General features: G+C 58.9%; 47 protein-coding genes (2 of these 47 running past the window's edge). 29 read left to right on the forward strand and 18 right to left on the reverse strand.

Annotated elements, in window-relative coordinates; genetic code table 11:
- From VGL38_16085 to VGL38_16175, 19 genes are all read left to right on the forward strand, one after another.
- On the forward strand, positions 1-170 hold the 3' portion of the coding sequence (locus VGL38_16085; GenBank protein HEY3296953.1) for an ester cyclase. 265 nt of this gene lie to the left of the window's left edge; 170 of the gene's 435 nt are visible here — the last part of the coding sequence; its start codon lies beyond the left edge, outside the window; it ends in the stop codon at positions 168-170.
- 153 nt (positions 171-323) lie between these two features.
- Complete coding sequence (locus VGL38_16090) at positions 324-935, forward strand: DUF1579 domain-containing protein (protein HEY3296954.1); 612 nt, start codon at positions 324-326, stop codon at positions 933-935.
- A gap of 84 nt (positions 936-1019) precedes the next feature.
- On the forward strand, positions 1020-1301 hold the full coding sequence (locus VGL38_16095) for a NifU family protein (protein HEY3296955.1): 282 nt from the start codon (positions 1020-1022) through the stop codon (positions 1299-1301).
- 4 nt (positions 1302-1305) lie between these two features.
- Positions 1306-2127 carry a cytochrome c biogenesis protein ResB gene (locus tag VGL38_16100; GenBank protein ID HEY3296956.1) on the forward strand — a complete coding sequence of 274 codons (822 nt, stop codon included), beginning with the start codon at positions 1306-1308 and terminating at the stop codon, positions 2125-2127.
- Between the two features lie 8 nt (positions 2128-2135).
- Positions 2136-3896, forward strand: coding sequence for a cytochrome c biogenesis protein CcsA (ccsA, locus tag VGL38_16105; protein ID HEY3296957.1), 1761 nt, complete (start codon positions 2136-2138; stop codon positions 3894-3896).
- A complete protein-coding gene (dxs, locus tag VGL38_16110; GenBank protein HEY3296958.1) occupies positions 3893-5887 on the forward strand; it encodes a 1-deoxy-D-xylulose-5-phosphate synthase in 1995 nt (664 codons plus the stop codon). Before ccsA ends, dxs begins: the two co-directional genes overlap by 4 nt.
- The gene (locus tag VGL38_16115; GenBank protein ID HEY3296959.1) at positions 5884-6753 is read left to right on the forward strand and encodes a 4-hydroxy-3-methylbut-2-enyl diphosphate reductase; all 870 of its coding nucleotides are present in this window, start codon (positions 5884-5886) and stop codon (positions 6751-6753) included. The genes dxs and VGL38_16115 overlap by 4 nt, the downstream gene beginning before the upstream one ends.
- Before the next feature lie 75 nt (positions 6754-6828).
- The gene (lipA, locus tag VGL38_16120; GenBank protein HEY3296960.1) at positions 6829-7749 is read left to right on the forward strand and encodes a lipoyl synthase; all 921 of its coding nucleotides are present in this window, start codon (positions 6829-6831) and stop codon (positions 7747-7749) included.
- Positions 7746-8069, forward strand: coding sequence for an iron-sulfur cluster insertion protein ErpA (erpA, locus tag VGL38_16125; GenBank protein ID HEY3296961.1), 324 nt, complete (start codon positions 7746-7748; stop codon positions 8067-8069). The genes lipA and erpA overlap by 4 nt, the downstream gene beginning before the upstream one ends.
- 98 nt (positions 8070-8167) lie before the next feature.
- Positions 8168-8509: a hypothetical protein gene (locus VGL38_16130; protein HEY3296962.1), complete on the forward strand. Its 342-nt coding sequence runs from the start codon at positions 8168-8170 to the stop codon at positions 8507-8509.
- Between the two features lie 31 nt (positions 8510-8540).
- Positions 8541-8867, forward strand: coding sequence for a DUF2480 family protein (locus VGL38_16135; GenBank protein ID HEY3296963.1), 327 nt, complete (start codon positions 8541-8543; stop codon positions 8865-8867).
- Positions 8868-9012: 145 nt separating this feature from the next.
- On the forward strand, positions 9013-9702 hold the full coding sequence (locus VGL38_16140; protein ID HEY3296964.1) for a MotA/TolQ/ExbB proton channel family protein: 690 nt from the start codon (positions 9013-9015) through the stop codon (positions 9700-9702).
- Positions 9699-10130, forward strand: a complete 432-nt coding sequence (locus tag VGL38_16145; GenBank protein HEY3296965.1) for a biopolymer transporter ExbD — start codon at positions 9699-9701, stop codon at positions 10128-10130. The genes VGL38_16140 and VGL38_16145 overlap by 4 nt, the downstream gene beginning before the upstream one ends.
- Before the next feature lie 4 nt (positions 10131-10134).
- Positions 10135-10803, forward strand: a complete 669-nt coding sequence (locus VGL38_16150) for a TonB family protein (protein HEY3296966.1) — start codon at positions 10135-10137, stop codon at positions 10801-10803.
- Positions 10804-10873: 70 nt separating this feature from the next.
- Positions 10874-12202: a hypothetical protein gene (locus tag VGL38_16155; GenBank protein ID HEY3296967.1), complete on the forward strand. Its 1329-nt coding sequence runs from the start codon at positions 10874-10876 to the stop codon at positions 12200-12202.
- 10 nt (positions 12203-12212) lie between these two features.
- Positions 12213-12932 (forward strand): glycosyltransferase family 2 protein, encoded by a 720-nt coding sequence (locus VGL38_16160; protein ID HEY3296968.1) that lies wholly within the window; start codon positions 12213-12215, stop codon positions 12930-12932.
- A 220-nt stretch (positions 12933-13152) separates the two neighbouring features.
- Positions 13153-13698, forward strand: coding sequence for a peptidoglycan-associated lipoprotein Pal (pal, locus tag VGL38_16165; protein ID HEY3296969.1), 546 nt, complete (start codon positions 13153-13155; stop codon positions 13696-13698).
- A 14-nt stretch (positions 13699-13712) separates the two neighbouring features.
- Entirely contained in the window at positions 13713-14498 is a 786-nt protein-coding gene (gene ybgF, locus VGL38_16170) for a tol-pal system protein YbgF (GenBank protein ID HEY3296970.1), read from the forward strand.
- 84 nt (positions 14499-14582) lie between these two features.
- Positions 14583-15707, forward strand: coding sequence for an AI-2E family transporter (locus VGL38_16175; protein ID HEY3296971.1), 1125 nt, complete (start codon positions 14583-14585; stop codon positions 15705-15707).
- An 80-nt stretch (positions 15708-15787) separates the two neighbouring features.
- On the opposite strand, the gene VGL38_16180 is transcribed toward VGL38_16175, so the two are convergent.
- The 10 genes from VGL38_16180 to VGL38_16225 form a co-directional block, all read right to left on the reverse strand.
- Entirely contained in the window at positions 15788-16105 is a 318-nt protein-coding gene (locus VGL38_16180; GenBank protein ID HEY3296972.1) for a septum formation initiator family protein, read from the reverse strand.
- 5 nt (positions 16106-16110) lie between these two features.
- On the reverse strand, positions 16111-16893 hold the full coding sequence (locus VGL38_16185; protein ID HEY3296973.1) for a hypothetical protein: 783 nt from the start codon (positions 16891-16893) through the stop codon (positions 16111-16113).
- Between the two features lie 86 nt (positions 16894-16979).
- Entirely contained in the window at positions 16980-18260 is a 1281-nt protein-coding gene (gene eno / locus VGL38_16190; protein ID HEY3296974.1) for a phosphopyruvate hydratase, read from the reverse strand.
- Positions 18261-18430: 170 nt separating this feature from the next.
- On the reverse strand, positions 18431-18712 hold the full coding sequence (locus VGL38_16195; protein ID HEY3296975.1) for a DUF2007 domain-containing protein: 282 nt from the start codon (positions 18710-18712) through the stop codon (positions 18431-18433).
- Entirely contained in the window at positions 18712-19728 is a 1017-nt protein-coding gene (locus tag VGL38_16200) for an HD domain-containing protein (GenBank protein HEY3296976.1), read from the reverse strand. Before VGL38_16200 ends, VGL38_16195 begins: the two co-directional genes overlap by 1 nt.
- 209 nt (positions 19729-19937) lie before the next feature.
- The gene (locus VGL38_16205) at positions 19938-21155 is read right to left on the reverse strand and encodes an outer membrane protein transport protein (GenBank protein HEY3296977.1); all 1218 of its coding nucleotides are present in this window, start codon (positions 21153-21155) and stop codon (positions 19938-19940) included.
- Positions 21156-21160: 5 nt separating this feature from the next.
- Positions 21161-21742, reverse strand: coding sequence for a hypothetical protein (locus tag VGL38_16210; protein ID HEY3296978.1), 582 nt, complete (start codon positions 21740-21742; stop codon positions 21161-21163).
- Positions 21743-21839: 97 nt separating this feature from the next.
- Entirely contained in the window at positions 21840-22793 is a 954-nt protein-coding gene (argF, locus tag VGL38_16215; GenBank protein HEY3296979.1) for an ornithine carbamoyltransferase, read from the reverse strand.
- 58 nt (positions 22794-22851) lie between these two features.
- Positions 22852-25221, reverse strand: a complete 2370-nt coding sequence (locus VGL38_16220; GenBank protein ID HEY3296980.1) for a M14 family zinc carboxypeptidase — start codon at positions 25219-25221, stop codon at positions 22852-22854.
- 109 nt (positions 25222-25330) lie between these two features.
- The gene (locus VGL38_16225) at positions 25331-28516 is read right to left on the reverse strand and encodes a T9SS type A sorting domain-containing protein (GenBank protein HEY3296981.1); all 3186 of its coding nucleotides are present in this window, start codon (positions 28514-28516) and stop codon (positions 25331-25333) included.
- Between the two features lie 600 nt (positions 28517-29116).
- Here VGL38_16225 and VGL38_16230 point away from each other — a divergent pair.
- From VGL38_16230 to VGL38_16245, 4 genes are all read left to right on the forward strand, one after another.
- The gene (locus VGL38_16230) at positions 29117-29893 is read left to right on the forward strand and encodes a PAS domain-containing protein (GenBank protein HEY3296982.1); all 777 of its coding nucleotides are present in this window, start codon (positions 29117-29119) and stop codon (positions 29891-29893) included.
- The gene (locus VGL38_16235) at positions 29890-31068 is read left to right on the forward strand and encodes an HD domain-containing phosphohydrolase (GenBank protein ID HEY3296983.1); all 1179 of its coding nucleotides are present in this window, start codon (positions 29890-29892) and stop codon (positions 31066-31068) included. Before VGL38_16230 ends, VGL38_16235 begins: the two co-directional genes overlap by 4 nt.
- Positions 31069-31326: 258 nt before the next feature.
- Positions 31327-33195, forward strand: coding sequence for an oligoendopeptidase F (gene pepF / locus VGL38_16240; protein HEY3296984.1), 1869 nt, complete (start codon positions 31327-31329; stop codon positions 33193-33195).
- Positions 33196-33442: 247 nt separating this feature from the next.
- On the forward strand, positions 33443-33931 hold the full coding sequence (locus tag VGL38_16245; GenBank protein HEY3296985.1) for a DinB family protein: 489 nt from the start codon (positions 33443-33445) through the stop codon (positions 33929-33931).
- Positions 33932-33993: 62 nt separating this feature from the next.
- Here the strand turns inward: VGL38_16245 and VGL38_16250 are convergent, their stop codons facing one another.
- The 6 genes from VGL38_16250 to VGL38_16275 all read right to left on the reverse strand — a co-directional run bounded on the left by VGL38_16250 (position 33994) and on the right by VGL38_16275 (position 46127).
- On the reverse strand, positions 33994-35007 hold the full coding sequence (locus VGL38_16250; GenBank protein ID HEY3296986.1) for a quinone-dependent dihydroorotate dehydrogenase: 1014 nt from the start codon (positions 35005-35007) through the stop codon (positions 33994-33996).
- 21 nt (positions 35008-35028) lie between these two features.
- Positions 35029-36318: a BamA/TamA family outer membrane protein gene (locus tag VGL38_16255; protein ID HEY3296987.1), complete on the reverse strand. Its 1290-nt coding sequence runs from the start codon at positions 36316-36318 to the stop codon at positions 35029-35031.
- Positions 36319-40062 carry a translocation/assembly module TamB domain-containing protein gene (locus tag VGL38_16260; protein HEY3296988.1) on the reverse strand — a complete coding sequence of 1248 codons (3744 nt, stop codon included), beginning with the start codon at positions 40060-40062 and terminating at the stop codon, positions 36319-36321.
- On the reverse strand, positions 40062-41900 hold the full coding sequence (locus VGL38_16265; protein HEY3296989.1) for a BamA/TamA family outer membrane protein: 1839 nt from the start codon (positions 41898-41900) through the stop codon (positions 40062-40064). The genes VGL38_16260 and VGL38_16265 overlap by 1 nt, the downstream gene beginning before the upstream one ends.
- Before the next feature lie 127 nt (positions 41901-42027).
- Positions 42028-43599 carry a hypothetical protein gene (locus VGL38_16270; protein ID HEY3296990.1) on the reverse strand — a complete coding sequence of 524 codons (1572 nt, stop codon included), beginning with the start codon at positions 43597-43599 and terminating at the stop codon, positions 42028-42030.
- A complete protein-coding gene (locus tag VGL38_16275) occupies positions 43596-46127 on the reverse strand; it encodes a hypothetical protein (protein ID HEY3296991.1) in 2532 nt (843 codons plus the stop codon). Before VGL38_16275 ends, VGL38_16270 begins: the two co-directional genes overlap by 4 nt.
- A 282-nt stretch (positions 46128-46409) precedes the next feature.
- On the opposite strand from VGL38_16275, the gene VGL38_16280 reads away from it, so the two are divergent.
- From VGL38_16280 to VGL38_16300, 5 genes are all read left to right on the forward strand, one after another.
- Entirely contained in the window at positions 46410-47684 is a 1275-nt protein-coding gene (locus VGL38_16280) for an efflux RND transporter periplasmic adaptor subunit (protein HEY3296992.1), read from the forward strand.
- Between the two features lie 62 nt (positions 47685-47746).
- Positions 47747-48460 carry an ABC transporter ATP-binding protein gene (locus VGL38_16285; GenBank protein HEY3296993.1) on the forward strand — a complete coding sequence of 238 codons (714 nt, stop codon included), beginning with the start codon at positions 47747-47749 and terminating at the stop codon, positions 48458-48460.
- Between the two features lie 92 nt (positions 48461-48552).
- Entirely contained in the window at positions 48553-49782 is a 1230-nt protein-coding gene (locus VGL38_16290; protein ID HEY3296994.1) for an ABC transporter permease, read from the forward strand.
- 2 nt (positions 49783-49784) lie between these two features.
- Positions 49785-51056, forward strand: coding sequence for an ABC transporter permease (locus VGL38_16295; protein HEY3296995.1), 1272 nt, complete (start codon positions 49785-49787; stop codon positions 51054-51056).
- A gap of 29 nt (positions 51057-51085) precedes the next feature.
- Positions 51086-52984, forward strand: coding sequence for a S9 family peptidase (locus tag VGL38_16300; protein ID HEY3296996.1), 1899 nt, complete (start codon positions 51086-51088; stop codon positions 52982-52984).
- 169 nt (positions 52985-53153) lie between these two features.
- On the opposite strand, the gene VGL38_16305 is transcribed toward VGL38_16300, so the two are convergent.
- Both VGL38_16305 and VGL38_16310 read right to left on the reverse strand, forming a co-directional pair.
- On the reverse strand, positions 53154-54539 hold the full coding sequence (locus VGL38_16305; GenBank protein HEY3296997.1) for a serine hydrolase: 1386 nt from the start codon (positions 54537-54539) through the stop codon (positions 53154-53156).
- Between the two features lie 127 nt (positions 54540-54666).
- Positions 54667-56934 carry an aconitate hydratase gene (locus VGL38_16310; GenBank protein HEY3296998.1) on the reverse strand — a complete coding sequence of 756 codons (2268 nt, stop codon included), beginning with the start codon at positions 56932-56934 and terminating at the stop codon, positions 54667-54669.
- Between the two features lie 397 nt (positions 56935-57331).
- Here VGL38_16310 and VGL38_16315 point away from each other — a divergent pair, with 397 nt between their 5' ends.
- Positions 57332-57671: the beginning of a T9SS type A sorting domain-containing protein gene (locus VGL38_16315; GenBank protein ID HEY3296999.1), read on the forward strand. 2189 nt of this gene lie beyond the right edge of the window; the window shows 340 of its 2529 coding nt (coding positions 1-340); it begins with the start codon at positions 57332-57334; its stop codon lies beyond the right edge, outside the window.

The following is a 57671-nucleotide window of genomic DNA, read 5'->3' on the forward strand; positions in this document are numbered from 1 at the left end:
GCACGCATAAGGGCGTGCTCAAGTCCCCGACCGGCGATATCGCGCCGACCAACCGTTCTGTCGAGATCCCCGGCGTGTCCATCTTCGAGATGGAGGATGGGCAGGTGGTGAATATCCGCCAGTACTGGGACATCAACAGTCTGCTGAGGCAGATCGGGCTGGTGTCCTGAGAGGCCGCAGGGCTGCTTAGCAAAACGGCGGCCGCCGCGACTGGATATCGCCTGGTATGGCCGCTTAGGAAGAATCCAACGGGCTTTGCCCGTTGACGATAGTCGAAGAATCGTTCCACCCGCAAATCTCATTTCCGAGAAGGAGAAGTCTCCATGCGTTCTTTCAATCGAATGTTCACCGTCCTGAGCCTCGTACTCGCCCTTGCCGTGTTCGCCGGCGCGCAGACCAAGGAAAAGGCCAAGACTCCGCCCGCCGGCCAGCCCGATATGGCGGCGATGATGGCCGCGATGAAGCCCGGTCCGCAGCATGACGTGCTGAAAATGATGGCAGGCGACTGGGCGATCACCGGTCAATTCTGGATGGATCCGAAGGGCGATCCGATGACGATGAAACCCGGCACGGCGCACAACGAGATGATACTGGACGGACGCTATCTGCAATTCGTGCATCACGGCGAGATGATGGGCATGCCTTATGAAGGCCGCGGCCTGATGGGCTATGACAATTTCAAGAAGGTCTATCAGATGACGTGGATAGACAACATGGGCACGACCATCAGCACGGCCGCCGGGACGGCGGACGCCTCGGGCAAGGTCATTAGTCTGCTGGGCAAGATGGACGATCCTTCTACGGGAAAGAAGGACGAGGACGTGAAGTACGTTTACACGATCAAGGACGACAAGAGCGTGGAGTTCGCCATGTTCCTTGTCACCGGTCCCAAGGACGCCACTAAGATCATGGAAATGATGTACTCCAAGAAGTAGAAATTATCCCGACGCAGCGGGAGGAATAACGCCTCCCGCTGCGCGCGGCAGCTTACAGAACCGGACACGAATCCTAAGGACGGCATGAGTATTAATCCTATCAACCTTCCCGGCGCGGATGCGATCACCGATACCGACCGGACCATGGCGGAAAACGTGAGTAAGATGCTGGCCTCTTTGCAGCCGATTTTTCAGCGCGAAGGCGGCACGGTGAGACTGATTTCCGTGCGCGGCGGTGTGGCACACGTGGAGTTTTCCAGCGAGTCCTGCGACGGCTGCGGCGGCGGAATGGCAGGAATGGAAGGCGGCCTGCGGCTAATGTTGATCGAGCGCGTACCGGGCCTTTCGGAAGTGGTGTTCGAGTAACCGGATGCCCACCTCCCGTACCCTGGACCGGATCTGGCTGTTTTTCGCGTCGGTGAAGGTGACGATTGTGCTGCTGGTGCTGCTGGCGATTGTGATGTCCGTGGGCACCTACGTGGAGACGGCTTATTCCAATGGCGCGGCGCGGGTGCTGGTGTACCGTACGTGGTGGTTCGACGGGCTGGTGGCGTTGCTGGCGCTGAACCTGATTGGCTGCACGCTGCGGCGAGCGCCGTACAAGCCGCACCAGGCGGGATGGATCACAACGCACATTGCGCTGCTGCTGATCATGGCGGCCTCGGTGATTACGCACCGCTTCGGACTGCATGGACAGATGATGATTCCCGAAGGGGACGCGGCCAATGTATATGCCCTCGAGCAGATCGACCGGAAGACGCTGGAGATCGTCAACGGCGAGACACGGCAGTTGCCGTTTTCGCTGCAACTGAAGAAGTTCGACCAGCTCAAATATCCGGGAACGGAGATGACGCGGATGTTCCGCTCGCGGGTGGATGTGTGGGATCCGGCACGCACTGACACGGTGCATTATGACATCGTGCTCAATCATCCGTTAGTGTACGACGGCTACAAGATCAGCCAGGCGTCGTTTGTGGATCTGCCCGATGGACGCCGGGCGACGGTGCTGGGGATTGCCACCGATCCGGGAATTATTCTGATGTATTTCGGCGGCGGGCTGCTGGTGCTGGGCATGGCAGGCATTTTCTATTTGAAACCTTATCTGAAGCGCAGATTTCCGCCCAACGCGGCGCGGCCACAGGCACCCCAGCGGGAGACCGCCGCATCTTCGCCCGACGCCTCAAACATATGAGCAGTTCCTTGAACCGATATTTTGCGATTATTCTTGGGTTTATTTTTGCGGCAGCCGCCTATGGCGAGTCATCGACTCCGGCGGAATTGAAGGGGTTTGACTGGAATCTGGCCGGGCAAATTGCGGTGCAGGCCAATGGCCGCATTAAGCCGCTGGATTCCTTCGCGCGGGAAACGGTCAGCGCGATTTGCGGCAAGGCCTCCTATGAGGGACAGCATCCGGTGGAGACGTATTTCCGCTGGATGTCGGACGGGGATTACTGGCACGGCCAGCCGCTGCTGTATTTGCCCAAGGGCAAGCTGCGCAGCGAACTCAAGCTCGAGGATCATACGGGGAGCCGCTTTTCCTTTGCGGAAATGCAGGACGCGCGCGAGCTGATGACGCTGGCGATGGCGGGAGAGGACGCGCGAGCGGCGGGCGGAAAGGCGTCGTTTGTGCAGACCAAGGCGGCGGAATTTCTCGATCACATGAACGTGCTGAGCGGCGTGTTTACGCACGAGGCTCCGCTGTTTGTTCCGGCGGCGGCGTCGGCAGACGGAGAGAACACGTGGCGCTCCATGCCCGGTGTGGTGGCGATGTTCAGCGATTCGGCGCTGCTGGATTCCAATTCAAAGACGGTATCGGACACGCTGCAAACACTGACCCTGGCGTGGGCGGGACTGTACAACTCGGTGCGGGAGAACCGTGGGGACATCTTCAACATTTCGGCCAGGATGTTTGCCGAGGTGCAGCAGAAGATGCTGCCGCAGCCGGTGGTGTTCAGCAAGCTGGCGTGGGAGTATTGGTACAACCGGTTGAAACCGTTCTGGTGGGCGCGGCTGCTGCTGGCGCTGGGTTTTGCGGGTTTCTTGTTCAGTCTGCGGCAGGGGTATGAGCGCTTCAAGACGGCGGGGCTGATGGGGCTGGCGGCGGGATTTGTGCTGTACACCGCCGGAATGGCGATGCGGGCGTATGTGTCGGGCCGCGCACCGTGGACCAACATGTACGAATCGCTGCTGGCCATTGGCTGGGCGGTGGTGCTGATTTCGATGCTTTATGAATTGGCGAAGCGCGAGCGGATCTTCGGCATGGTGGGTGGGATTCTGGGCGCGGTGATTTTGACGATTGCCCAGGCAGCGGCGCTGGATCGCGGCATTAACGTGCTGGTGCCGGCGCTGCAAAGTTACTGGTTGAACTACCATGTGATTATCACACTCTCGGGCTATGCCTGTTTTGCGATTGCGATGGGCATCGGTCATGGCGTGCTGATCAGCGGTGTGAGATCGAAGGGTGAAGTAACACCGTCGCTGTCCAAGTTGACGAAGGCGAATTTGCGGATTATTCAGGTCGGCACATTGCTTTTGGTGACGGGAATTCTGCTGGGCGCGGTGTGGGCCAATGTGAGCTGGGGGCGGTTCTGGGGTTGGGATCCGAAGGAGACGTGGGCGCTGATCTGCTGGTTTGTCTACATTGCGCTGCTGCACGGGCGGAGCGCGGGCTGGCTGGGCTGGCGGGGACTGGCGGCGTATTCGGTGGGCGCGTTTCCGATTGTGATCATGACCTATTACGGCGTGAACTATTATCTTTCCGGACTGCACAGTTACGGCGCGGGGACGGCTCCCGGCGTGCCGTGGCAGATTCTGGCGTACATGGTTGTGGAAGGAGCGTTTCTGTTCTGGGCGCTCGGCCAACTGCGCGGCAAAGTACCCGTTCGCGCCAAGAAGACCCGGCCCGTTGTGGCGGACGAGGTCACGGGGCTGAATACCAAGTCAACTGAGGTTTCATCGTGAACCCCACGAAACCCGTTCCATCGGATTCGACAGTCCTTCTGCCGGTACTGCCCCGGGTATTGTGCCCGGCGGACCTGCGCAGTCTCAGCATGGAAGAGTTGGAATTGCTCTGCACGGAACTGCGCAAGGAATTGTGGGATACCATTACGGCGGTGGGCGGCCATCTGGCGGCGTCGCTGGGCGTGGTGGAACTGACCGTGGCGTTGCATTCGGTGTACAACACTCCGGTGGACAAACTGGTGTGGGACGTGGGGCATCAGGGGTATATTCACAAGATTTTGACGGGTCGCCGCGAGCGGCTGAATACTATTCGCCAGCATCACGGGCTTTCGGGATTTTTGAAGCCGGGCGAAAGCGAATACGATACGTTTGGCGCGGGACATGCGTCGACCTCCATCAGCGCGGCCTACGGCATGGCGGTGGCGCGCGACATGAAGGGCGAAGATCACAGCGTGGTGGCGATCATCGGCGACGGCGGCATCACCGGCGGTCTGGCCTATGAAGCCTTGAATAACGCGGGATGTTCGGGACGGGACATTACCGTGGTGCTGAACGACAACGGCATGTCCATCTCGCCGAATGTGGGATCGGTGAAGTATTTTCTGGCGAAGATGGAAACCAACCCGCGGTTGTCGAAGCTCAAGGATGAGCTGTGGCTGATGATGGGCAACGCACCGATTGGCTCGAGCGCCATGCGGCGGCTGGCGCACAAGGCGGAGCGCGCACTCAAGCAGGCGGTCGCGCCGGGGATGCTGTTCGAGGAATTCGGATTTCAGTATTTCGGACCGTTCGACGGGCACAATCTGCGCGAACTGGTGGAGATCTTCTCCAACGTCAAGACCGCGCACAAGCATCCGGCGATTGTGCACGTGCTGACCACCAAGGGCAAGGGCTACGAGGTGGCCGAAGCGGATCCCGTGAAGTACCACGGAGTGAAGGGCATTCCGGTGCCGGTGAAGGTGGAACCCAAACCCGCGCCATCGGTGCAGGCGCCGACGCTGCCGTACACGGACGTGTTCGGGGAAGCGATGATTCAGGAGACCGAGCGGCGCAGCGACGTGGTGGTGATTACCGCCGCGATGAAAGAGGGCACGGGACTGGTCAAGTACAGCGCGGCATTTCCCGATCATTTCTTTGACGTGGGCATCGCCGAAGGCCATGCCGTGACCTTTGCGGCGGGAATGGCCGCGTCGGGGATGAAACCAGTGGCGGCGATTTATTCGACATTTTTGCAGCGGGCCTACGATCATATTCTGCATGACTGCGCGATTCAGAATCTGCCGGTGCTGTTCTGCCTGGACCGCGCGGGACTGGTGGGAGAGGACGGACCGACGCATCACGGGTGCTTTGATCTTTCCTACCTGTCCTCGATTCCCGGGATGGTGGTGAGCGCGCCGCGGTCGGGACAGGAATTGCGCAATCTGATCCGCACGGGATTGGAATACAAGGACGGCCCGTTTGCGGTGCGGTATCCGCGCGACAAGGCTCCCGATGTGATCGACTGGACGTCTGAGCCGGACGTGTTGCCCATCGGCAAGTGGGAAGTGTTGCGCGAAGGGCGTAAGCTGGCCGTACTGGCGGTAGGAACGATGGTGGAAACGGCGCGGCGGGCGATTGCGTCCGAAGAGATGGCTGTAACGCTGGTGAACTGCCGCTTTGTCAAACCGATGGATGAAGAGATGCTGCGCACGATCATGGCATCGCACGAGCAGATTCTGACCATTGAAGAGGGTACGGTGATCGGCGGATTCGGGTCGAGCGTGGCGCTGTACATGCAGGAGCACGGCTGCACCAACGGTTTTGCGGCGCTGCATCTGCCGGATGAATTTGTGGAGCACGGTGCGCGGGATACGCTGCTGGAAACCTGCGGGCTGACCGACCGGCAGCTTGCCGAAGCCATCGGCACATTGCTGCGCGGCGAGCCGCTGGTCAACACGGCGGCGATTCTGGCGGCGACGGCGCGGAAGATGCATGGCGGGGGAACGAAGTGAAGGTGTTGATTGATCCCCGCGCGGGATTCTGCGGCGGAGTACGCCGCGTGGTAAAGATGGCCGAGCAGCAGATTGCCGAAACGGGCGAGCCGCTGGTGAGCCTCGGCGACGTGATCCATAACGAAGTGGAGATCGGGCGGCTGAAGGAACTGGGGCTGTCCGGCACCAGCCACGACGTGCTGGAAGGATCATCCAACGGGACGAAGAAGCTGCTGATCCGCGCGCATGGCGAGCCGCCGGAGACTTATGACAAGGCGCAGAAGCTGGGGATCGAAATTATCGACGGCACCTGCCCGGTGGTGACACGCTCGCAGACGATTGCGCGGACGCATTATCTGGCGGGCGAGCAGGTGGTGATTGTGGGCAAGCCGCATCATCCCGAGACTATCGGCATCATCGGCCACTGCGACCATCAGGCGCAGGTGGTCTATGCGAAGAGCGACGTCGAGCAGCTTGATCCTTCCCGCAAGACCTTTGTGCTGGCGCAGACCACGGTAGCGCGTCCGTGGTTTCAGGAGCGGATCGACTGGATCAAGGAACGCTGCGCGAGCGTTGAGGTGCAGGTGGAGAATACACTGTGCCGGTTTGTGGTGGGGCGCGACCGGGACTTGGAGAAGTTTGCCGCCGAGGTGAATGTGCTGATCATGGTGGGCGGCACCAAGAGTTCGAACACCAAAGTTTTGTATGACGTCTGCCGCAAGGTGAACCCGAGATCGTATCTGGTGGTCACCGAGGCGGAGATCGACGTCGGGTGGTTCCGGAGCGAGGATGTGATCGGTGTGACCGGTTCGGCGTCCACCCCGCACTGGCTGTTGGAACACGTGCGGGATTTCATCGCCGAAAAGACCGGCGCTTTGTTGGGCTGACACGGATGAATGGAGTAGTTTGCGGCGCGCGGGGTAAGAACACCTTGCGTGGCGAGGCAGAAAGTAACGAAGAACATGGCTATTGTTGAGAGGGATTCCGTTCCACAGACGGAACGGAATGACCATACGGAAACGGCGCCGCGCAAGCCGGAATGGCTGAAGGTGCGGATGTCCTCGGATGCCTCGTATCACGAGGTGCGCACATTGATGGAAGGCTCGCAGCTTAATACGGTCTGCGAGGAGGCCCGCTGCCCCAACCGGGGGGAATGCTGGAGCCGGGGAACGGCGACGATTATGATTATGGGCGACACCTGCACGCGGTCCTGCGGGTTCTGCAACGTGAAAACGGGCAGGCCGCTGCCGCTGGATCCGGGTGAGCCGCGACGGGTGGCAGAAGCGATCCGGACTCTCAAGCTGAAGTACGCGGTGATCACATCGGTGGACCGCGACGAACTGGCCGATGGCGGCGCGGGGCACTTCGCCGAAACGATTCGCGTTGTTCATGAGTTGAATCCACAGTGCAAAGTGGAAGTGCTGACGCCGGACTTCAAGGGCAGCGAGTCCAGCTTGAAGCTGGTGTGCGAGGCTAAACCCGAAGTGTTCGCGCATAATATGGAGACGGTGTCACGGCTGCACGTGACGGTCAGGCCGCAGGCCAAGTACTGGCGCAGCTTGCAGGTTTTGGGGCGCGCGCGGAAGCTGGGCATGACGGTAAAATCCGGCATCATGGTGGGTCTTGGTGAGACCAAAGACGAAGTGGTGCAGGTGATGCGGGACGTGGCGGACGCGGGGGGCGAACTGTTTACGATTGGACAGTATTTGCAGCCGTCTCCGAAGCATCTGCCGGTGTTGGAGTTTATTCATCCGGACGTCTATCTTGAATATAAGCATCTGGGGGAATCCGTCGGATTAAGGCACGTGCAGGCGGGCGCGATGGTGCGCAGCTCGTACCGTGCGGAAACACAGCAAGCGATCTTGAGGAGTAGTAATTTATGATTACATTGACGGCGACCGCGACAGCCAAAGTGCGCGAAATTATGACGAAGGAATCGAAATCCGATTGGAAGCTGCGGATGGGTGTGCGCGGCGGCGGCTGCAGCGGCATGAAGTATGTCCTGGGGTTTGATTCGGAGAGCCGCGAGGAAGACCAGGAGTTCACGCAGGACGGCATCACGCTGGTGTGCGACACGCGGAGCTATCTCTATCTGAACGGTACGGAGATAGATTTTGAGGATGGGCTGAACGGTTCGGGATTTGTGTTTCGCAATCCCAACGCCGCGAAGAGCTGCGGCTGCGGCCAGAGTTTCTCCGGCTAAGCCAACCCGCCTGCCATTGTGATGGTAGATATTCCGCAAGCGGGTCTCTCTTCGGAGGATCCGCTTTGTTTTATGCGTAGATACGGAACTCTAACGCCATGACACCAATTAAAAGAATAACGGTTGATGTCACACCGGAGAATGTCTGGTTTGTCGAACGGTATCTGAACGTGTTCGACTTTGCGGATATTTTTCCGGAAGATGCCTTCTCCATCGGCAGCGGCAAAGGGAATCCGGTCACTTTGCATACTGACCTTGGATTTGACATCGTGACGGATATTGACCAGACCAAGATGCAGATCCGCAATCGCTCGCGGTTTCACGGCTGGATGCGCTGGACAGGCGAGAAGGCGTTGCGCGTGGGCGACCGGATTGTCATCGAGAAGTTGGGCGAGAGGGACTATTCCCTCCAGTTTGAGAGTAGTAGTAATGGCAATTAATGGCTGAAGACCGGAGATATGAGACGTGAAGATGGAGAATCGACTACAGAGCCGCACAACGGACCTGACCCCAGGGCCTTTGCCCGCAGAGCACATTGCCGCCAATCTGCTGCGATTTCCGCTTGAAGACATGCTGGGTCCGGGAATGGTGCGGGAAAAGGATTTCCGCACCAAGCTGAAGGGCATCGATTGGGAGGCCTACCGTGGCCGCCCGGTGCTGGTGCCGTGGATTCATAACCAGGAAATCCCGGTTTGGGTTTATTTGATGGTGGTGGCGCGGTTGTCGGGAGTGGCGTCGGTGCTATCCTTCGGAGAGGCATGCAGCCCCACAGTTTTGCTTAAAAACCGTCCCAGTTGAAGGGGTTTTTAAGCTGGTTAATTTAATGCAACTTGACAATTTGCGGGTAAACACGTATATTTCGATTGCTGTACCATATGACGGAAGATGGATAAAGATCCGCCTATAGTGAGTAAGAGCAACATTTCTCTAAGGATAGATCAAGATGACGCCCGGCGGAGGCAGTTTCTGGGATCTGGTGCAGGTCGCCTCTCCCTTTGCAAAGTTTATTCTGGCCGTTTTGGCCGTGATGTCGGTGGTTTCCTGGACCATCATCATTGACAAATTCCTGTTGATCGCGCGGGTGCGTTCGGCCAACAAAGGCATGGCGCGTTACCGGTGGTCAACCTTTGATCCGCGGGCGCTCAGCAGTGAAGCGCGGCGCTATCCGCAGTCGTTTATGTCGCGCGCGTACATGTTTGTCCACCGGGACATCATCGAGCGCGGCGGCGAGGGGGCGATGGATGGGGAATTGATCGGCCGGGAGTTTGCCCGCTCGGTGGCGGAAGAACTCAACCGCGCCGAGCGGTTTCTGCCGTTTTTGGCCACATGCAGTTCGGCGGGTCCGTTTCTGGGGCTGCTGGGCACGGTGTGGGGAATTATCACCGCCTTTCAGCGGATCGGCGTGTGGGGCAGCGCCAACATCGCGGTAGTGGCACCGGGTATTGCCGAGGCGCTGATTGCCACGGCGGTGGGCCTGTTTTCGGCTATTCCCGCGCTGGTGGCGTACAATTTCTTTTCGAACTGGCTGCGCAAGGAAGCGGAGCGCGCCGAAGAGTTCGGCAGTGATCTGGCCTTTGCGGTGGATCGCTATGCGAAGGGCAAGCAGTCCGCCGGTTCGCGGGTGATCCCATGATTCCGCGTCCCAAGGTCAAGATTCCTTATCGTCCGATTCCGGACATCAACGTGACGTCCCTCGTGGACATCACGATGGTGCTGCTGATTGTGTTCATGGTGGCGGCGCCGATCATGAAGAGTTCGCTGGATATCGCCGTGCCGCAGGCGGCCACCGCGCAGTCGACGGACAAGGAAGGCGTGACGATTGTCATCCAGAAGAACGGGACGATCACCATCGACGATACGCCGGTGGATGAGTCCAGCTTCGACGTGTCCTTCAAGCAGATCTACTCCAGCAATGCCGGGGAACCGGTGTTTCTGAAGGCGGACGGCGATGTGCCGTACTCCAAGGTGCTGAATGTGATCGACGTGTTGCGGCAGGACAGCGTGTTGAATCTCGGCCTGGTGGCAGAGCCGAAGCAGTCGCAGCACGGTCGCCGGAGGTAATGCATTGCGCGGGTCGTTTTTCGCCTCGCTCGGCCTGCATGCGCTGGCCGTAGCGGTGATGATTTGGGCCAGCATGGCCAGCGAGCCCAAAGCCAAGGCGCTTCCATCGGCAACCGTGGTGAAGCTGATCAAGCCGCAGGGACTGCCCTTGCCGCGCGGCAATCCGGTGGCTCCGCCGCAGGGCGAAGGTTCGCCGGACGAGCGGCCCATGCAGTTTCCCAAGGTCGACAAGACCAAGAAGCCAGTGCCGCCGCCCGAAGAGCCGCCCTCCAAGACGGTTCCCAAACTGCCGACACAGCCGCAGAATCCTTCCAAGCACCCGGGCATGCCCAACGGCAAAGAAGTTTCGGGGCCGGCGGGGACGATTGTGGTCGGCAACGGCTTCGACTACGATTACTATCTAGCGGTGATCCAGACCAAGATTTCCCAGAACTTCCGTCCACCTCCGGGCGTTCGTGCCCAGTCGCTGGCGAGCATGACCTTTACCATTATGAAGGGCGGCGACATTTCCAACGTAAAGTTGGCACAGTCGTCGGGCAACCTGCTCATCGATCAGGCTGCCGAGCGGGCGATCCGGGCTGCGGGACACTTCCCTCCTCTTCCATCGCAGTATGATCAGGGCCGGTTGGACATCTATTTTGAATTCGTCATCAATCCGAGTACCGGCAGATAAGATGCCGGTGATATTCCGAATGTTCTTTGAAAAAACGTCCCTGCGGCTTTGGTGTGCGCTGACATGTGCAATGTTACTCATGGCAGCGGGAGCATCGGCCCAGATGGATACCTTGCGGACCCGCGTAAATGCGGTGAGCCGCGCGCCGATTTGTGTGATGCCGTTCCACGCGAGACAGGACAGCGCCTTTGCCGGGCAGTTGCCGGCTTCCCTGCGGGGAATTATTGACGGGGATCTGGCGTACTCCGGTTACTTCAACGTGATTGAGCCACAGGACCTGCCGCCGGACACGATTCTGCAAGTGCGGAAGATCGGCTCCAAGTGGGACACGCTGCGCACGTTTTCCGGTTCGACCGCGATACGGGTGCAGGGCACGGTATCGTCGGATTGGAATGGCGCATCGGCCAGCATTGCGATTTTTCAGCCGCCGATTAACGCGCCGATCCACAGCAAGGATTTTACCTTCAAGTCCGAAGATATGCGCGGCGCCGGGCATCAGATCGCGGCGTGGATCACGAAGATGATTGCCGGCGAGAACGGCAGCTTCGGGTCCAGGATTGTGTTTGCGGTGCGCGCGGGCGGGGGAAAGAATTTGTGGATTATGGACTGGGATGGGGCCAATCCGCATCCGCTGACCAGTGACAATACGGTGAACATGTCTCCGACGTGGACGCCGGACGGGAGCGCACTGATCTTCACGTCGTTCCGTGGGGGCAACGCGTGCCTTTACAAGTATGCTCTTGGCTCGGGTCATATTTCGCCGTTTGTGGTGCAGTCCGGGGTTACCAGCGCCGCTTCGGTTTCGCCCGACGGTGAATGGGTGGCTTATTCGGCATCGACCGGCGGGAATCAGGAAATTTTCCGCTGCCGTCTTGACGGGAGCAGCCGGACGCAGCTTACCTTCAGCTACGGCATCGACACGTCGCCGAGCTGGGCACCGACCTCGCGTGAACTGGTTTTTACGTCGGACCGCACCGGCGATCCACAGGTCTACCGGATGGACGTGGACGGAGCCAACGTGCAGCGTTTGACGATGGCCGGCAATTACAACGAGACCGGCCGCTGGTCACCGCGCGGCGACTTGATTGCCTTTGCCAGCCGCGAAATCGGCTTTCAGATTTTTACCCTTGCTCCGGATGGTTCGAACGAGCGGCGGATTACGGGTGACGCGGCCAGCGCGACCGGCGCGTGGGCACTCGATCCGAGCTGGTCACCGGATGGCATGAAGCTGGCGTTCACCGTGACGCAGAGCGGCAAGTCATCGATCTGGACCTGCAACTGGGACGGCAGCAACCCCAGGCAGTTGACCTTTGGGATGGACGCGGCTCAGCCGCAGTTTGGTCCGGCGGCGGCGCTCGCCGACAGCGCCTCATCCACCGTAGGAGAGCGCGGCCACTGAGCGCGGGATCATGACGCAGGAACGCATTTTAGTTTGCACTCCCACGCTCCACCGCTGGGCGGGAGACCATCGCGTGGACAATCTGGAACGCACCATTCAGGCGGTGCGCAGCCAGACCTACGGCACTATCGAGCACATTGTAGTAAAGGCGCAGTGCAATCAGGGGGCAGATTGTCCACTGTGCGAGGAGACGCGGGAACTGGCCGCACGCTATGCGCTGCCGGATGGACGTTTCCGCTTGATCGAACTTTCGGAACCGGGTGACCGGTTCGGGTACGTGGGGCGCAACCTGGCGATTCAGACATCCGATGCTCCGCTGATTGCTTATCTGGACGATGACAACTGGTGGGAGCCGAATCACCTGGAGTCGCTGGTTGCGGCGATGAAGAAGAGCGGAGCATCGTTTGCTTACAGCGCCTCGCGCGTCCGCAGTGCGGAAGGCAAACTGCTGCTGAAACGCATTTCGCCGAAGCCTTATTTCACCGGCATCGACCTCAATGAGTATCTGCACAAGCGGGAGCTGATTGAGAAATACGGCTTCTGGAATTTGACCTACAATGCCGACTGGGAAGCCGTGGAGAACTGGCTGAAGCACGGCGAGAAAATCGTAACGTCCGGCATAATGACCTCCAACTACACGCTGAAGCCGGGCGCTAAGGCCATCAGTCTGTACTTCTATTCCTACTACAAGCACAAGGTGCTGAAGACGCTGGGAAAGAGGGGAATCTGAACCGAAGGATGAAGGCGGAGGGATGAAGGAATACGGATCTCCTTCGCGTTTATCGACACTGGAGGGCACGGCACACAGGTTCGCATCGGCGAACAACACGACTTTCCTAAGAGAGGCTTAATACAATCCCCGGCATCGGGCTACCGCGAGGGCTGGGTACACATAGATCGTGGCGTAAACCATCATTAGCCCTATCCAAACCATATTTCGTGGAGAGAACATGACAAAGCAATTCCGAAATCGTGCACTGCCCATCGTGGCAGTTCTGATCATCGCCCTGGCGTTCGCCGCCACGGGCTGCAAGAAGCATGCGCCGAAGGAAGCCCCGCCTCCTCCCCCGCCGCCGAAGGTTGAGACCGTAACCCCGCCGCCGCCGCCGCCGGACACGACAGGTCAGGCCGAGCGCGAGATGCGGGCCGCCATGGAAGCTGACAGAGGCCGTATCCAGTCCGTTTATTTCGATTTTGACAAGAGCGACATCCGCGCCGACCAGCGTACGTCGGTCTCCACGGATGCAGACATTTTCCGCAAGTGGACGCAGTGGCAGGTTGTCGTTGAAGGCAACTGCGATGAGCGTGGCACCGCGGAGTACAACCTTGCGCTGGGCGAGCGTCGTGCGACAGCCGGCAAGAACGCCCTCGTCGCCGCCGGTGTAGATGCAGCTCGCGTCAGCACCGTCAGCTACGGCAAGGAACGCCCGACCGATCCGGGTCACACTGAAGCGGCATGGTCCAAGAACCGCCGCGACGATTTCAAGGTTAAATAGTCTACACCGATCACATGGCCTATTTTCTCGATCAGCGGTTCGGCGGAAAGCTCCGGCTTTCCGCCGGCCGCCTGACGGGCCTCTTCCTGCTGGGCGCTCTGGTCCTTCTGGCCGGTTGCGCCTCCCGCAAGCAAGCACTCCTATTGCAGGAAGATACCGCCTACATCCGCGCCAGCGTGGATTCCGTTAAACAGCAGCAGGCTCTTCAGCAGCGGACCCTCGATTCCCTGCGGGCACAGATGCTTGCGATGAGCACCAATTCCGAGTATGGTTCCAGCGCTCTGCGGGAGCGGATGGAACGGATTACCGCGCAGTTCGATCAACTGGTCACCCGGTTGAACCGGACGCTGGCGCCGTTGGAAGAATATCTGCGGCGGCAAGTGCCGGCGGACACGGGCAAGGCCGGAGCCGGCGGCGGCATGGGCACGGACTATTTCGATGCGGCGCAGCGCGACCTGACCATGGGCAACTATGATCTGGCGGAAGTGGGATTCCTGCAATTCCTCGAGAACTATCCGACCAGCGATCTGGCGGACGATGCCCGCTATGGATTGGCTGAGACGTATTATACCCGCAAGCGGTATGATGAAGCGATTCAGGAATACCAGCAGGTGTTGACCAAGGATCCGAAGAGCGCCAAGGCTCCCGCGTCCATGCTCAAGATCGGCCTGTGCTACCGCAATGAGGGCAACAACCGTGAAGCCCGCAAGGTGTGGCAGAGTCTGATCACCAAATATCCCTTTGCCGACGAAGCCAAGGCGGCACAGCAGCGGCTGGACGAGATCAAAGGTAAGAAGTGAGGGCGTCGATCCCCTTCGGTATGTGTGGCCCTGTCGTTTATTTTTTGGCGATGGGGTTTTTCTTTTGTAACAGGGAGCATCTCCATGGCGATGATTGAAGGCATGCCGCCGGTGGTTGAGAACGGCGCCGACGTCCAGAAGCACCAGCGGTCGTTTATCATTTCGCTGACGGTTGTGCTGCTGGTCGTGTTTCTGATCATGGTGCGCGATCTTCTGATCGGCGTCATCCTTGGCATCATGCTTTGGACTATGACCCGCAAGGGGTATCAGCGGATCCTCAAGCGCGTGCGCAAGCCCGGCGGGGCAGCAGGCCTGGCGCTGCTCGGCACGCTGCTGGTGATCATCATCCCGATCACGATTCTGCTGGCACTGGCGGCGGCGGATGCGTCGACGATGGCCGACACTCTGCAGAAGTGGTTCGAGCCGTCGCGGCAGCTTTTGCAGCAGCAACTGGACATACTGAGCCGGGGAAACAGCCTGGCGATTTTCGGGTATGAATTCTCCGCGCAGGATATTGCACAGAGAATCGAGGCCTTGTCCGGACAGGTCGGCACATTGCTGATCACAGTTCTGCAGAAGGCGGCTGGAGGAATTTTTCACGGTGGACTGCTGCTGTTTGTCACGCTGTACACTCTGTATTTCTTTTATGTGGATGGACCCGCGTTTATCGGGTGGCTCAAGCGGATGCTGCCGCTCCATCCGGATCAGTCGGAGCGGCTGATTCACGATTTTTTGGCAACGGCGGAGAGTTCGCTGACGACGCTGGTCGTGATTGGCGCAGTGCAGGGGACACTGGGAGGACTTGGATTCTGGGCGGTGGGAGTTCCTTCGCCCTTTTTCTGGGGTGTGATGATCGCGTTCGCATCGGCGATTCCGGCGGTGGGGGCGCAGATTATTCTGATTCCCGCGGCGGTGATTGTCATGCTGGTGGGGCATTTGTGGCTGGGGATCGGACTGCTGGCCTGGGGCTGGGGCGTGATTGGCCATGTGGATAATGTGTTGCGGCCCTATCTGGTGAAGCGGGCGATCAATCTGCATCAATTGCTTGTGCTCATCAGCACGCTGGGGGGTATTGCCATGTTCGGCTTCTGGGGGGTAATCCTCGGTCCGGTCATCGCGTCGCTGCTCAAGGCAACGCTTGATATGTATGCGGAGATTTACAAGAAAGCCCCACCGGAAGACAAGGCCAATTCTGTGCAGCAGATATAGTACGGGGCGGTTGCTACCGAAAAATGTAAAGCCCGGTCTGATGATCAGACCGGGCTTTGCTATTCTTTACACCTGAGCGCTTACCGCTTTGTCGGTTCGACTTGAATGTTGTAGATGGTCTCGTTGGACGCGGCAAGGTTCAGTTCTCGCGCGGCGCGCTCCATCGCGACTTCATCGCCGGCTTTCAGAGCGGCCAGATATTCGGCAAGCTGTTTCTTGCGGGCTTCAAGCTGCCGGATCTGCTTCATCTGTTGCTCGCGCGTCTGAAACAGCTTATAGCTGGCCCACAGGCCCTCTTTCCCGGCACTGAACCAGGCCGTCACGCCGATGACCGCGACCATGACCAGAATGGGAATGGGCCGCAAAAACCAGCGGCGCTTAACGACCTTGGCAGACATCTTTGCTACTTCTTTTCAAGCGTGTGTACATAGGAATAAACGTCGATGCCGGAGAACGGCCCGAGGGATTGGACGTTGGTGATCTTTACATCCTTGCGTCCGGTCCACCACAGGGTGTCTTTGTCGGCGACCACACCGAGGGATTGCTCCCAAAGATGGTTGGTGGGCGATGCCGCGCAAAACAGGAGTTGGCTGTTTTCACGGTAGAGACTGTCCATTGCGGAAGGAATTTGTGATATAAGCCATTTCGGGTCCATGACGAGCGAGATTGCGGCGGCAGGTGACTGTGCCGTATCTGCCGCGATGTATCGGACCAGCAAATCGGCAGTGCCGATTCCCGTGCTCACTTCGGCGGAGCGCACTTTGCCGCCCACGGTGCGATGCATCATCGGGGCAACCGGATGCATCGGATTGCCTTTCATCCGCTTGAACACGGCTACGTCGAAACTGTCGAGTTTGACGGTCGCTTGCGGGAACTGAACGCTCTGTCCTTTGTGTCGCGACAGTACCGCCGCCTTCACTCCGGGCAATGCACACAGCTTCTTGAGGAACTCTGCCGGGGCCGTCCCTGAATCAAGTTGCTTCTCGGCATCGAGCAGCGCCATCGCATGGGGATAGTACACCTGACCGAAATAGTTCTTGACCACGAGCGCACTGCTCATCGACCAGGCATCATCCCAGCCTTTTTGGCTCGCGGCTTTCTCGGTCGCGGTCTTGTCCTGCGCCAGAGCGACGGCCGCCAGCACCATCAAACATACGGCCGTCAGAACGAAGTGTCTTGAGACCATCGATGCCTCGCTCGAACTATTGATCTTGCTGCGCGCGGGGTAAGGACACCCCGCGCGGCGATGGGTGAAGTAGTCTGCGACGCGAACTATTTCCACATGGCGCCGAAGTAGATGGAGTCGTCGCCGAGTTCTTCTTCGATGCGCAGAAGCTGGTTGTACTTGGCAATGCGGTCCGTGCGGGATGCGCTGCCGGTTTTGATCATACCGCAGCCGGTGGCCACGGCCAGATCGGCAATGGTGGTGTCTTCGGTCTCGCCGGAGCGATGGGAGATGATCTGCGTGTAGCCTGAACGGCGGGCCAGATCGACTGTGTCCAGAGTCTCGGAGAGGGAACCGATCTGATTCAGCTTGACGAGAATCGAGTTGGCCACGCCCTTCTCGATGCCCTGCTGCAGAAGCGTCACGTTGGTGACGAACAGGTCATCGCCGACGAGTTGTACCCGCTTGCCGAGTTTGTTGGTGAGCAGTTTCCAGCCATCCCAATCGTGCTCGGACAGGCCGTCTTCGATGGAGATGATGGGGTATCTGTTCAGTAGGTCGGCGTAATAGTCGGTCATCTCGGCAGCATCCAGCAACTTGCCTTCACAGGCGAGGTTGTACTTGCCGGTCTTGGCATCATAGAATTCAGAGGCCGCGCAGTCCAGTGCGATATAGATCTCGTCGCCGGGGCGGTAGCCCGCCTGTTCAATGGCCTTCATGATGACTTCGATAGCTTCCTGATGGGATTTGATGTTGGGGGCAAAGCCGCCTTCATCGCCCACATTGGTGGAATGTCCGGCCTTCTTCAACACCTTTTTCAGGTTATGGAAGGTCTCGACACCGGCGCGGAGGCCATCCGAATAGGTGGGGAAGCCGCGGGGGACGATCATGAACTCCTGAAAGTCGAGCGGGTTGTCCGCATGGGCACCGCCGTTGATGACGTTCATGAAGGGCACCGGCAGGATCTTCGCCGACACACCGCCAAGATATTGGTAAAGAGGAAGTTCCACGGCTTCGGCGGCTGCCTTGGCAACGGCGAGGCTGCACGCCAAGATGGCATTGGCACCCAGCTTGGACTTATTGTCCGTGCCGTCGAGATTGATCAGCATGGTGTCAATGGACTGCTGATAGATGGCGTCCTGGCCAACCAGCTCATCGGCGATCTTGGTATTGACATTCTTAACCGCGCTGTCCAGCACTCCCTTGCCGAGGTAACGGGATTCGTCGCCGTCGCGCAGTTCAAGGGCTTCACTATCGCCAGTGGAGGCGCCAGAGGGCACAGAGGCACGGCCCATGGCCCCGCCCGCAAGGACGATTTCTACTTCTACGGTCGGGTTGCCGCGTGAATCGAGGATTTCGCGGGCGAAGACATCAGTGATTTCCGTCATATTACGATATTTCTTGAGGTTGGTTTCATAGATTGCTCAAATATAAGAAATGTTCGGTGGAAAGGCAACATCAAAGACGCGGTGACCGATCATAGGACAAACGATACGAGGCGACCGTCGGGCCGCCCCTATCCTGCGTTTTACTGAATCCAGCCGGAAATAGGGACCGTTTATTCAGATGGTTCAGTTTCGGAGCCGCCTTCGTCGCCCATCAGGGAGTTGTAGACTTCGAGGGCGCGGTCAAAGTCGGACTCGGGGACGAAGATCTTCCACGGGTCGCCGAGGGGTTCGGTGCCCATGATCATGCCAAGGCCGCCGGACTCGAGATCGGTCTTAACCATATTGGGGATGTTCTCTTTGTCGAGAACTTCCGTGACCATCGAAACGAACACGCCACCCTTGAGGGGCGGGAGCGGTTTCCAAGTTTGGGTCGGGTCGTGTTGCTCTGCCATTATTTGCTTTCCTCGGTTTGAATGTCATCGTCTATGGAACGAAGATAGAAATAGCGGTCCATGAGTTTTACATAATCGGAGAAGGGTTGGCCTTCGGGAGTCTGCTCGCGGATACGGCGGAAGGCTTCGAGGCGGCTGTCCAGCTCGTCGAAGTAATGCACGGCGAGGGCTTCGGGAGTCATGGGCTTGACGGGCGAGCCGTAGTCGAGTTCTCCCTGATGCGAGAGAATCATGTGGATCACATGCAGGCGGATGTCCTCGGGAAAATCGGGAAGGGATGCGATTTTGCGCTCGATGAATTCCGCGCCCATAAAGACATGCCCGAGCAGCCGTCCCTGCGCGCTGTAATCAATCGCGGCATCCGAGGAGAGTTCGAAGATTTTGCCGATGTCATGGAGCAGGCCGCCGGTTACGGCGAGATCCTTGTTGAGGATCGGGTAGAACTGGCACATGCACTCGACGGCGCGCGTGACGCCGATGGTATGCTCGGCCAAGCCGCCGATGACTGCATGGTGCCAGAGCTTTCCGGCGGGCGCCGTTAAGAAGCGGTGCATAAACGCTTCATCATGGAACACAGCGTCGAGCAGCGCCTTGATGTGTTCATTTTTGACGGTGCCGATGAGATGCTGAAGCTGTGCGCGGGCGTCTTCTTCCGAGATAGGTGAGCGCGGCAGAAAGACGGTGGGATCGGGGACTTCTTCTTTGGTGGCAAGGCGCAGGCGTGTGGCTTTGAGATCGGGCACATCACGGTAACGGTCAACGACGGCTTCAAGCTTGATGGCATCACCCGCCTTGGCCAGCGCGACAAACTCTTCGAAGCTATCCCACATCTTGGCGTGCATGGTGCCGGATGCATCCTGCAGGCGCATTTCGAGATACTGGCCGCCGGTGCGGGTGGGTTTGACTTCGATTTTCTGAATCAAATAAAAGCCGATGATTTTGTCACCGGCAGGCAACTGGCGGACTTGAGAGAGGGGCGGGGACGTTTGGGGAGTGACAGGAGTAGCAGAAGGCATAAGTCTCACCCGGTTTAGGATAAAGAGACAAGAAATATCAACTTGCGTCCCAGCAGGACGCACAGCACAGCGGCGGCGGGTCCGGCCATCTTGCTTAGATTATCAGTGTAACACTCAGCGGCCAAATTGTCAAGTTGATCATCGGGTGATGGCAAAAAAAAGTCGGGCACACATTACAGTGTGCCCGACTCTATTCGAAAGGTGTACGCTTACATCCGATAGCTGACCGTCAGCAGGGCGTTGTTGGCTTTGATCTTCTCGGTCAGACCGGGGGTGATGTTTTCCGTGTAGTTGGTGAACTGTACGGCGGCATCGAACATCACGCTCTTGTCGACCAGAATTCCAAGGCCCAACGAGAACAGATTGCGGTCGGCCTTGCTGCCGGCCTTTTGGTAGGCGGACGGTTCAAAGGCGTAGCCCGCACGGGCACGCAGACCGTAGGCAGGGAACAGATATTCTCCGCCGACGGACAGGCGGGTGGTACCCTGATAGGTGTCCTTGATCTGCTGGTTGGCTTCGGCCTGAGTGACACCTTCAAAGGGAGTATCACTGCGGAATTCCAGCGAGGTCCAGTCACGGTACTCGACATCGGCGGCGAGCAGCCAGCGGCCCGGGGCGAAGGATCCGCCGAGGCGGAAGACTGCCGGGTAGTACATCTTGTAATCGAAAGAGCCGCTGGATGAATCAATCGCGTGATCTTCACTCAGGTTGAAGATCACCGGAGTCTGAATCATCAGGCCCGCGCGGCCATAGCGGCCCAGGCGGAGCAGTGCGCCGAAGTTGGCGCCCCAGCCGGACAGCGACGTGTTGATCTGCTGCTGGCTGTAATAAGGCGTCCCGCTGACGGTGTAGCTGCCGGTCAAAGAATAGTCATCGGAACCGCTGAAGTAGTTCAGGCCGAGTCCCAGCGCCAGATTGGGCGAGACATCCATGGCGCCATCGAAGCTCCACATGCCGAGGCGGCCCCCTTCGAGTTCATCGAAGTTGTCCCAGTAGGAGCCTGCCGTTTGGGAGACGATGCGGGTGCGGCGGTCGAAGGATGTCAATTGATTGTAACCGAAGGCAAAGCTGAGCGCTCCCTGATAGACGGGCACAGGAAACACCAGACCGGCATTGTTCAGACGGATACCGCTGGTTGAGCCTGTGCGGGTTCCGCCGAAATAGTTGGTGCTGTTGCTGTAGCCTGTGCGGGAGAGCGAGCCTTGCAGTTCGATGCGTTTGACCTGCGCCAGGCCGGCCGGATTCCACCAGGCCGCGGTGTAATCATCGGCAATGCCGGTGTAGGTGCCACCCATTCCCAACGGGCGCGCGCCCGTTCCCACGTATTGTCCCGTGCTCAGCAGCAGCCGCTCAGGAATGGATCCTTGAGCAAAGGCCAGCGGCACGATCAGCAGAAGCAGAAGTCCCGCGATGAATGTGCTCTTCATGTGCGTCAGTGTCCTCGCTTTCCACCCCGTTTGCCGTCATCCTTTTTCGCATCTCCGTTATCGGGAGGCGGCGAGCCGGCTGGCGGGTTCGACGGCGGAGGAGTTCCATAGGCTGGGGGCGGACTGGAAGCCGGCGGCGTGGCATAGGACCCACCTCCGGTATCATGGGAACGGCGTCCTCCGGAACGTTTGTCAGGCGGCTGCGCAGGAGTTCCGGTGCTACCGCCGGGATAGTACGGATAGTACCCGTTGTAGTTGTCCCACCATGGACGTCCATAGTAGTTGTCGTACCCGTAGTAGCCCCAGTAGTAGTCCGGCATATAGTTGTCGTAGTTCCAGCCCCAGATCGGTTCATGGCGTGGACGGCCCCAGTAGGACCAGCCGTAGTCGGGATACTGCTCATAGTAAACCGTCGAATCCCGCCGCAGTGACGTGTCAATCGCCGTGGAATCATAGCGATTGTACAGCGATGCCTGCGGATGCGCCCGCGCCGACTCCATGTCCGGCTTGTACAGTTGCGTGTAGCAGCCCGTGATCAAAAAGATGAACAGGACCGCAGGAATCAGCAGAGAGAATAGACGTTTCATGTTGGTCCCTCCTCGCGATGAGGGCGCGAAATAGAATGTCAAAAAGCCTAAAAACCAAAAAGCCAAAAGGTCAAGGTTCAGGAGGTGTAGGGTCTTCTCAGGCTTCGAGCAGTCGAAGGATGATGGCCTTCTGCATATGCAGACGGTTTTCCGCTTCATCAAAGACGACGCTGTGCGGGCCTTCCATCACCTCATCGGTGATTTCGCGGCCACGTTCAGCCGGCAAGCAGTGCATGACCAGACAATCTTTATCCGCCTTGGAGACCAGCGCCTGATTCACCTGAAACGCCTGCAGGGCCTTCTCCTTGGCCGCCGCCTGATCCTTCTGCCCCATCGACGCCCAGACATCGGTGTAGATGATGTTTGCGCCGCGGACAGCTTCCTGCGGATCATGGGAGATCGAAACCCGCGACCGTCCCGCCTTCTTAGCCGCTTCGAAAATCCGCATATCGGGCAGGGTGTCAGGGGAAGTCGCTACCACCAATTCGAAACCTAAGAGGGTGGAAAGGTTTAACCAAGAGTTGGTCATGTTGTTTCCATCGCCAATGTACACCAGCTTAAAGCCTTCGAAGCGGCCCAGCTTTTCGTAAATTGTTAAAATGTCCGACATAATCTGGCAAGGATGCAGCAGATCCGTCAAAGCATTGATGACCGGGACATCTGCATACTTGGCCAGTTCTTCAACGTCAGACTGTTTAAAGGTGCGGATGATGATCCCATCGAGGTAGCGGGAGAGTACCCGCGCGGCGTCGGCGATTGTCTCGCGCTTGCCGAGCTGTATCTCACTGTCTGTCAAGTAGATATGATGGCCGCCCAACTGGTTGACCGCGACTTCGAAAGAGATTCGGGTGCGGAGGCTGGGCTTGTGGAAGATCAATCCCCACGTCTGGCGGTTCAGCGCATTGGAATCGGGATGATCGTCCGCCTCTTTTAACTCCCGTGCAAGAGAGAGTGTTTCGATAACCTCTTCACGATTAAAGTCCAGTTCGGTCAAAAAGTCGCGGTGCATTCGCGTTCCATCGGTATTCAGGCGGGAAATTGATGAAGACATTGCGGTACTCAAAGGTTGAACTTGAAACAGGATTTGAAGGGTAGATGCGACCGGGGCGCTATCGCAACAGAAGCAATTTGTGGGTGGAGATGCTGCCGCAGGCTTGGAGCTGCACAAAGTAGAGGCCTGAGCCTACAGGCGAACCGGCAGCCGAGAGACCATCCCATGTCAGGCGCTGCGGTCCAGCGGCAGGAGCATTGACTTCGTAGCGGCGGACTTCCTGACCGAGGGTGTTAAACAGCACCAGCTTCACCAGTCCCGGCGCGGCCACTTCATAGCTGACCGTGGTGGACGGGTTGAAGGGATTGGGGTAAGAACCGGTAATGCGATAGCTGTAGCTGATCACGGAAGGCCGCACCGGAGCGGCGGCATCCATGCCCGTGGTAATTTGCACATCGTCGATATGCAGGCCGAGATCGCCCAGAACACCGTCCGTCTTGAAGCGGAAACGGAACTGGATTGTGTGGCCCATGTAGGGTGTCAGGTTTGCCCAGGATTGGGTCCAGGGAATCTCGAGATCACTATAACCGGCAACGGTGTGCCATGTGGTGTCCGCGTCGGAAAGGACTTCTGCAAAGAAACTGTCGGCGGGCATATCCAGGCGGCCTCGCCGCCAGAAAGTCAGCGCCGCCACATTGTTGGTGTCCGAACTTAGTGCGATGGGCAGGGCATAGGTCAGCGTGGCATTAAGGTTATTCGCATACTGGGCGCGATAACCGGTGGGAGCATTGCACAGCGATGCGCCGAACCCCAGCCCGGTGGTGTCGTTCTCGGTGCGCCACGGATTACCTGCGCCACCGGCCGTCCATCCATTCAAACCGCTTTCGAACGATTCAGCCATCCGGGTACTGCTGCCCGGCAGATGGAATTCCTGTGTCTCATCACCGCCGAGGTAGAAAGTGCGGAACAAGACCATATGGTCGATACCGTCGCCAATGGCTGTCGCCCGGAAGCTGCCTTCGGGCAGGCTGATAGAAGTTCCTTCGGCCGGAACACTCACCCAATGCGGGAATTCGGCGTCAAGGTACACCCGGCCGGAGATGCGATTGCTTGCGGCATCGTACAGCGCCAGATTCAGCGTATGCCACGGCAGGGGAGTCAAATGCAAATTGACGGATTGCGGGTCATTGGGGTAGACGGTAACCGTCTGCGTGTCGGGAAGAAAACCCTCTTTACGGGCCATGAAGCTTGCCGTGCCCGGCGTAGCCAGCAAAGTCGTGGCGCTGCCGAACTGCTCATTGGTGTACCATGGATTCAGGATGGCTTTCCACGTATTCAAATAGCGCCACTCGGCGGAGATCGGCGTCGAGTTGTCAGGACCGGAAAAGGTGTGGATGGTGACGGGCGGCTGAGTCAGATGGCCCAGATTCAGCAAGCGCTCCAACAGCCAATTCAGCGCGACGCGGTCCTGATTGACCAGTACGGCCAGTGTGTCGCAGTGCGGTTGGATATTAACCGGCGGGCCCAATTCGGTGTTGAACTGAATTGTGCCGAGCTCCCGGTAGAACCAATCCTGCAACTCGCCGTTGCGCTTTGAGTGGAAAGCCGCATGATAGCGGATTCCGAAATTGGATGCGTCGCAATACAGGTTATTCAGGAAGCCGATGGCCGTACAGTCGGGAGACGATTTGGCGGGGCCGTCGGTTGTTTCTTCCCAATTCCAGGCGGCGATACTGCGTTCGGCGTTGCCGCCAGCCCGGGAGCTGTGAAAGACAGCGGAAATGGTCGGCTTGATTTGCACGGACAGATCACGCAGCGCCTGGGCTTCCGGCTCGGAGAACGGTCCGGCACCACGAAAGTAATCGAAGCGTTCGAGGGCTGTCGGGTACCAGAGGGAATCGCCGTAAATCCAATTGAGGTTCGACTGACGGTTCAGGTCCACACCGCAGGAGTCCTGCCCCATGCCGTTGACGACAATACAGGTGTCCAGTTGCGGCGGCACGTACCCGTTTTTGCGGTACGTGCAATCCCAGTTACGTGAGATGACCTCAAGACCATCGGGGTTAATCGTCGGCACGAAATAGAGCTGCGTGTTGTTGATCAGAGTGCGGTAGAGGCCATACAGGGAGTCCAGCCGCCAGACGTAGTTAATCATGGTTTCGAGACCAATGACTTCCTCGGCATGTATATGGCCAACAATCAGCGCCGTGGGTTCGTCCTCGAACTGGTCGGGATGATCGGAAATCTTGATGGCATAGAGCGGATAACGCACACCCAGTTGATCACCGCGCGACCAGCCGATCGTGTCCACATGGGCGATATGAAAATGCGCGGCGTCATAGGCCACAAGGTCCGCGATGAAGCTGTCGACCTTGGCCCTCGTGTGATAGCACACATCGAGACACTGGGCTGAGGCCAGAGATGATACCAGGGCGACCAGCAGAAAAGATAAGAACAGCCTGAAAGGCAAAGCACGTTGCAATTTCATGTTGAGAAGTCCCGCGGATAAGGATAAGTCGCAGAAGCGGATGCGGCAGGCTCCATGCGTATCGGGCGGGCCATTACAACCCGCCCGATACACCGGAGAACGGAGGCTGCTACTTCAGCAGGATCATTTTCTTGACGTCCACGAAGTTGGACGTTTTCAGGCGATAGTAGTACATGCCCGAGGCCAGGCGCGGCGATTCGTACATGATTTCATACTTGCCGGCAGTCATCACCTTGTCCACCAGCGTGGTTACCTTCTGGCCCAGCGTGTTGAAGATTTCCACCGACACCCGCTGCGTGGCGGGAATGGCGAAGCTGATACGCGTGGAAGGGTTGAAGGGATTCGGGTAGTTCTGGTAGAGTTCCGGCTTGGTGGGCAGCAACGAGGTGGGAACCTCCTTGATGCTGGTCACGTGGTCGTTGATCCGGTTCATCCAGATGTTCTTGAGCGGCTCCTTGCCGGAGGCGCGCTGGTCGGTCCATGCGGTAAAGATGCCGCCGCCCGCGTCGTCACAGATGGAGGGATTGGTCTGCCACTGGTAATAGTCGCACACCACGCCGCCGCTATCCGGAACCCACCAGCTTTCCGTGGCGTCGCCGCCGGCCCACCAGTGCATACCGTAGACGTCGGGGAAGGCGACGCGGTTGTCCGTCCAATTGACGTACAGACCGTTGCCCCATTCGGCATAGAGCACGACGTCCTGCTGATCACCGCGAGCCAGACAGAGTGGCTTGCCCAGCACCGGCCACTGGCGCGCGCCGGAGGGGCTGAGCTTTTGAGCCATCAGGTTCAAGCCGGAGACTTCACCGACGAACGATTCCCAGGTGCAGAAGAGCTGCCCGTCCTGCGAGAGCGCGAGGGTCGGCTTGTCCTGCATCAGAGTGTCAATCACCACCGGGATACCGTTGTGTCCCTGCCACAGCTCTTCACCCGTCGCGCTCAGATGCTGCGCATAGATGTCCTTATCGAAGCCGGGGCGCATTTCTTCGTTGCGCTTGTCCGACCAGGCGTAGAATGCGCCGCCCTGACCGTCGGAGACCAGAGTGGGATTGTCCTGCTCGTTGGGAGCGTCGCAGACGTTGAAGTTGTAAACCACGTTGCCGTTCAGGTCGACTTTGGCGGTGGTGATATTGAACGCGCCGAAAAGACCCGACTTCCACACCATGATGGCGCTATGGTCTGGGTTGCTGACCAGACCGCGCATCATGTCGTCGTCATCGGTGTTGGTCAGGCGCACCGGCTGCGGCCACGCGGGCGTACAGTCGGAGTTCATACGCATGACATACACGTCGATAAGGTACGACAGGTTGTAGTTGGACCACGCCACGTAACAGCCGCCGATGCCGTCGGGGGCGCAAAAGGCGTCGACTTGATCGGTGGTCTGGGCATCGTGCCAGATTTCGCTGCCGGCGCGGTTGCCGAGCAGTTGGCCGTCGCTGCCGATGTGGGTCAAGCGAATGAGCTTGGCGCCGGTGCGCAGGTCTTCAAAGGTGACGAAGAATCCGCCGCCATTGTCGGTGCATACCTGATGCTTGTCCTGACTGACCTGAGCGTTGCCGCTGTTGTCGGGAACCAGCGTGTCGCCATTAACACCTTTTTCGACGTTGCCGGAGGAATCGATGATCTGGTAATAGAGGGCAGTGCCGCCGGCCACCGCGCGGTTATCCAGCCAGACCACGCCGGCGCGGCCACCCGCCATGGCAACCGTCTTGGGCAGGAAGGCGTCGCCATCCAGACCGGCCACGAGGGTCGAATCCGTGGAGAAGGACGGGGTGCAACTGGCCAGATCGTAACGCTGATAGCGGATCGCCTGCGAGCCGCGGCGCAGGTCATCATAGAACATCGAGAAGTGTGTGGAGTCGGTCATACGGATCAGCGGCGCGTTCTGCGCGCGGGGTCCGCCGGCCAGCAGATTGCCGCATTCGCCTCCCCACGTCAGCGTGCCGTTGGCAAGGACGCGCGCGCCGTAGATATCGCAGTTCTGCAGATCGTTATCCGAGCCGCGGGTGTCTTCCCAGGCACAGATCAAGCCGCCGTGAAAATCGGAGATCAGGCGCACACCGTCGCGGGTTTCGCCGGTGGGTCCGAGGGAATCCTGACCGGCATTTCCGCAGACGCGGAGACCGTTGGCCTGCCACTGAGCGGCCCCCTGCAGTGACATCTTCTGCGCGAAGACTTCCTTGCGCTCGCCGTTGACGCGCTGGTCTTCCCATACGGCGAGCAGACCATCCGGCGTCAAACCGTTCGCGCTGGTGGCAACACGCACTTCACCCTGATTGTGCTCGGCATCGCTGAGAGGGACGCCGTTGGGCGTCCACTGCACGTCACCGGCGCCGTTGATGCGCTGAACGTAGACGTCATCGGTGGTATTGCGCTGGTCGGTCCAGGCCACATAGGCGCCGCCGAGACCATCCGGGCAGAGCTTCGGGCTGCTTTGCTGACCGTCTGCGTTGCACACGACCATACCGTTCTGGCCGCCCCAGGGGAGCTGGCCATCGGCCGTAATCTTCGCGGCGTAGACGTTCTGGTTGCTGGCGTCGCGGCCATCTTTCCAGGCCACCAGCATGTTGCCGTTGCCGTCGGCGTCGGCGGTGATGCCGTTCTGGCCACCGTCAATGTAGGTGACCGCAAGCGGCGGGTAGGGAGTGTTATTCCATGTCCGCACGCCATTGGCATTGATGTGCTGAGCATAGATATCACCTGCCGGATCACGACGGGTGTCTTCCCATGCAATGATCGCGCCGCCATTGGCGTCGCCGACCGCACGCAGCGTGGTTTCGCTGACCGCTGAGCCGCAGCCGGGAGTACTGCAGATGAAGGTATCCACCACAACGCCAGCGGTATCGGCCCACAGGCGGGTACCGCTATCGGTCAGCTTCTGAGCGTAGACGTCACCGGTGCTGTCAAAGCGGAAATCAATCCAGGCAACAATCCAATTGCCATCGGAAGCCACGGTGACCTCCGGATCTTCCTGCCTGTAGGGAAACGAGACGATGGCCCGGCCATCATGGGTCCACATTTCGTTGCCGGTGGGGGAAATGAGCTGGCCGTAGATATCACGGTCGCCGTTGCGGCAATCGGACCAGACGACGAGCACATATCCGTCTGCACGGCGATAGCTTGCTCTTTGCCATTCGATGTGATGGCCCTGGCGGATGGCTCTCCCATTCCGATCCTGACGAACGGCATTGTCCCATAGGCGAGGATCGGAATGAGCAACTCCGGTCCAGCCGAGCACGACGGCACAGATCAGCAGCGCGGCACTCCCAAAACGATTCCAAAGAAACTTCAACATGATTTCCTCTCCGTGTAACCCTGAGCGCGCGGTGCATAACTCCACATCCGCATGTCGCTCAACCCTTGTTGTTATTCGGCGGGTGTAAATTTTCGAAATCGAACGGACAAAGCGGCCTGACTTTACTTAGCTAAAGCCGCACGAAACTTTTCAAATTACAAAAACCTCAAGCGAGAGTCAAGGTGGCTGTGACACAGGTACGAGAAAAGTTACGCTTGTGTGGACGGGCGCAACTGTCGCCGGAATGGAGTCAGAATTTTCCCAACTAAGCATGATTAGCCTACCTAAATGCAACAATTGCGCTACAACGCAATCTTTTCACATTGCCCATCCCGAGACTGTGCAAACACGTCGGGATAGTATCATACTATACTCTGTATAAATATATTCTTGACTGTTAAGCATCGTGCCCGTGTCACTCTTCTGTTTTGTTAGAATGACAACAATCGGGCCAACCCTCCCAAGTTGGTCCGATATCACCAGTTAGCCCGGCCTTGTCGCATGCCTCGCGGCTTGGAAAGTGGTCCCGATTTTGCGCCCTGTAGCACTTGCATATTTCTATTAATACTATCCATAGTCATTACTATTCAGGACGCCATTATGCGCAACGCGACGACAGCCCGAATTCTCTCAGGAAACGGCCAATTTGCCGTGTCCCTGATCCGGCCAGACGGCGGGGTGGAATTCGAAAACCAGGCTGCAAAAGATCTGCTGGGACGCCAGTCCGGGATGTCGTTATCGATTCTCGAATCGCTGACCGTTCCGGGCGGATGGGATGAGATGATGGCGCGACTGGCCCTTGAAGGCACACTGGATTCCGTGCCGGTTCTGCTGCAGACATCCCATGGCGACGCCGAATTGTGTTACGTCACGGCCATTCCGCAATATTCGCGCGAAGGAACACTGGAAAGCGTTTTGTGCGCCTGGGGTACACGGCGCGACGCCGCCGCGACGGGCAATGCGGAGAACCTTGCCGATTATACCCGCGACCTCGAAAGCGTGCTGGAACACCGCACCTATCAGAATCTGCTGGCCGCCGAGCAAAATGAATTTGCGCGGGATGCTCTGGATGTGCTGCCCACCGGAATCCTTGTTGCGTCCGTCGATGGCGAAATTTGCTACCGGAATCGGTCTATGGGCAATGAGTTCGGCCTGCATCCCGCCGACTATCTGCAGCTCGATATATCCCATGTGCTGAGTTCCGACGTAGCCCAGGCCTTTGAACAGGTCGTGGAAAACGGGAGCCGGCGGTTTTTGTATGGCGTCGATCCCGGCGGGCTCCCGGCCGCGGTGGATCTGCTTCCGCTTTTGCGGCTTGGCCGGACGCAGAAGGTTGTCGTGCAGTTCCGTCGCGCAAAACGGGGAGACGTAGCATGAGACTGTGTCCCGTGAGAGAACTGCTGCCGGGCATGATGCTCGGCAAATCCATTTTTACGGAAGCAGGCCAGCTCCTGCTGCGAGCCGGCTATACCCTTGATGCCGAAGTGCTGCACCGTCTGGCGGCGACGGGCCGGAACGCGATCTATGTCTTTGAGGAAGGAACCGAGGATATTATCCCCGAGGATCTCATCTCCGATGAGTCCCGCGGCCGCGCGGCGGCGGCATACGGCCAGACTCTGGACCGCATGACCGAGACGATGCGCACGCGCAAGGACATTGCGCCCGACCAGCTCCGCTCGATGCTGCAGCGCGGCGGCGAATTCCGCAATGTGGTGGATGTCGATCGCGTGAGCGCCGACGTGGCGTCGATTGTGGATGAGATTATGGATTCCAGCGCCGAAGTGCTGAACCAGACCCTGATGAAAAGCCGCACGGGCTACAACACCGAACACGCGGTGGACACGGCCCTGGTGGCGCTGCTTATCGGCCGCCGCCTGCAGTATTCGCGGCGGGATCTGGTGGAACTGGGAACGGGAGCCTTTCTGCACGACCTGGGCAAGATGGCTCTGCCCGCGCTGATGAACAAGCCCCGGTCCGAGATGAGCGAGGATGAACACGCGCTGCTGCAGGAGCATCCGGTCTTCGGGCAGCAATTGCTCTTTCACAGCAGCGACCGCTTTTTTATGGCCCAGACCACCATCCTCCATCATCACGAGCGGCAGGATGGCATGGGCTACCCGCTGGGCCTGGAGGGAAAGAACACCAAACCGCTGCTTGATCATCAGGACGCGACCAAGTACATCTTCCCCTTCGCCGAGATCGTGCGTGTCGCCGACAGCTATGACAATCTCATTGCCGGCGGCGGCCCCACCGGTGATCCGGAGCGCGCCATCCGGGACGTCATGCGGTATTCCCGTTCCGCCTACAATGCGGAAGTGGTGGCTCTGCTGGCCGAAGTGATCTCCATCTTCCCCACCGGCGCCATGGTGTGCATCGCCGAGTGTTCTTCCAAACTGCTTGAGGGCGCGCAGGGAGCAGTCATGAAGATCAACCGCGAGCGCCCGCATCATCCGCTGGTGGTGCTGCTGCGCAACGCGCGCGGCGGAAAAGTTACACCCAAGACCATCGACCTTGCCGCTGAAAGCCACGTGCGTCTCGAACTGGTGCACTGAAACCGGAACCCGCTCTCGCCGCCGGGCGTTTTCTGGAGGCACAGCGGCCCCGCCCTTGCATATTTCCGCGAAAGAATGTATCTTAATGAACTGCGACAGGAGATGCCGGAACGTCACACTTTTGTATGATGTACCCTGAATCTTCGTGCGCCATCGTCTGACTTGCCCCAAATTTTTCACGGATTTTTGCACAGGAGACCGCAGATGCGGACGTCGTTAGTCAGGAAGTTATCCCGTATCATCCTCGGAGGATTGCTTGTGCCCGTTCTCATGAGCACCGGCGTGGACGTCTTCGCCCAGACCGAAGAGTTGAAAGAGCGCTCGCAGATTCCCGAAAAGTACACGTGGAATCTGAAAGACATGTATGCCAGCGACGAAGCATGGGAAGCGGACGTTGCGGCCATCGATGGCATGATCCCGACGTTGAAGAGCTACGAGGGCAAGATCAGCCAGTCCCCCGACCAGCTCCTGTCCTTCTTCAAGGTCTACGAAGACCTGAACAAAAAGATGGACAACGCCGGATCATACGCCAGCATGTCCTATGACCAGGACACGCGCCAGCAGAAGTATACCGGTTTCAAGGACCGCATCATGAGCGTGGGCGTCAAGATCGGCGAGGCCACCGCCTGGTTCACGCCCGAACTGGTGTCGATTCCCGACGCCACTTTCGAGAAGTGGTACAAGGAGAAGCCGGAGTTGGCCGTCTATCGCCAGTTCATCAATGACCAGCTTCGCACACGCGCCCATACGCTGAGCCCCGCCGAAGAGCGCATTCTTGCGCTGTCGGGCAACATGGCCGTAACCCCGGTGAACGCCAGCACGGCGCTGCGCAACACGGATATTCAGTTCCCCACGGTCAAGGATGAGAACGGCAAAGAGGTCAAGCTGTCCGAAGGCCGTTACCAGATGCTGCTGGAAAGCCCCAGCCGCGACGTGCGCCGCGATGCGATGATGGGCATGCTCGGCACCTATATGAAGTTCCAGAATACCGCGGCGGCGCTGATGTCGGGCAATATCGCCAAGGACATTTTCTACTCTACGTCGCGCAAGTATCACAGCGCCCTTGAAGCGTCGCTGGACAATGACAACGTGGACACCACGGTGTATCTGAACCTGATCGAGACCGTGCACAAGAATATCGCTCCGCTGCGCAAGTACGTGCAGGTGCGCCGTGAGGCCATGAAGCTTCCGGACATCCATCTGTACGACTTCAACGTCGCATTGATTCCCGAGACGCGGATCGAGGTGCCTTACGATCAGGCCGTGGCCACGATTGAGAAGGCGCTGGCCCCGCTGGGCAAGGAATATCTGGATCCGATGGAGAAGGGCTTTGCCAGCCGCTGGATCGACGTCTATGAAACCAAAGGCAAGCGGTCCGGCGCGTATTCCTCGGGAAGCTATCTCTCGCACCCGTACATGCTGTTGAACTACAACAACACCCTCGACGACATGTTCACGACGGCGCACGAGATGGGCCACAGCATGCACACGTGGATGAGCATGCACCACCAGCCGTACATCTATTCCGATTACCGGATTTTCGTAGCCGAAGTCGCGTCGACGTTCAACGAAGCGCTGCTGATGGACTATCTGCTGAAGAACGAGAAGGACCCGGCCAAGAAGTTGTATCTGGTGAACCAGTATATCGACAACATTCGCGGCACCGTGATTTCGCAGGTGATGTTCGCCGAGTTCGAACTGAAGATGCATCAGGCGGCGGAAGCGGGGCAGCCGCTTACGGCGGAGAGTCTCTCCAAGATGTACAAGGAGACGATTCAGTCCTACTATGGTCCGGACGTATCCTGGGATGAAGAGTACGCCTACACCTGGATTCGCATCCCGCATTTCTACCGCAACTTCTACGTCTACAAGTATGCGACGTCTTATGCCGCCTCGCAGGCGCTCTCACAGAGAGTGCTGGGCAACGTGAAGGGCGCGCGCGACGCGTATCTGCATTTCCTCTCCAGCGGTTCGTCCAAGTACCCGCTGGATCTGCTGCGCGACGCCGGTGTGGATATGAGCAAGCCCGCGCCGATTGAAATGACCATGAAGAAGCTGGGCGAACTGGTAGACCAGATGGAGAAGCTGCTGATTCAGACGGGCCGCATTCCCGCCCCGAAGAAGTAATCCCTCGCGATTGGACAATTATGAAAAAGGGCCGGCTCCCATGAGCCGGCCCTTTGCGTATCCGTGCCTGCCGCGAATTAATGCCGGGCAGGCATCCTTTCACAGCGAAGATTATCGAAAACGGACGGTTAGAATGTGGGAGTCCTTCAGGCGTTCAGGCGCGGAACCATTTGGATGGGGCAAAGAGTAAAAGGCTAAACCAATACAGCTTGTTACCGGCCATCTATTAATCAGGGAGACCGTAGTGATGAATGAAAGGGAGACATTCCTCGAGACGTGGGACCGCGAGCACAAGACCACCGTCAAGGTGCTCAGGGCCTATCCGGCGGGCAAGGATGACATCAAACCCGCACCGCTGTGCAAGTCCGCCGTGGAACTGGCGGGAGTCTTTGTGGCCGAGCAGTCGGGTCTGATTGGAGGAATTGTCAAAGGGCAGATAGACTGGTCGGGATTTCACAAGCCGCCCGCATCGATCCCTGAGGTGGTTGCCAAGCTGGAAGCGGATTACGCTACCGTAGCCGCCGGAGTGCGGGGCATGTCGGAGGCTGATTGGAATGCGAAGATGGAGTTCCCTGTGGGGCCGAAGCAGATGGGTCTGGTAAGGCGGGGAGATCTGCTGTGGTCGATGGTGCATGACATGATCCATCACCGCGGCCAATTTTCCATTTATCTGCGGATGGCCGGCGGCAAAGTGCCGTCAATCTACGGTCCGACGGCCGATGAGCCGTGGCACTGAGATCCACTACCGGATCCTTTAAAGACGCGGCGGGCGGGTCATTGACCCGCCCGTTTTATGTTTCAGGACTTCAGCAGCACTTTTCGTGCGCAGCGCGGGCCGTGATAGATGAATGCAGTGTACACCTGTACGAGGTTTGCGCCAAGCGTCAGGCATTCTTCGAGCCGCTCGGGGGAATCGATTCCTCCGGCGGCCATCAGGGTCTGATCTTTGGACAACTCACTGCGCAGCAATGTCAACAACTGTCTGGTGCGCGGAAACTGCGGCGCACCGGAGAGGCCGCCGCGGGTGATCGCCACGGCGCGCGGCACCAGATCATGCCGGATGGTAGTGTTGCCCGCGACCACTCCTGCCAGGCCAAGTTCACGGGAGAGCCGTCCGATGGCCACGACATCTTCATCGGCCAGATCGGGTGCGATCTTCACCAGCAGCGGCTTGGATTTGGCGGCGGCATTGATCTCTGCTAATTCGCCCAGCAAGGGACGCAGTTTCTCCACCGCTTGCAGATCCCGCAGCCCCACCGTGTTCGGCGAGGAGACATTCACCACAAAGTAGTCTCCGAGATCATACAGGTGCTCGAAGACCTTTTTGTAATCACTCAGCGCCAGCTCGACGGGGGTGGTGGCATTCTTGCCGAAGTTAATGCCGACGGGAATGCGCAGGCTGCCATCAGCGCGCATGGCGTGCAGCCTCTCCCCTACTCGTCGCATGCCCTCTCCCGGAAAGCCCAGCGCATTGACCAGCGCGTCGGCTTCGGGAAACCGCCAGATGCGCGGCTTGGGATTTCCCGGTTGCGGTTCGGGCGTCACCGTGCCGACTTCGACGTAGGAAAAGCCCAGCTCCTGCAGAGCGGGAGTCACGCGAGCATCTTTGTCAAAGCCCGCGGCAATGCCCAGAGGATGAATGAAATTCAGCCCCATGACGGTGGTGGGCCGCAGCACCGGCGGTCCGGCCATGCCATGCAGGAAAACGCGGCCCTGAGGATTGGATTGAAGGCGCTCGAAGAGATGGAGCACGGAGTCATGCACGGCTTCAGCGTCGCGCAGAAAGGCAATTTTGCGGAAGAATTTGTACACAGGAAGAAAGAAGGTGGAGGTTCAGAAGGCTACGCCGGTACTGACCGAAAACGAGGTGTGACCGGAGGGGCGCAGGGTGGCGCTGGTTTCAAGAATTTCGAAATAGGGGATGCGGAAATAGAAGCCGGCGCCGAAGCCGGTGCGTTCGGCCCGACTGCCGGCCAGAATCAGTTCGCCGCGTTCGACGAAGGCCAAGGCGGAGACTCCCCACGGCCAATTCTTGCCATAGCGGCCAATCAGCGGCACATCATAGGTGGTCTCGTCGCCCAACGGGTAGCGCAGTTCCGCATTGCCGATGATGTAGGTGCCGGACTCACTGCGCAGATCGCCGAATCCGCGCAGCGCATTGCCGAAACTGTAGTAGTAGTGGGCCCACTTGGGAGTAGAATTGGTGGAGGTTCCGGCGGCAAGTCGCAGGGCAATCAGGGGCGAGCGGACTGTCGAATGAAACGGGAAATAGGCGCGGTAATCGTACATCGAGCGAATAAAGCCGATGTTGCCGGTGACGAGGTCCACCCGGGTTTCCGCATAAGCGCCGCGCGATGGAAACCACTCGAGGTCGCGGCGATCCAGAATGACATAAGGTGAAAACCACATGGTCTGGTAGCGCCGCAGAAGGTCGAAGGATCCGCCACCCGTAGCCGTAGTTTGCACGCGCAGATCACGGTACTTTAGTTTCAGCCCGACGCGGGACGGAGCGCCTTCATGCGTCGAGACATCGACGGTTCCCGACAGATCCCGGCGGTAGCGGGTGGAATCGTAGCTAACGGGCGCCGAGGAGTTCTCCCGGAGGTCGGTGAATCCCAGACGAACGGCTACGGGCAGATGCTGGGAGAACCAGCGCGAGTGATATTCCAGATCAATTCCCTGCGTGGCGCCGATCTGGCCTACGCCATACAGGCGAGCACCGGTGCCGAAGGTATTGAGGTAGGTGCCGCCTGCACTAAGAGTCGCCCGGCGAAGAAACGCCCGCGGGCGCGTGAACAGGTCACTAACTTTGCCTTCAGAAAAAGACACGCCGAGCACGGGCCAGAGTGGCCACAGTTCGGGAGCGCGCACGGCGACCACGCCTCCCCTGCTGATATGCACGGAGACGCTGTTGAAGATGGAGAGGTTGGAGAGCCGGTCGCTGGCGGCGTGCAAATCCTTGGCCGTGACCGTATCGCCCACTTGAAAGCGGAGTTCACGCTCAACTACCCAGCGCTTGGTGCGATGCAGGCCGATGACGTCAATGCGGCGCACCACATAGGATTGGTCCGCATAGGCTGCAACGATCCACAGCAGGGTAACCACAACAGCAGCTCTGCCCATCTATCTCCAGTCTACCCGCATAAGCAAGTCAAAAGCCGATTCTCCGGCGCCGATCTGTTGAGCGCGCAAATTCAGCCAACGGAAGAGCCGGTATTCCACTGAGACCTCCTGGCTGCCCACATTGATCGCTTGAATCGGCTGTACCACTTGGATAAAAAGCCTTTCCGTAAGATATGTTCCAACTTCGAGGGATCCGGACGTCAGACCATTCACTCCGCCGGTGCCTCCGGGACGGAAAGCAAGCACATCCAGGCCTGCGGCACCGCCAATCAAGCCCGCCAGCGATCCGGTAGCCGCGCCGGTAGCCGCCGATTCAACTTTTTGGGCGTTAGACGTGGTGTCCCTGGGTGCTCCGGCGATTTCCCGTCCGGTCAGGTTTACTCCGGACAACAACGACGCGATTTGTGCGGCACTCAGGGTATCCTGTCCGCCGGCTCCGGACGTTCCGGCCAGAGATAACCGCATCTTCTTGAGCGTACCGAACACGCGCACCGTGATGTCTACGTTATTTTCCGCCAAGCGCGGATCGGTGGCGGTAATGTCGATGGCTGGATCGTCCGGCGGACCTTCGAAGCGGATGAAGCTCTGCTGGTCGCCTTCCACCTGAAACTGATGGCCGTAGAAGGACACTGTGCCGCGTTCGACGTCAATCTCGCCGGCCAGTATGGGCATGGGATCGCCGCGACTTTTGTCGACCTGAAGATTGCCCGAAAGCGCGACGTTCATCCCCTGCCCCCTGACCCAGGCGTTGCCGGGAATATACAACGTCAGAGAGTGCGACATGGACCGATAGATGGTGGACGGCAACATATTCTGGTGGGTGGTATCGCCGCCGAGGTTAGCAATTTCCGCGCGGACATCAATCGGTTCCACTTGCTTGGTGGACGATGCCGTCAAACGGTAGAGGGCTTCATCCAGCCGAAGGTTGCCGTGCATGTCCAGCCGGTTCAACGGTCCATCCACGGTCATTTTGCCCGAAAGCCGCGCCCGCATATTCGGATTGTTTACCGCCTGAAAGCGGTCGGCATCCAGATCCAGATGCAGTACAGACGGCAAAGGAAGCGCCATCACCGCCCAGCCACTTCCGGTCAGCTTTCCGCCGGCTGTCGCGTTGAATTCGGGAAGCCGCAGCGAATCGCCGTCCAGTGATCCGTTAATCGTGATGTCCTTGTAGCGGATACCCTGCCGGTCATCCCGGTACGTGCCCTTCTGGATGGCAAAGGTCCCTTCCCACTCGGGCTTGGCCATAGTGCCTTTTAGTGCCATATCCGCGGAAATCAGCCCGCCCAACTGCATACTCTTGGACAGGTAGCGGTTGAATTTGTCCAGCCGCTGTTCAAGTAACTGCAACCGGCCCGTAATGGTTTCATTTCTGGAAACAATCAGGCCTTTGTCAATTGCAAAGCGCGCGGGAAGTTCCACGTTGAAGATCAGCGTGGTATCACCAAGCCAGTTCATCTGGCCATCCACCACGGCATGACGGGCATCCACGACCGCATGCAGCGTAAACTCATCGGCCAGCGGTTGCCCGTTCATAGCCACACTGTCGGCGATGAGATTGATGTCGCCGGTGAGGTCATTATCAGGACCGATGATTTGCACGCGCAGGTTGCTGACGCTCTTTGTCTCCGGCAGCTTAAAGAGTTTAGCCAGTCTCTCCGTGCGCAGGCCGGAGAGTTCGAGGGTAAAGTCTTCCTTCCCCCCGCGCTGCAGCGTTCCCGCGGCGCGCAGGACGCCGACATTCGAGGTAATAGTCAGTCCGTTGACATCCAGCCGCTTGCCGGCCAAGGTCACGGAATTCTCGCCTTCGGTGGCAAAGGTCAGATCGGCATACTTCCCGCTTAAGGAATCGATAGCCAAATCCATCCGGGCCGGTGTGCGACGGAGGCGGAAGGCTCCGGCCAATTGTATGGTATCGGCCTTCGCCCAGAGATTGACCCCGGCGGATAAACTGTCGGGCGAACCATTGACCGCCAGATAGATCGAATCCGCCGCCTGCCCCGCAGCCTTCAGTCCCCGCACCGCCACGTTGCCGTGCACAGCCATGCTGTCCATGTCAAAACGGTCGATGTGCGCCGTTAAGTGCTGCACGGTATCCGCACCGTACACGGCGCTATCCAGACGCAAATTTCCCGCAGCCGTCAGACGGGATAGGCGCTGCTTGGCCAGACTTGCCGACCCGGTAACCTCGAAGGAGAGCGAACCGCCGAGAGTGTCGGACAGATTCATAGACTTGGGCAGCAGCCGCCGGGCAGCGTGCAGGTCCGGTATCACTCCCGCTACGGCGTATTGCAGGTCGCCGCCGATCTCGCCAGATGCACTCAAACCCAGCCTCACGGCATCGCGCTGGATGCGGAGTGTGTCGATCCGAATGGTCTTCCCGCCCCGTAGCGTGCCGCGCAGAATCAGACTGTCGACCGTATAGGAACCAAGAGTAATCGGCCCCAGCGCGGTATTCAGATCGGCATCGACATGCTGCGGATCGACGTAGTTGCCATGGGCTTCAATAATGCCGGTAATCGGCAAAAGGGAATCGGGAATCTGCGGCAGCAGTTTGTGCAGATTGAGGGCTTCAAGCCGGATAGTGGTCTGCACCGTAGGGTCCGCCGGCAGAAAGCCGTGGATCACGCTGGTGATCTCCGCCCGGCCATCGCCGGTATCCAGCTCGCCGCTCAAGGTGATGGTAGAATCGTGAGTCCGTACTTTGAGATTTGCCGTAGCCAGACGGTAGCGGCCATAGCGGCTGGACTTCAAGTTGACGGCGGCATTCCAGCCTTCAAGCGGGCTGACTGCCGACTGCTTGGAGAACTGAAGATTCCCGAAGAGCATCATGCCGGTGGTGTCCGACCACATGGCGCCGGGAGTCAAACTGTCGAAAGTCATCTCACCGCGCATGGCCAGAGACTTCAGCGGGTACACTCCTGCGCCGTGGACGGTCACGTGGCCAAACTTGCTGCCGCGCATGTCCGCATTCAGCTTGATCGAGTCCATACTGGACACAAAGCTGAGGGTGAGGTTCACCGCGCCGACCGTGCTGGCGGGGAGCGGAAACAGGGCCACGATGCCGGTATCGGCGATCAGCGAGAGGTGGCCGATCAGGGGCATAAACGGATTGCCGAGAAACAGCGTGCCGTCGGTATTCAGGTCCAAACGCTGGGGGACCTGCAAGCCCAAGACGTATTTCAGGCTGTCATTAACGTAGCGCGCTTCGCCCTTCAGGGACCAGGCGTCCGTCTGGAACAGCAGCGTATCGCCTTTACTGATGGACGTCTTCAAGCCTTCAATACTGGCATCGGCAACCCGGATACGCCAGGGAGCGGGCTTGGCCGTGGCCGGCGCGGATTTGGGAGAAGGATTGCGGGGAGCCAGCGCGCGCTGGACATTGGTGCCGGTAGAATCGAATTCGAGAGCAGCGGCCAATCCGTCCATTTCGAGATGGCGAACAAAAATGCGGTTGCGGCGGAGCGCCAGTGGATTGACGGACAGATCGAGCTTGTTCAGGCTCACGAGAATCTGACCGGTAGAGTCCATCACCTGCAAGCCTTCGAGCGTCACATCGCCATTAATAGTAACGCGCACACTCTTGAACGCCAGTTTGCCTGTCAAATTCCTGTTGACGCTGATAAGCACGCGTTTGGCGACATAGGTCTGCACAGGAGAGGTCAGAGCCAGCACAACCACCAGCACGACCAGTCCGATGATGCTCAGAACACCTATCAGCAGATATCGCAGCACGCGACGCATCAGAACGTAGCTCCCACGGAAAGATCCACCGCCGACGTCGCTCCACCATAGGGATTCTTACGCAATTGGTGGGCATAGTCCACGCGAAGCGGGCCGACCGGAGTGATCAGCATGAGCCCAACTCCGGCGGACGGATAGAGGTTGGCCAGCCGCCAGCGATTCACCGAAGTCCAGACATTGCCGGCATCAATGAAGGTCGCCGCCACAACAGGCCCCAGAATATTCCGACGTACTTCCGCCGTGATGTTGAAGGACAGGTTTCCGCCGTTAGGAGGCGCGAGTTTCTGATAGACCCATCCGCGGACATCACCGGCTCCGCCCAGACGGAAGCTCTCTTCAGGCGGTGTCACGGGAGTCGTAGCTAACGGCCCCATTACCCCGAACTTTGCCCTCGCGGCCAGTACCGTAAATCTTCCCCGGGGAAGCAGTCCGGAGGCTTGGGCGATAACCCGCCACCAGCGGACTTCGGTTCCGTAAAACAGGCCCGACTCGGACATGGTCAACGAGAGCAGATGTCCCTTGCGCGGCGAGAGGGGATTGTCCCGCGTGTCCCAACTGACGGAGGCCGTTTCCACAGATCGGAGATACTGAGTGCGAATCTTTTGGGCGGCGATGTGCGTGGTGGTGTCAATATCCCGTACGCGTTCCGTACCGAATTCGTTGGAAACAGCCGTGGTCACGTAGCGCAAAGGAGTTGCCGAAAAAATGACGGTGTTGGAAACAATCTCCTTGTGCAGGTCGGGTTGCGCTTCCCAATCCCACTTCGGGTTGATCGTAATGTCGGTTACGTGGACAGGCTCATGGGGCACGAAGAACTGGATCTCCGCTGTGCGCTGCAGCCGGGCATAGGTTCCATCCAACTGAAAGCGGCGGGCACGCCCAAAGAAGTTCAGGTCGCGGAATTGAGCGGTCAGGCGTTCCCGCTGCTGGGTGTCGTAGCCCACACCACCGCTCACATGGTAGCGCCGGCCTTCTTCCACCTGTACGGTCACCGGGAGAACATCTCCCGGGACACCAGTGTCGGCGCGCACGGTCACAAAGGTGAAGACCTGCAGATTGACCAGCCGCTCCCGCGTGAGTTCGAGCTTGTGAACCGCATAGGGATCTCCCTCTTTATAGTCCAGTTCGCGACGGGCCGACTCCTCGGCAAACTGCTTGAGGCCCACAAAGCGTGTTGTCCCTAAATGGCAATAATGTCCGGGGAAAATGGTGAAGGTCACGTGGGCCAGATTGTTCACGCTATCCCGGTCAATCTGATATGTGACATGCGCCCGGGCGTAACCGAAGTCCTTCATCTTGTACGCGAAAGTGTCCGCCGAAGTTTGCACGTCCGGCAGCGTCAACCGCTTGCCCGGCTTGATGACTATCGCCTTGGACCAGCGTGCGGAGTCGACATATGCCGCGCTGTCGCTGCCCCGCACCATATCCCAATGGGTGAGAATCAGCGGCGGCCCTTCATCAATGTCGAGCTTTAAGTAGGCTTTCTGTCGTTTGTTGTCGGTGGTTACCGTGCCGGTAACTTTGGCATGGAGAAATCCCTGCCGGTTGTAAAAGTGTTCTACCCGGAACAGGTCCCCGGCAAAGTCGTCGGCATAAAACTGGGTGCGATGACCAAAGGGAAAGAAACGGCGCAGCCACGATGACGGCTCAGTAGCCATCACATTCAGCAGGTCGGACCGCGTAAGAGTGTGGAGCCCGCCGAACTTGATGGAGCTGATATAGAGACCGTCATAGGCCTGCCATTGATCGTACTCAGCCAGCGTCAACACTGCCCACGCAGCAGAGGACATCACCAGTAGAGCTAAGAGGATCGCGATTAGCCTGAGCTTATTCGTCATCGGAATTTGGCAAGAATAGGGATTACGTTCCAATAACGTCAAAATGAAGCAGAAAATCAAGCACTTCGGAAGAGGAGGCGGGAAAGCGGGGTTTGTAAAGGACGGGAAAGTGAAGCAAACGGAAATACTATACGGCCCGGCCCTCCATTGCGGGCTGGTACCGTGAAAGCTGCGGATGGGCGGCCAAGGCTCCGAGCCATTCAAGGGCAATACCACGGTGGTTTTGTTCCACGTTCGGGTTGCCTTGTATCAGTTGTTCCAGTTTTTCAAGACCCTCGGCGGCTTGGCGCACATGTTCGGCATCGGTGTAGCCCTTTTCGGCCAAGGCTGCCGCCAGTTGCAGAGCAATACCATTTTCGACGGTCGAGGTCAATGCCGCCGACCACGTGTTAAACTCGTTCTCGATCAGTTGCACCGTCAGGCGGGCTGCCTTGAGGACCTGGCCCTTGCGGTCATCGAGCACGGCCTGCTTACGTCCGGTGAGGTTTCCCACCAGGCCGCCACGCTTGCCGCCGTCGGAGGGGAAGATGTGTTTCTCGTTCAAGGCCGCTTCAAGCTTGCTGCCCAAGGTACGCACCACCCAGCGGGCTTTGGCCTCACCGAGGCTGACCTGCTTCAGTTCGAGCTTGGCGGCGAGGCCTGTCAGACCGGTCACAAAGTCCGCCATGCGATCGACCACAAATTCATCCAGTTTGGCCATGAGGCCGGTTAAGCCCAGCGCGGAAACATAGGTAGAGGTCTGCGGACCAGCCTTTCCGGCATCAAAGAACGGGGCAAATGCCTGGCCGGAGGTGCGGTTCTGCACATAGGCTTCGGCCAGAGAACGGATACCGCCTGACCAGTTCTTGCGGTACTGGCTGAAGAGGTGCCGCGAGGAACTCAGTTTGATCTCATATTGATTGGCCAGTTGCAGGCAGGCGCGTTTCTGCTGTTCCATCTGCTCGAGCAGGCGGGGGACAAGCCACGCCCACGCCGCCGCCGCACGCAAATCGAGTTGCTCCGGGCCGTCCTCGCCGAGCGTTCCGACTTCACGCAGGAGCCGTTGCCGCTCCTCCTCGATGGTGAGTTGATCGGCGGTGACCACCCACAACTTCTGGCCGAGTCCCTGGAACATGCGCACTAAGGAATCCGGCGCGCCGGAAAGGACCACCGCCGCCCGCTGTGACAGCAGCGGTTCGATGATCCGCGCATCCGTCTCGTCACGATGGCAGCGGTGCGGATGGGGGATCCACAGGATGCGCCACGCGGCCTCCGCATTTAGATGCTCCTCCAGCGTGGTAAGAGAACCGGTTGGTAAGAGCGCGGAAATCTTCTGTGGCAGCTCTTCAGGAGTCAGAGCCTGATCCACACCTGCGCTGTGCATGCGAAGACTTGTGGTGGTTCCACTCTGGACCGACCAGACCAGCGGAGAATCGGGGACATCGCAAAAATCCGCTTCATATCCGAAGAGCGCCGCAAACTCTGTAGCCAGAGCCGCATCGCCGCCGCACAGCAGAAAAGCGGTCTGCGGATGCGCACCTGCGCGGGCGTAGGCCTCCAATTCGGGCAGGGTGCATCCGGCCTGGCGGCACGCCGTCTGGAGCATCCCTAAAGAAGGGGTATGCTTCGCCGAGCCGCTGGAGCGCGCGACCTTCTCCCAATGTTGCAGCAGTTCCAGCGCCGAGGCGGCTGTGCGGGCAAAGGGTGCGGCAGGCCTCAATGTCCCGCCCCCGGTGTCTTGGCAAAGTGGAACACGAGCTGCAACAGGATCGACAAGCCCACTGCTCCGGCCAGTATCCAGTGAGTTTTCATGTGGGCATTGCGGCCCGTGGACAGATGGTCCATGATCTCTTTGCGCAGGGCATCCTGGCGGTCGCGCAGAGTATTTTCGATAAATTCGAACTTTGAGGCCAGCAGGGCGTTTAATTCTCGGCGCACGGCGGGAAGATTCTCCTCGGTGACCGCGCGCAGGGCCGACTTTAACTGCGCCATGTCGCTCCGAAAGCCTTCAAAGCCTTCATCAGAGGCGGTGCGCGTGCGTTGAATCTCGCCCTTCAGATCCTTATTCTGCTCCTCCTGCCATTCGCGGTTCAGGACAATGGTGCCCTTGATCTCCGAGAACTCCTTGTCCTCACGAGTTTGACTCTTGCGCACCATCTCCAATTCCGTCACCTGCTTTTCGAGTTTCTTATCCAGCAGGGGGAAGAACTTCTTCATGGCGGCGTTGTCCGCCAGGATCATATCGAATTTCTCGGTGGACAGGGCCAGTACATTCTGAGTATCACTGGCAATGCCCTGCAGGGCAAGCTGATCCCCCTGATGCAGGGATTGAATCAGGTGGGCATAGCGGTCCAGCGCCTGCGGCACAATGGCGGTCTGCTTGATAAAGCTGTCCGCCGCCGATTCGATGATCTCTTTGAGGCGCGCCGCATTCTCGTCGTAATTGGTGCGGATGACGTCCCGCAGCGTGGTCAGCGTCTGCTCCTGCTTGGTGCGCACCGCCGCGACATCCTCGGACATCGCCTTCACGTCACCCTCGATGCCGGAGGTGGACGCCTGCGACATGCCGTTCAGCGCGGCAATGCGTTCATCCATCATGGCCGACAGCCGCCGGATTTCCGTCTGCACGTCCCGCTGGGTGTTGCCGCTGGTCTGGCCACTCTCGGCCAAACGCGTCTCCAGGCCTTCGAGGCGGCTGGTGATGGCATCGGTACGGCTGCTGATCGTCTTCTGGATGAAATCCCGCAGGGTTTCCAGTGCTTCCGTCCACGCTTCCGCGACACGCCGCAGGGTATCCTGCACGCGCTCGCTGTCGGAGGTTTGGCCGCGGTCGATGCGTTCGCGCAAATCCTTCAGCGCGGCGTCGATCCGCTCCCGGTGGGTACGGCTGTCGCTGAGAGCAAGTTCCGTCGCCGTCGTGGCCGCCTGCTCGGCCCGCGACATGGCCGCAGCCAGATCGGCCAGCAGCCGCCGGTCCTCTTCGGTTTTCTGATCGAGAATTTTGGACTGGGCATCCAGCCGCGACAGGGTGCCGCGCAGGTTTTCTTCGACTCCGTGCTGGAACTCGCGGTGGCTTTTGACCAGCGAATCGAGGTTCACATTGGCGACGGACAGTTCATCGCGGATCTGATGCTCGCTCTCCCGGGACTGTGTCATCATCCGCTGCAAGGTCGTCACCGACTCCTGCACCGCCTGCCGGTCTTCGTCGGCCTGTGAGGCATACTTGCGGGCGACGTCTTCAAAGCCCTGCGCCAGTTCCTTCAGAATCCGCTCGCCGCTGATCTCGCTTTTGGGACTCTTTTGCAGCGCGGCAATCTCCCGCAGGATGCGGGTTTCGCTTGCCGTCAGCGCCGCGCCGATATCTGCCGCCGGGGCGGCTAACGCCGAAGGCTCGCTGGTCGCCGCAGACCGCACGGCACGGGTTTCCACCTCCGCCAGAATCAGGGTTTGAATCTGGTCCCGCAGTCTGGCCACCGCCGTTTCCAATTCCTCCTGCATGCGCGGCCCGACGGTGGAGAGGGCGTCACTGATGCGCTGATCCAGTCGCGTCAGCCGTTCTTGATCGTCGCTTCTCCCCTGCTTGAGCGCCGCCGTGATTCCGCTGCGATAGGTTTCCAGCACTTCGACGATGGTCCGCTCACTGCGCGCAATCAACTCTCTCAGTTCGGCGGGAGCCTCGGCGCCGGGTGCGGCGACGGTTTGCGGCGCACGCGGAGCAGAGTCTGGAGAGACTGGTGCGGAGGCCATCAGTGCGGAAGCCTCCTGATCGAGCTTCCGGCAGAGAGTATCGACGTGGGAGGACAGACCGGTGAGCCGCGACTCGACCTCGGCCACGGTTCGGGCCAATGCCTCACGGCTGGCCGCGGTCTGTTCCTGAAGCAGCCCCGCTTCACTGCGCAGCGCGGTCTCGATCTGCCCGTGGGTCTCCAGCAGATTATTCAGGACTCCGCCGGCGCGTTCCCGTAGCTGGTCGGCGTTGGCGCGCATGACCGATTCGAGATCTTTGACCCCTTCGAGCAGTCTCGTCCCGGCAGGAGCGAACACCTCGCGCAACCGTTCGACTCCACGCGCAATCTGCTGCAAGGAGTCCTCGGATTGCTGTAAACTCTCCAAAGCGGTCAAAAGCCGCTTCAGTTCGTCCCGCATGGCCGGCACAAACTTCTGTTCTGTAAGCTCTTGCGTAAGATTCTCGAGAAAACTTTGCAGCGGCTCTACGAGTTCGAGGTGAGTAGTCTGCTTCGTGGACATGGTTGTGGCTTCAATCGGTTTGTAAATTCCTTCCAATCCCTTATCTTTGTTGCAAGGGTAGTACCAACTCCCCGTTGGTTTCTCCAAACCCACTTTCGGGGGTTTGGTTGCCATAGCATGTGACTGTGGAGGCCCCGGGGTGTCTACAGTGTGCAACATTCCTCAGCGTCGAGCCCTCCCATGAGCAGAACCTCGCAAAGGACGCCTTCGCTGTAGGGGCCGCTGATTTTTTCCGGTCCCATTCAAATTCCGTAATATCTCTTCAATTCTCATATCCCATCCATGAAGAAAAACATCTGGATCATCATTATCGTGCTTGCGGTCGGCACCACCGGGTTTTTGATCTATAAATCCAGCAAGAAAGACACCCGAACCGAAGTGACCGTCGAGATTCCCGCCGTGCGACACCTTGTGGCCACCGTTGCGGCCACAGGCGAAGTTGAGCCGGTGGACCAAGTCAAGGTCTCGGCAGAGATTCCCGGTCGCATTACCGAACTGACTGTGAAAGAAGGAGATAGAGTTGAACGCGGGCAGCACTTGGTCGAACTGGACCCGCAGCTTTACGTCGCGGCTCTGGAATCGGCGACGTCCGGTTTGCGCTCAGCCAAGGGACAGAAAGACAAGGCAGATGCCGATCTGAAACGTATAAGGGGCTTGGTGGGCAAAGGCATGGCGTCACAGGCGGACCTGGACGCAGCCATTGCCGCATCGGAACTCTATGCCGGGCAACTTGAGCAGGCGATTGCCCAGGAGAAGCAGGCTCGGGAAAATCTTTCCAAGACACGGATTGCCGCGCCGATGACCGGCACGGTCTCCCGCCTGAACAAGGAAGTCGGAGAGTTAACCCTCGGCTCACAGTTTCAGGAAGATGTGATCATGGTGGTGGCGGATCTGTCCCGCATGGAAGTTAAGGCTCAGGTGGACGAAAATGACATCGTGGGCGTCAAGGTGGGAGATTCCGCCGGGGTGCAGATTGATGCTTTTCCGGACACAACCTTCCGCGGTCGCGTCGCAGAGATTTCCCAGTCCGCCGCCAAGGCGGGAGTAACGGCCAGCGCGGACCAGGGGAAGAACTTCGATGTGAAAGTGGCCATTGTGGATAGCATCAAGGGGATTCGTCCGGGCATGTCAGCGACCGTGGATATTGCCACCGATGCCCGGGACAGCGTGATGTCGGTATCGCTGCAATGCGTGGCGGTTCGCGATAAGGAGCAGGGCAAGGCGGTGGAGTTGAAAGAGAAGGAGCAGCCGAAGTCTTCGCGTGAAATGGCGGCGCAGGTACGCTCCGGCACGCAGGATTCGTCCAAGTCCGCCGCCAAGCAGACCATTGAAGAAGGCGTGTTTGTGCTGGGCGGGGATACGGCGGTGTGGAAACCCGTCCGCACCGGCCTCTCCTCGGACCGCTATATCGAAATCGTCAACGGTGTTGTCCCGGGGGATACCATCATCAGCGGGCCGTACCGTGTGTTGGCGAAGGACCTGTCCCATGGCGACCGGGTGAAGATCAAACAGCCGGACAAGGGAAACAAGAACGGCAAGGACAAAAAGAAGAGCTGAACGCCGGAATCCGAAAGCTGAATGTCTGTCATCTTTCCCTTGGATTGAACACCACCTTCCCTATGAAAACTGAGAACGGCGTGGCCGTCAAGAACGGCCAGTTAATCGAGATTCGAAAGCTCGTGAAGACCTACCGCGTGGGTACCGAAGAGGTGCGCGCGCTGCGCGGGGTCAATCTTGATATCGGCAAAAATGAATACGTGGCGATTATGGGTCCTTCGGGCAGCGGCAAGTCTACGCTGATGAACCTCATTGGCTGCCTCGATACTCCGTCTTCCGGAGACTACATTCTTGCCGGAGACAACGTGGCCAAGTTGCGCGACGGCGAACTGGCGGTGATCCGCAACCGCCGCATCGGCTTCGTGTTTCAGACCTTCAATCTGTTGCCGCGCGCATCGGCGTTGCACAACGTGGAATTGCCGCTGATTTATGCGGGCATGCGCGCCTCCGAGCGCCGCGAGCGCGCCCACAAGGCGCTGATCGCGGTGGGTCTGGAAGACCGCATGCATCACAAGCCCAACGAACTCTCCGGCGGTCAGCGCCAGCGTGTGGCGATTGCGCGCGCGGTGGTGACCGAGCCTTCGCTGATTCTGGCCGATGAGCCCACCGGAAACCTGGACACCAAGACCGGCGAAGAGATCATGGCCATCTTCCAGCAGTTTCACGATCAGGGCAACACCATTGTGCTGGTTACGCATGAAGAAGACATTGCGCGTCACACCAAGCGCATTGTCCGCCTGCGCGACGGGCTGGTAGAGTCGGACACGACGAAGTAACCTCTGCCTATCCGCATTCCCGCCACGCCGGGAATGCTTTGTGTAGTACACGACGATAGCCGCTGAACAGCGGCCGCGAAAGTCACCTATCCATGCGTTTTCTATCTGACTTATATGAAGGCCTCAGCATCTCGTTCCGCGCGCTGCGGATGAACGCGATGCGGGCCGTGCTTACCGCGCTGGGAATTCTCATCGGCGTCACGACAGTGGTGCTGATGGTGACGATTATCCTCGGGTTGAACAAGGCCGTGGCCGGCCAGTTCAGCTTTCTGGGCTCGAACACGCTGTATGTGTCCAAGTGGTCGTGGTTCAACGACAACTGGCGGGCGATGCTCAAGCGGCCCAACCTCAAGCCCGAGTATGCCGACCGTATCAAGCGCGAATCCACTTTGGCCGAGGCGGTGAGTCCCTTCGGCCAGACCGGACGCAGCGTGGCCTTCCGCGACAACCGTCTCTCCCGCTCCTCGGTGATGGGCGTCACGGAAGACTACCTGATTACCAATTCCACCAAGATCGATCTGGGCCGCTTCTTCAACGAGGACGATATCAAGCGCAAGCGGCAGGTGGCGGTGATCGGCGCGGGCATTGCCGAAAAACTGTTCGACAAGGAGGGTCCGCTGGGGCAGCGGATCGACGTGGGCGGCCAGAAATTTCAGGTGATCGGCGTGCATGCCAAGATGGGCAATTTCTTTGGGCAGAACATGGACGATTTCGTCACGGTGCCCATCGGCGCGTTCGTCAAACGCTTCGGCAAGGACGAGGATTTGAACTCGGGCATGGATATCGTGGTCAAGGCGCGGAATGCCGAGGATGTCGCCAACCTCGAATGGGAACTGCGGGGCATTATGCGGCGCATTCACCGGCTGCGTCCCACTGAGCCCGACGACTTCGGCATCAACAGCCAGTCGATGATCATGAACATCTACAATTCCATCACCCGCAGCATCTACACGGGAGGCGTGCTGATTGCCGCGATTTCGCTGCTGGTGGGCGGCATCGGCATTATGAACATCATGCTGGTGTCGGTGACCGAACGCACCAGCGAGGTCGGCCTGCGCAAGGCGCTGGGCGCGCACCGCTGGATGATTGCCTGGCAATTCCTGATCGAGTCGGCGGTGATCTGCGCCATCGGCGGCCTGGCCGGAGTCGGGCTGGCATATGCCGGTGGCAAGGTGATGAACAATTACATTCCCGTATCCATGCCGTGGTGGGTGGTGCTGTTCGGCATCGGCTTCTCCGCGATGGTGGGAGTGTTCTTCGGCCTCTATCCGTCGATGAAGGCCGCACGGCTTTCCCCCATTGAAGCCTTGAGGCAGGAGTAGCCATGTTCCGCTTCAGCAGACTGTTTCTTGCTTCCATGTGGGACGCATCCAAGATGGCGCTGGATTCGATGCGCGCCCACAAGATGCGCGCGTTCCTGACACTGATCGGCGTGGTGATCGGCGTGACCACCATTATTGCCATGATGACGGTGCTCGGCGGCATCAAGAACGCCATTGACACCAATATGCGCAGCCAGCTTTCGGTGAACGTCTTTCAGGTGCAGCAGAACGAGCCGAACATCGGGATTCACATCGGCTGGCGCCGCGAAAAGCGCCGTCCGCCGATTGAAGCCAGGTATGCCGATGCCATCCGCGAGCGCTGTCCGGCGGTGCGGCGCGTGGGTGTGGAAGTGTGGGAGTTTGGCCAGCAGATCCGCCGCGGCGGTCTGGAGACCAACGCCAACATGGCCATCGCAGGCGGTTCGGTGGAGTTCGGCGACAATAACGGCATGTATGTGGTGCAGGGCCGCCCGGTTACCGAACAGGATATCAACTCCTCGCGGCGGGTCATCGTCCTCGGCGAAGACGTGCGCCACGCGCTGTTCGAGAATGTCAATCCGCTGGGTCAGATGGTGCGGATCGGCGCGGAACAGTTCGAGGTCATCGGCGTGTTCGAAAAGCGCGGCTCTCTGCTCGGCGAGAGCCACGACAACCAGAGCTGGATTCCGCTGAGCACCTTTATGCGCATCTTCGGTAAGTACGGCGTTTGGGGCGAGCGCAGCGTGAACCTCACCGTTCAATCGTGGTCGGCGGAACTGTACGACGAAGCCATTCAGGAAGTGACCGAGTGCATGCGGGTGGAGCGCGGCCTGAAGCCCGGCCAGCCGAACAATTTCGCGTTCTTTACGCCCGACATGCTGCAGGAATCGTTCAACAATCTGACAGGTTGGATCGGCTACGCGGCTTTCGGCATCTGCGCGATTTCGCTGCTGGTGGCGGGCATCGGTATTATGAACATCATGCTGGTGTCGGTAACCGAACGCACGCGGGAGATCGGTTTGCGCAAGGCCGTGGGCGGAACCAAGACGTCGATTCTGCGCCAGTTCCTGATCGAATCGGTAATGCTCTCGGAGGTGGGCGGGGCCATCGGCATCCTGCTGGGCTACCTGCTTGCTGTGGCCGTGAACGCACAACTCAAGTACCCGGCGCCGGTGCCCATCTGGTCGGTGTTTCTGGCGATCCTGTTCTGTTCCTTTGTCGGCGTTGGCTTCGGCATGTGGCCCGCCATTCGCGCCGCCCGACTGGACCCGATTGAAGCCCTGCGCCACGAGTGACCGCCAGCCGCACACGAGACAAATCCATTATGAACTGTAGCCGTTATGCCCTGCTTATTATCGTCGCGCTTATGAACATGACCAGTTACGCCAAATCCGCCGCCGATCTGCCCATGGAGGAGTTCTTCAAGACCTACCACGTGGGCAGTCTTTCTTTTTCCCCCAATGAGACCCAGTTGGCTTTCGTCTCCGACAAGACCGGGCTCTGGCAGCCGTACATCATGCCGGTTGCCGGCGGCGCGTGGCGCCGTCTGGTGGAGACCAACGACGCCGTCACCGCCATTACGTGGTCGCCGACGCGGCAGGATCTGATCTTCTTCATGATGGACAAGGGCGGGGACGAGAACTTCCACATCTACCGCACGACGCCCGACGGCGGCACGTATGAAGATCTGACGCCATGGGAAGGCAAACGGGCGACATTCATCGGCTGGTCGAAGAACGGCAGATTTCTCTACTACAACACCAACCAGCGCGACGACCGTTTCATGGATACCTACCGCCTCGATGTGGAGACCATGACGCGCGACACGGTATTCGAGAACAACACCAGCCTCAGCGTGGACGCGATTTCGCCGGATGACAAGATACTCATTCTGAATGAGTTCATTTCGGCAACAGCCTCCAATCTGTACACGTATGACGTCGCCTCCAAGGAGATGAAGCCCATTGTCACGCAGAAAGACGGCGAAGGGAACTACAATTTCTCGGATTTCTCGCCGGACGGAGGCGTCTATTACATCCTGACGGACAAGGGTTCGGAGTTCACGCATCTTGTGACCTACAACACCACAACGGGCCAGTGGAAAACCGAATGGTCACCGAACTGGGATGTCACCGGCGCGGGCTTCAGCTTCAAGGGCACCTATTACTTCACGTCCATCAATGAGGACGGACTGACCAAGGTCAGCATCGTCAATGCAAAGACCGGTGAAGAGTTCAAGCTTCCGCCGCTGCCTCCTGCCGAGATTATTCCCGCCGGATTCAGCCGCAGCGAAAAGTATTTGCGGATTGTGGTGGATGCGGACAGCATTCCGGGCGATCAATATCTGTTCAATGTCGAGAGCCACGAGCTGACCAAGCTGACGAACCTGTTCGACAACAGCCAGCTAACCAGCGAAATGCTGGTGGAATCCAAGTTGATTCATTATCCGTCCTTCGACGGCAAGATGATTCCCGCGTGGCTCTATCTGCCGAGGAACCCGTATCCCGGAAGAAGGCTGCCGATTGTATTGGACATTCACGGCGGACCGATGGCGCAGGAGACTCCCGGCTACAATCCGTGGACGCAGTTCCTGGTAAGCCGCGGGTTCATTGTGGCCGCGCCGAATGTGCGCGGCTCCACAGGCTATGGCAAATCGTATTATCTTGCCGATGACGGCAAGTGGGGCGAGGATCCGTTGCAGGATGTGGTCTATCTGAAGAAGTATCTGGCCTCGGTGCCTCAGGCGGACACGAGCAAGACGGTGATCTGGGGCGGTTCTTACGGCGGCTACATGGTGCTGGCAGCCCTAACCTTCACACCTACCGAATTTGCGCTGGGGCTCGATTGGGTGGGACCGTCCAATCTATTTACTCTGCTGGCCTCTATCCCGCCCTACTGGCAGCCATTTGTCGAATATTTCCACAAGGAGATCGGCAACCCGGCCATGCCTGCCGACAGTGCGCGCATGTACCGCCAGTCACCGCTGTTCTTTGCCGACCGCATTCAGCGGCCACTGCTGATTGTGCAGGGGCGCAATGATCCGCGTGTGAAGGTGGCTGAGTCGGATCAGATTGTCGCCGCGGCACGTAAGAACGGCAAGCAGGTGGAGTACATGATTTTCGAAGACGAGGGCCACGGTCTGCGCAAACGCGAGAACAAGCTTAAAGCCTACAATGCCATGTGGAAATTTATGGTGGACCATCTGGCGCTGAACGAACCGTGAGCAGGGGTGACCCCTGCACCCAAGTCCGCCTTCGGCGGGGGGACAGCGCGGAGTACCGCGCGGTCCCAATTCCCCAAATTGAAGAACCCCGACTCGAAAGAGCCGGGGTTCCTGTTGTGTTGTACCATGACACGCCGCGCGGGGTGTCCTTACCCCGCGCGCTCACTACTTATGCTTTGATCCGGTTCAGGTAGTTGCGGATCTGGCGGGCGGTTTGCTCGGCGACGGGGGGATCGAGGTTGCAGAGGATGATTGCCGTATAGCCGCCGGGAAGCGCACTCTCCAGCACGGCATTGCAGCCCGGAGAACCGCCGGCGATTCCCATTTGCCCACCGTCTCTGCTCAGCACTTTACCCGAACCGGTGGCCATGGCGTATTTCAGCAGGTCATCGGCTGTGGAGTAGCCGCCGCCTGCACTGCTTCCCCGACCGGGTTGCGCAAGAATATTGCTGCGCAGTTCGGGAGAGTCTTCCTCGCGCAGCGAATTCCAGCGGTGCGTGTAGCCAACGGCGCGGTTGGGCACGATTTCATCACTGAAATACCAACCGGAGTCCTTCATTCCCGACGGATCGAAAACGGTCTGCTTGACGAAATCAAAATAGTTCTTGCCGCTGACCTTCTCGATGATCAGCCCCAGCAGCACATAGCCGCCGTTGGAATATTGTTCCTGTGTGCCCGGCTCGAACTCCAGCGGCTTGTGCTCAAACAGCGGCAAATAGTCCTGCAAGCTGCGAATCCTGTCACGTGGAGTGTTCACATACTCTTCACCGAAAAAGTCACTGATGCCTCCGCGATGATCAAGCAGGTGCTGCACGGTGACTTTGCGGCGCGCATCGGCATTGGGATAATCGGGAAGGAACTTGCCAAGGGTGTCCGAAGCGGAAAGCTTGCCGTCGGCAATCAGACGCTGGATAGCCGCCTGCGTAAAGGACTTGCCGATGGAACCGAGATTGAATTTGGTATCGGGAGTATTGGGCACATTGTGCTCGCGGTCGGCAAGCCCGTAGGCTTTGCGCAGCAGAGGTTCACCGCGCCGCGCAATGAGCACCACACCGGAAAAGGCATCGGCGGCGGTCTGCCGTTGCAGCATGGCGGAAATGGAGTCCAGCGCCGCCTGCTCGGGCAACGGAGGCTGATTGGCCGCCTCTTGCGGCTCAGACTCTTCGGCAGGCATCAACCGAATACCGAGGATCTTGTGGGGCGCAACGGATTCCGTAGGAAAATCCACCCGGAAACGCTTGCCGGACTGGCCCTTGATCAGCACAGAGACCTGTGCGTCGCCATTCTTCAGCACGCGTTCGAGGTCCATGTGTCCAATATCGCCGTGCATCCGCCTGTAAACCTGCATGCGATCATCCACGCTGCGCACAGCCAACAGAGAATCGGGAATGTTCTCTGTATAGAACGCGCGCATCGCCGCCTCGTCGCCGGAATTGAAGGCGGTGATGTAGGCCAGCACCCGCTTGCCGGCGGGCGTAGAAGTCAAGTCATCGGCGGGTGCGGCAAAGGCGAAAACGGATGCCATGAGGACGGCAGAGCAGATCCAACGGGTCATGAATGACTCCTGCAGCGAGGGGATGTCGTTTCTGGTTAAACCTCGTGGAAGCGGGAGTGTTCCACAAAAAAGACGGGGAAGGCCGCAAAGCCTTCCCCGTCTACATATTGCTTGACGATGACGTCCTTTAGGCGGTCATCTTCTTGCGCATGGCATTGAGAGCGCCGCCTTCGCGGAACCACTCGATCTGCTCCTGATTCAGAGACTGCTTCAGCATCACCTCCTCGGTGCGGCCATCGGTATGCGTGAGCACCATCTTCACCGGCTTGCCGGGGGCAAGATCCTTCAGACCGAGAATCGAAATACGGTCGCCTTCGCGCACCTTTTCATAGTCGGCACTGTTCTCGAAGGTGAAGGGCAGAATGCCCTGCTTCTTCAGATTGGACTCGTGAATGCGGGCGAAACTGCGGGTGATAACGGCTGCGCCGCCAAGATAACGAGGGGACATGGCGGCGTGCTCACGCGAGGAGCCTTCGCCGTAGTTCTCATCACCAACGACGACCCAGCGCAGACCCTGCGATTTCAGATCACGCGCGATCTTAGAGACTTCCAGACCTTTCTCGCCGCTCAGCGGATGCGTGGCCTTGCCGGCTTCGGACGTGAAGGCATTGATCGCACCGGCAAACATGTTGTCGGAGATGTTGTCCAGATGGCCACGGAACTTCAGCCACTTGCCGGCGGGGGAAATGTGATCGGTGGTGGTCTTGCCCTTGGTCTTCAAGAGTAGCGGCAGTTTGGTGTAATCCTGTCCGTTCCACGGGGCAAAGGCCTTCAGTTCCTGCAAACGGTTCGAATCCACCTTGACTGAGACCTTCACATCACCGGCATCTTCCGGCGGTGCCAGATAGCCGGTGGTGTCCTTTACAAATCCTTTCGTGGGAACTTCAGGCGCGGGAGCCGGAGCATTCAGCTTGAAGTTCGCGCCGGGAAGCGTATCCTTCTGCGGATCGAAATCCATCGTGCCGGCCAGAGCGTAAGCGACGGTGATTTCGGGGCTGGTGATAAACGAAAGCGTGTTGGGATTGCCGTCGTTGCGTCCGGGGAAATTGCGATTGTACGACGAGATGATGGAATTGCTCTCGCCGTCCTTGATGTCGTCGCGCTTCCACTGGCCGATGCACGGGCCGCAAGCGTTGGCCAGCACAGTGGCGCCGGCTTTCTCCAGCACTTCCAACTGGCCGTCGCGGCGGATGGTCTCGAACACGGTCTCGCTGCCCGGGCTGACATAAAGCGGTGCATTCAACTTCGCGCCGTGCTTTTCGGCCTGCGAGGCCACGTCCGCGGCGCGGGTGATGTCTTCGTAGGAGGAGTTGGTGCAGGAACCGATCAGCGCGCTGGTGAACTTCAGCGGCCAGCCCGCGGCTTTGGCATCCGCCGCCCACTTGGAGATGGGACGCGCGGCATCGGGGCTATGCGGCCCAACGACGTGCGGCTCGAGCGTGTCCAGATCGATTTCCACCACGCGATCAAAGAACTTGTCCGGCGAGGCCAGCACTTCGGGATCGGCGGTAATCAGCGCGCGATTGGCATTGGCCAGGTTGGCAATGGCGGCGCGATCCGTGGAGTGCAGGTAGGTTTCCATGCGCGTGTCATAAGGGAAGACCGACGTGGTGGCCCCAAGTTCCGCGCCCATGTTGGTGATCGTCGCCTTGCCCGTGCAGGAGATGGATTCCGTTCCCGGTCCGAAATATTCGATGACGGCATTGGTGCCGCCCTTGACGGTGAGAATACCGAGCAGCGCCAGGATCACATCCTTGGGTGCGGTCCAGCCGTGCAGCTTACCCGTGAGGCGCACACCGATGCGCTTGGGCATCAGCACTTCCCACGGCAATCCGGCCATCACATCCACCGCATCCGCGCCGCCGACGCCCGAGGCAAACATGCCAAGGCCGCCGGCGTTGGGCGTATGGGAATCGGTGCCGATCATCATGCCGCCGGGAAAAGCATACTGCTCGAGCACCACCTGATGGATAATGCCCGCGCCCGGCTTCCAGAAACCGATGCCGAACTTGGCCGAGACCGTGCGCAGAAAATCATACACTTCCTGATTCATGTTCATGGCGTTGGGCAGATCCTTGGCCGAGCCTTCCCGCGCCAGAATCAGGTGATCACAGTGCACGGTCGAGGGCACGGCGGCCTGCTTGAGTCCGGCGGACATGAATTGCAAGAGCGCCATCTGTGCGGTGGCATCCTGCATGGCCACGCGATCCGGCCTCAGGCTAATGTAAGCCTTGCCCGGCGTAATGTCTCCCGAGAGGTCATCGAGGTGCCCAAAGATCAGCTTTTCGGCATAGGACAAGGGCCGTCCGAGACGCGCACGCGCAGCGGCAATACGTTCAGCAGACTTCCGATAGACGGTCTGGACAAATTCGGGTGTGGATTCCACACGCACCATGATATAAGCTCCTGATTTTTCGGTCGTTTCCCCACCGCTTTCAAACGGTATATATGTCTAAATATCGGGAATAGTTGCCTCTTTCGCAAGTGGTTCTACAGCCTTCGGTCGTCAGATTCGCGCCGTCCGGTTCATAACATCCTTTCACGCGCACCTGTTTCAAGACTCATAGGTCTGTAATTTCGTATTCTTATTGCCTTCAAATGCTACTAAGTATACGCGGGAATACTCATAAATGTCCACATGATATTCATGAGCTACACAATGCTGCTTGCCTTCCTGAATAGATCGGCCTACCTTGAACAAGGCGCATTCACTTGCATCAGACGTCGTGAGAATGCAGTTTCATCTTAGTTCTGCTGATGTTAGGCATTTTCTCAACCAGGAGGCTTCGATCATGAGGCATTTAGGGCTATCGGTTGTAATTTCTCTGCTACTGATCGGCGTGGCGGTTTACGCCGCAACACCGGTTTCCGAGGCGGACATCGCCCGACTGAAGGCGAAGGCAACCAGCGGAGTGATGCGCACCGCTGAGGACGTGGCTTTGGCGGAGCGGATCAACGCCACCACCACAAGCCATATCGACATTCTGAATGCTCTGGCTCGCGCCAAGCAGATGGCCGCAGGGAACACGTCTCCAACAAGGCCGCCGCGCCACGTGCTCGACGAGTACATCGTTCAGCCGGTGACCTACGACTGGGTGGACATTTCCAGTTTCGGAAATATTCTCCCTACGG

This window comes from bacterium (assembly GCA_036504735.1).
Classification (GTDB): domain Bacteria; phylum Electryoneota; class RPQS01; order RPQS01; family RPQS01; genus DASXUQ01.

Coding starts and splice junctions, on each gene's coding strand:
- VGL38_16280 (HEY3296992.1), top strand. CDS start 46,410: ATGAAGAAAAACATCTGGATCATCATTATCGTGCTTGCGGTCGGCACC.
- VGL38_16200 (HEY3296976.1), bottom strand. CDS start 19,728: ATGCCTTCTGCTACTCCTGTCACTCCCCAAACGTCCCCGCCCCTCTCT.
- VGL38_16265 (HEY3296989.1), bottom strand. CDS start 41,900: ATGACGAATAAGCTCAGGCTAATCGCGATCCTCTTAGCTCTACTGGTG.
- VGL38_16160 (HEY3296968.1), top strand. CDS start 12,213: ATGACGCAGGAACGCATTTTAGTTTGCACTCCCACGCTCCACCGCTGG.
- VGL38_16095 (HEY3296955.1), top strand. CDS start 1,020: ATGAGTATTAATCCTATCAACCTTCCCGGCGCGGATGCGATCACCGAT.
- VGL38_16235 (HEY3296983.1), top strand. CDS start 29,890: ATGAGACTGTGTCCCGTGAGAGAACTGCTGCCGGGCATGATGCTCGGC.
- VGL38_16205 (HEY3296977.1), bottom strand. CDS start 21,155: ATGAAGAGCACATTCATCGCGGGACTTCTGCTTCTGCTGATCGTGCCG.
- lipA (HEY3296960.1), top strand. CDS start 6,829: ATGGCTATTGTTGAGAGGGATTCCGTTCCACAGACGGAACGGAATGAC.
- VGL38_16245 (HEY3296985.1), top strand. CDS start 33,443: ATGAATGAAAGGGAGACATTCCTCGAGACGTGGGACCGCGAGCACAAG.
- VGL38_16195 (HEY3296975.1), bottom strand. CDS start 18,712: ATGGCAGAGCAACACGACCCGACCCAAACTTGGAAACCGCTCCCGCCC.
- VGL38_16230 (HEY3296982.1), top strand. CDS start 29,117: ATGCGCAACGCGACGACAGCCCGAATTCTCTCAGGAAACGGCCAATTT.
- VGL38_16275 (HEY3296991.1), bottom strand. CDS start 46,127: ATGTCCACGAAGCAGACTACTCACCTCGAACTCGTAGAGCCGCTGCAA.
- VGL38_16220 (HEY3296980.1), bottom strand. CDS start 25,221: ATGAAATTGCAACGTGCTTTGCCTTTCAGGCTGTTCTTATCTTTTCTG.
- VGL38_16185 (HEY3296973.1), bottom strand. CDS start 16,893: ATGGTCTCAAGACACTTCGTTCTGACGGCCGTATGTTTGATGGTGCTG.
- VGL38_16225 (HEY3296981.1), bottom strand. CDS start 28,516: ATGTTGAAGTTTCTTTGGAATCGTTTTGGGAGTGCCGCGCTGCTGATC.
- VGL38_16285 (HEY3296993.1), top strand. CDS start 47,747: ATGAAAACTGAGAACGGCGTGGCCGTCAAGAACGGCCAGTTAATCGAG.
- pal (HEY3296969.1), top strand. CDS start 13,153: ATGACAAAGCAATTCCGAAATCGTGCACTGCCCATCGTGGCAGTTCTG.
- erpA (HEY3296961.1), top strand. CDS start 7,746: ATGATTACATTGACGGCGACCGCGACAGCCAAAGTGCGCGAAATTATG.
- VGL38_16300 (HEY3296996.1), top strand. CDS start 51,086: ATGAACTGTAGCCGTTATGCCCTGCTTATTATCGTCGCGCTTATGAAC.
- argF (HEY3296979.1), bottom strand. CDS start 22,793: ATGTCTTCATCAATTTCCCGCCTGAATACCGATGGAACGCGAATGCAC.
- VGL38_16260 (HEY3296988.1), bottom strand. CDS start 40,062: ATGCGTCGCGTGCTGCGATATCTGCTGATAGGTGTTCTGAGCATCATC.
- VGL38_16210 (HEY3296978.1), bottom strand. CDS start 21,742: ATGAAACGTCTATTCTCTCTGCTGATTCCTGCGGTCCTGTTCATCTTT.
- VGL38_16180 (HEY3296972.1), bottom strand. CDS start 16,105: ATGTCTGCCAAGGTCGTTAAGCGCCGCTGGTTTTTGCGGCCCATTCCC.
- VGL38_16295 (HEY3296995.1), top strand. CDS start 49,785: ATGTTCCGCTTCAGCAGACTGTTTCTTGCTTCCATGTGGGACGCATCC.
- VGL38_16175 (HEY3296971.1), top strand. CDS start 14,583: ATGGCGATGATTGAAGGCATGCCGCCGGTGGTTGAGAACGGCGCCGAC.
- VGL38_16140 (HEY3296964.1), top strand. CDS start 9,013: ATGACGCCCGGCGGAGGCAGTTTCTGGGATCTGGTGCAGGTCGCCTCT.
- VGL38_16155 (HEY3296967.1), top strand. CDS start 10,874: ATGTTACTCATGGCAGCGGGAGCATCGGCCCAGATGGATACCTTGCGG.
- VGL38_16255 (HEY3296987.1), bottom strand. CDS start 36,318: ATGGGCAGAGCTGCTGTTGTGGTTACCCTGCTGTGGATCGTTGCAGCC.
- VGL38_16130 (HEY3296962.1), top strand. CDS start 8,168: ATGACACCAATTAAAAGAATAACGGTTGATGTCACACCGGAGAATGTC.
- VGL38_16310 (HEY3296998.1), bottom strand. CDS start 56,934: ATGGTGCGTGTGGAATCCACACCCGAATTTGTCCAGACCGTCTATCGG.
- VGL38_16305 (HEY3296997.1), bottom strand. CDS start 54,539: ATGACCCGTTGGATCTGCTCTGCCGTCCTCATGGCATCCGTTTTCGCC.
- VGL38_16090 (HEY3296954.1), top strand. CDS start 324: ATGCGTTCTTTCAATCGAATGTTCACCGTCCTGAGCCTCGTACTCGCC.
- VGL38_16100 (HEY3296956.1), top strand. CDS start 1,306: ATGCCCACCTCCCGTACCCTGGACCGGATCTGGCTGTTTTTCGCGTCG.
- VGL38_16290 (HEY3296994.1), top strand. CDS start 48,553: ATGCGTTTTCTATCTGACTTATATGAAGGCCTCAGCATCTCGTTCCGC.
- VGL38_16145 (HEY3296965.1), top strand. CDS start 9,699: ATGATTCCGCGTCCCAAGGTCAAGATTCCTTATCGTCCGATTCCGGAC.
- ybgF (HEY3296970.1), top strand. CDS start 13,713: ATGGCCTATTTTCTCGATCAGCGGTTCGGCGGAAAGCTCCGGCTTTCC.
- eno (HEY3296974.1), bottom strand. CDS start 18,260: ATGACGGAAATCACTGATGTCTTCGCCCGCGAAATCCTCGATTCACGC.
- VGL38_16135 (HEY3296963.1), top strand. CDS start 8,541: ATGGAGAATCGACTACAGAGCCGCACAACGGACCTGACCCCAGGGCCT.